This is a genomic window from Cupriavidus neocaledonicus, assembly GCF_000372525.1.
In the GTDB taxonomy this organism is placed as follows: Bacteria; Pseudomonadota; Gammaproteobacteria; order Burkholderiales; family Burkholderiaceae; genus Cupriavidus; species Cupriavidus neocaledonicus.
In genome coordinates, this window is the sequence record NZ_AQUR01000065.1 from 1 (window position 1) to 43705 (window position 43705).

The following is a 43705-nucleotide window of genomic DNA, read 5'->3' on the forward strand; positions in this document are numbered from 1 at the left end:
GGCCCGCCGGTACGGCTGTTTGCTTACAGCCCAACGCGGTCAACGAAACATGCTGCGGAGCTCTATGCCGGCATCAAGCCAGGAACGGTGTTGATGACCGACGGGTACGACTCNTACGACAAGGTCGCGCACGCGAATCGACNGATCCATCTTGGATGCTGGGCTCATGCCCGTCGTTACATGATTGAGGCCGAGGAGGCTCTGCCCAAGGAGCAGCGCGGTGGCGAACATCCAATCACGCAGTTCATCGCGCTCATCGCCAAGCTCTTTGCTGTCGAGGCTCGGACTCGCGAGATGAAACCAGAGCAGCGCCAGCAGATCCGTGCCGAGCAGAGTCGGCCTGTGCTAGACGAAATCGAAGCCATGCTGTTGCAGCACCTGCACACCGTGTTGCCGCGAAGCAAGTTCGGCGAGGCACTACACTACTTCCATAACCAGTGGCCCAAGCTCGTCCGTTACGTCGAGAACGGCGCCTGGCCGATATCGAACAATGTGATTGAGAATTCGATCAGGCCGTTCACCGTAGGGCGCCGGAACTGGCTCTTCTGTGACACCGTGGCTGGCGCGAACGCAAGCGCGAATCTGTACTCGATCATTGAGACCTGCAAGGCCAATGGCGTCGATACGTACCGCTATCTCGTCGCCTTGTTCAAGGCGCTGCCGCTCGCGAAGACCGCTGACGACTACGAGGCCTTGCTGCCTTGGAATCTCAAGACATCCGCTGTTTAGCCGACCTCGTATCCGGCCGCAAGAGGCGTTGTTAGTCGACCGCTTACGTTACGTCAGCGGGGACTGCCGGCAAGCGTGCCGGGGTAGTCGAGCACCCCTGCAGTACGACCAGGACCAGGGCAGCAGCGATCAGGGAGGGAACAGCAGATGTCAAGGCTGCTCCGCCGATAACCCTGCGCAGGCACTCCGCTGCTGCGAACAATCTGCTCATGACGTCGCCCTCGGTTGCGCTGAGTGGCCTGATCCGTGCCGCGGACGGCTATAGCTGCCTTTAAGCTTTCATCAAGGCTCTCACCTTTTATAGGCTACACGCTGAACGATCGGGTCCGGCCCTGCTAAAAGATGATGGGGACATTTCCTTTAGTTGCTAAATTCGCCCGCCTGGCGAGGGAAGCACTCACGGAATCCGTCACTGCCCTTTTCCGCTATTCGCGCGAGGTCACGGGCAGCGTCCGAAGAATGTGCGGCGCAGGCCTGTCGATGGCCGCGGACAGCGCTCCGTTTCGTGCAGGTGAAAGAGGCGCGGCCGTCTGTGCTGAAGCCATAGGCAGAAAGGCGCCAGCACCCCAACCATGGCTAACACGTCATCGTGGGTGGGTGCCTCTGGCCCGCGCGCATGCTCGCGGGTAATGCTGCGAAGATCACGGGAGTACATGGATTTCCGAACAAACCTTCGACTGTGGCGCGATCTGCAAGTCATACTGACCGGAGCAACGGACAGGATACTGAGATGGCTAACCCGTCTCGGACTGGTGAAACTGGGACGCAGCGACGTAACCCTTGTATGCGACCATGCGCAGTTATTTGTCCTCGCCTGCCGGTGCCGTCGGCGAGGAGGCGCGACGACAGTCCATCCGGTTTCCGGAGCAAACATCAGCAGAACTACTCCGCCGAAGCTTGGAGAGAAACTGGCCCGTTTCAGTGGTTCTCCCCGGCCCCGCACGGCGCCGCGGGCTTACCTCGTGCAGCCCCTTCCCCAAGATTTCCACACTCATGTCGCTTGCGACTAGTCCGAATTGACGTTGGCTAGCGGCTCGCGCCCCCGTATCCTCGTCTGCGCGCCACTGGCCAGCTATCACAGCCTTCTGGTGCGCCATGCAAATTGAAACCATGCGAGGATGCCACCAGATGCAGTCATTCGAAGGTAAGGTTGCGTTTGTCACCGGCGCGGCTACTGGCATCGGTCGCCAGACTGCGCTGAGCTTCGCCAGGTCCGGCGCTGACGTCGCACTGCTAGATACCGCCACGGTTGCCGCTGAGGAAACCGCGCATGACATCGAAAAAGCCGGGGCCAAGGCCATCTTTGTCCGCGCAGACGTTGCGCAAGGTGCGGACGTCGCCGGGGCGATAGATCAGACCATCCGATCCCTGGGCCGTCTTGACTTTGCTTTCAACAACGCCGGCATCGCTCCGCGCGGCGCGCCGATCTGCGATTTCTCCGAGGACGAGTGGGACAAGACCATTGCCGTCAACCTGAAGGGCGTCTGGCTGTGCATGAAATACCAGTGTGCACAGATGCTGGAGTACGGCGCAGGGGTCATCGTCAATACGTCCTCCATCATGGGGCTCGTCAGCGGACCCGGACTGTCGGCTTACTCCGCCTCAAAGGCCGGGGTGCTCGGACTGACCCGGTCAGTTGCGGTGGACTACGCCAGCCGCGGCATCCGCGTCAACGCCATTTGCCCCGGCGGCATTGCGCACACGGCTATCACCGACCGCCCAGAGAACCAGCAAGACATGGCCCAACTGACGCTCGCAACGCCCATGCAAAGGCTGGGCGAGCCGGCCGACATTGCCAGCGCCGTGATGTGGCTCTGCTCGCCCGGCGCAAGCTTTGTCACTGGCCAGGCCATCGCTGTCGATGGTGGCTTCACGGTCTGGTAAGGCGAAGCGGTCGTCAAGTACTCCCCAAGGAGGCCTAAGATGTTCTGCTACGGAATCTGTTCCGTCTGGATCGCGTCCGCCACGGCAACGATACCATCCCGCTTTAGGGGCCCACGATAAAGCCCCCGGCTCGGCTTGCCGAGCGGGCACCGACGGTCGAGCGGCGGTTGCACTCGGAATCGGTCGATACCGTCTCTCGGATCTGAAAGCCTGTTGAGGGTCTCGAAGAGATGATGAACAGTATGCGGAGATCCGTGACGTGCCGCACCGCCCTGCCCCGCCGATGACGAAGACTTCTCGCCGGCGAGCAGATCGGCGATACCACCGCCAGTGCCGCGAGACATACCCGGCATAATGTCTAAACTCTGGCGCTGCGCGCGTACGTTATCAGGTAACGCAAAAGAGAGAGTCGAGAACTAAATGCGAAAAAAGCATACGGCAGGCAACCTGCCTGCTCGGCCACGGGATTGCAACGTGTCACCACGCGAACCGGCACAAATTCATTGTGCTTCTACTAGCGTGCCGGAGCATGGAAAATGCGGCGGTCAATACCAAGCTTTGTCCCAAAGGCATGCATTCATCGGCAGGTTTTCGCGTAGTTGTCTGGCGCGTCGAGACGCTACAGACTTTCCTGGTCGACAAATCGGCCGTGCCTGCGTAGTGCTGGCAGCAGCACTTCATCCGCATAAGGGCAGCCGGTAAAGCCCGGATCGGTCTGGCCCGACTTCCTTGCTTCATCCGCCGCGTGGGACTCCTCCGCGAGCAGGCGTGCAAGCAGCGCCTCGTAGCCAGCTTTCCACGCTTGCGCGTCTGGAAATACCACGCGCAACTCCTTAAGAATATCCATCCCGGCAAAATCCAGGTCGCCCCAGAAATGAACTGGGCGCGTGTCGTCGGTGCCATGCAGCCATGCAAGAAAGCTACGCCCCAATGCCGCATTCCGCTCAAACACGCTCGGGGCAAAGTAGACTGAGCTGCCACCCGGCTGGCGCAGCCTCCTCGCGCTCGCCTTGTATCCGGATGCGAATATCAGGACAAAACCCTCGGCGGCGCTCAGCCTCCCCGCCGCCATCGACTCGAACGTTGCGGCATTCTCCACAAACAGGACCGGGGCGGCAGGATCGGCTGTACGCGCAGCTACCAGCAGTTGCACCGGCTTGTCTGGAAAGGGGCAAACTTCCGTGTCAAGCAACAGGGCAATGGCCTCCTGCTGGCCGTTGAGAACTTTAGACAGGCCCCAGAACTGCCGGCTTGCTACCTCATGGAGCATGAGGCTCTCGCTCGCAAGCGCCGGGATGCCCGCGAAACGCTCTAGCACCTGCTCCGGTGAACGCGGAAGGATGAGGATCGGGCGGGACAGCAGCCGCTCGCACAGCGCCGCGTTGTTGACGCGCGCTGGCACAGCCTTCCGCCACTGAGCCATCCAGGCGACCACGGCATTGGGCTGGCGCCCCGTCTCGTCGCGAAGAAACGCTTCCGCTTGAGCTGCGATGACGAGCTTCGGTGAGCGCTCCCAGATATCAAGATCCCGCTGGCCACGACGCTGGTCTAGCATCAGTGCAAATCCGGGTTGCGCCTGCAGCGCTTCCAGGGCGCGCCATACGAACATGCGTTCGCCGTGAAGGTCGATCGAGAAAAACTCCGGCCACGTCCCGGCACTCAACGGGAAGCCGATATCGCGGCGTCTCTCGGCAAACGGCTTTGCCTCGATACGGTCCACCAGTGCATTCAGCAACGCGGTGAGCGCGTCCGGCCGGCGCCCCGGAATGTCGTCGGCGCTCATGCCCCCATGTCCGAGATCAACTGCTTGCGCGCCTCTTGCAAGTCGAACTGCCATGCCGCTTCACGGCGCACCGCCTCCCGACGTTCAGTCCATAGGGCATGTAGTCGGTCGGCCTTCAAGAGGGAGCTGTCCACCTCGGTAATCTTATCGAGTTCGCCTGCCAGGCCCTCAACCTTCATCAGAGAAAAACGATGCTCGAAGCTGAACAACTCGAGCAGGGGACCGGACGCGCGGGACGGCATGGCAACCACCAGTTGCAAGCCAAGGTTCTCATTGAGATAGCGCATCACAGCAGCGGTGCGGCCTTCGTCCATCTTGTCGAAGGCCTCGTCGATCATCATGAGCTTCAGGCTCGGCGTCTTCTCGAACTGCCGAAATGCCTGGGCCAGCACCGCGGCCCGCACCAGATAGGCTGGCGTCATCAGCTCGCCTCCCGAGAACGTCGCCATTCTTGCCAAGGACGCCTCGCGCCCGTCCTCCGAATATTTGCGGATGTCATATTGGCGATAGTTGCGGTAGTCCGCTATGTCCTTCAGTCGCCGCAATGCGTGGTCGCGGTTGGTGTCGAGCAATAGCAGCTTGATGTCGTCCAGCGCCACGACGCTTTCGGCAGAAAGGACGCCTTCGGCGGCCGAGAACAAATCCACCGGCGTTTGTGTCTCGGCCAGCCGGTTCAGTTCTTGGAACAGGTCGAAGTACTTTTTGTACTCCTTGACCATCTGCCCGTATTCGATCTCAAAACGGTCTTCGCCGAATGCCAGTCGCTTGAGCTTCTCATTGAGCCGCTTGAGCGGATCGATGCCCTGCTCCACCGCGGTGCGTACGGCCAGCGCGAAATGCGTGCTGAAGGTGTTGTTGAAGCTCTTCTCGGCGTCCCGCAGCTCGCTGGTGTTGTTGAGAATGCGCACTTGGTCGAGCCGTTCTAACATGGCCGAGATCTGTCGCCGGGCGGCAGGTACGCCGCCATAGGCTTGCCACTCGTACTCCCCCTGGGTTGACTGGCAAGGCTGAAAGTCGACCCGCTCATCGAACGAGGATGACAAGAGATTATGGGCCTCCAGTTTCCGCTCGAATGCCTCGCGCTCCTGGCGGTAGATCCCGGCTTGCTGGCGCCGCCGCCCATCAAAGGACGCGGCGGTCTGCTCCTTGGCCGCTTCCCGAGCGCGCTGCTCCAGCCGGACTGGATCGAAATGCGGATTGAGCCGGATCAGTTCAGCCACGCGGGCGTTTATCTGGCGCACGGCATCTTTGCACTCAACAAGCTTAGCTTCAGCGTCACCGATGTTCGCTTCGAAGCCACGCGCCCTCCCCTCCGCTTCGCCTGCTAAGCGTGATGCGGTATTGGATAGGCGGTGGTGGCCCTCCAATAGCTGCTCCGCACGCGCCACGCGCCGCTCCAGCACGATGAGATCGGCGTCATCTAGGCTGGCGAGCTGCGCCGCGAGACTATTCAGTTCGCGCTGCGTCTCACCCAGCTTGTCCAGCATTGGCGCGACAGGCACAAGCTGCAGGGCGAGCAGACGCGCACCCCACGCGGCCAACTCCGCAGCGCCTGCGCGATGTGCGTCCCTTTCCTGCGACTTTTCGTCGATCTGCCGGACGAGCCTCACCACGCGCTTGCGCCGGGCCTCGGCACCGAAGGCCAGTTCGCCGTCGTCCACCCATGACGAAAACATCTTGAACCCCCCACTGGCCATGCCGTCCACGGTCAGTGCCTGTGGCGCGCCGCGCAGCGCCTGCGCATCCGCTACCTTGACATAACGGCCGTAACTTGCAACCAGATAGGCGCGCGCGGTCTCATCGGCGATCACCAATTCCTGCAGCACGGCGTCGGGCGACAGCGCCTGGTTTTCCGCCCGCCGCTTGGCCAGTTCGCCCTGCACCACGGAAGCCTCTCGTCCTTGTCTAGTCGCCACCAGCTCGTGTCGCAGCGCCCGGATGGCGCTCGCCTCGTATTGCGCGTCCACCAGGATCACGAAGCGGTTGCCGCCCAAAAGCCCTTCGATAGCGTTCTGCCAGCGTGAGCCCTCCCGCGGCTGGACAAGGTTGCAAAGTACCCTGGGACGGGCGCCCGGCATCTGGGCCTCGAGATATCGGACTGCGACCTCCACATGCGCCGGCAAGTCAAAGTGGCCATCTTCCAGCCCTTGCCGGCGCCGCTTCAGGTCGTCGATTTCTCCTTGCAGGGCGGCAGCGCGATCCGACTCCCGCGCCTGCTCCTGTACCACTGCCCCATACAGGCCGTCGGCGCCGTGCAGTCGCTGCGCAATGGGAGCCAGGGCGGCATCCAGCTTGGCGAACCGGTCGCGCCGCAGGCTCGCGGGTTCGATCTGCGCGCCTGTCAGCATCGCCGCCAACTCACGCGCGGCGGCTTGGCCGTCCGCGCCATCGATCGCCGTGGCATCGACAACCAGCCGCTCCACATGGGATGCGTAGGCGGAGGCCGGTCCTGCAGGCAGTTTGGCCAGGGCAGCCAGTTCGTCGAGCACGCCGCGCAAGCCCGCTAGGGCGGCCAGAACGTCCAGCGCGATACGGGATCGCCCATCGGTGGCCACGGCTATCTCGCGGCTGAGCCGCTCACGATCCTGCGCCACCGGATTGCCGTTGAGCCGACCCTTGGCAGTGCCATGCAATTCCGTGGCGCGCTTCAGCGCCTGTGCATGCCGGTCGGCAAGCGCCTGCTGCTTCTCGACATCGGCTAAGGCAAGACGCCGGCAGGCCTCCAGCCTTTGGATCTCCTCCTCGACATCCCGCTGTCGGCGCAGTACTTCGCCCAGTTCGGCCTCCATGGCCTCTTCGAACGCGGCAAGGAACGCATCCGCGTGTGCCTTCAGCACGCCCAGCCGCTCCCGGCACGCCAGTAATTCGGTGGCGATCTTGCGCAGACGTTGCACGTTTTGCATGAGCGAAGCGATATGCCCGATCTGATCGGAAAAATCAGGCTCGGCCAGCACCTGCTCCCGGATCAACTCGTCCACCGAGCCGACGGTCTTGCGAGCAATGGACTGGACGAAAGCCCGCGCCGCCGCTTCGGCCTCGCGCGGCCCGACCAGCGTCTTGCCACCACCGCGAAACTCAGCATAGAGCTTGCACAGATAATCTTCGATGCTGTTCTCGAACGGCAGGACGCGCGGATAGCGCTGGCGCAGCCGATGGTAGATATCCTCGACCTTCACCGCGGTAATGGAATTGCCCTTGCGCGACTCGATGAAATCCGCCTCCATTACGCGGCTGCCTGGTAGCACAAAGTAGAGCTTGCGCGCCACGTCGACGCTGCGACCTTGCTCGCGCGTACCAGACACGGCAGCTTCGACGGCCACCACGGCGGTGAATGGTTCGGCGGACTCCCACTCATCGGGCGCGAAGACGGCGACGACATAGGTGTGCGATCCATACGGCCGGACGCAGAGGTTGTCGCGCATGCCTACCGCGTAAGACGCCAGCGTCCGCCTCACCTTGCCGCCCGCGCGCGAGGCGCCGCTCTCGTCCTGCGCCGAGTTGAACACGTTGATGTGCTGCTTGCCGCCGGTCATGACCAGCTGGATCGCGTCCTGGAAAGAGGACTTCCCAACGCCGGTCGAACCCGACAGCAAGGTGGTGTGGCCAAAGGGGTATTCCCGGGACACCACGAAGCCCCAGTTGACCAGGATGAGCTTCTCAAGCCTCATCGTCGGGCTCCGGCGACGTGACGGCCGACACGGGCGTCCGTGTTTCGGTCAGCAGGGCATCAATGGCGGAATCCGCCACGAACTGCAGGATCGTCCCACGAATGGCGACCAGAGCGTCAGCATCTTCCACCTCGGAATCCGCCCGGTAATCGATCAGACGGGCACGCTTCAGGTCGGCGAAGAGCTTCTCCCGCGCAGTCTTGGCCGGCAGTGAGCGGCGCGCCTGCGCAGTCAGCGTGGCATTCAGGTATTCCACGGTGACAAGCGCTTCGTTGCGCTCGTTGATCGAGCCTTGGCGCAGGCTTTCGTTGTACAGCAAGCGCAGCACCAGGCAGCATGCCACGAAATCGGCGGAGAGCTTCGCCCGCACGGCGTCCACCGCGATAGCATCGTCCTCGGCGGGCAGTCCCGGCACGCGCGCCCCCGGCGGGTAAAGCCGAAAATAACTCTGATGTCGCTCGTGCAGCAGCCGGAACCCGCCCACATCGAAGTACGCATTGAGCAGGCCTTCGATACGCACGGCGTCGTCGTAGAGCTGACGCTCGATGGCGCTGTCCTCCCGGTGCAAGATGGACAGCCCGAACAGGCGGCCAAGGATCTGCCCGAACGCCTCCGGCCGGACGCCCCCCGCCTTCAGTTCCGCTTCCACCAGTTGCCCAATCGTAATTTCATCCATGGCCGATGTGGCGCCTCCTGATTGCATAGTCAGTGCCCGACATGATGGCATTGTCCAGCGGCTCGGCATCTAGCCGCTCCACGTCCAGTCCCTCATGGTCCCGTGCTGCCTCGACTGCCCGCAACAACGATAACGCCTGGATAGCATCGTCGACCGGCAACTCGGATAGGCGCAGCGCGCCCGTACCACGCATGGAACCGAGCAAGTAATCCACGACATCGTGATGCGACAAGGAGAAGGCCCGCTCCTGCGCTTGCCGCACGAACTGACGCAAACGCTCTTCTCGTGTGATTTCCGGAACGATGCTCACGGCCTGTGCCCGGTTACGCTCGGCGGTCTTTCTCGGCTGCACCGCGGCCGGATCATACAGCGCCACGCTTACCGGTGCGAGCGCCGCTCCCTGCCGCTCCAGCCACGCGCCCTGATCCCGCTCCGGCATCTCCCCCAGGCGGCGGATCAGGGTGGACAATGCCGCCCCGCTGCCTGATGCCCCCATGAACAGACTCTGCGACAACAAGACCACATGGCGGCGGACATAGCTTTCCATGGCCCGGAACAATTCCGGCTGTTTCGTCCGGCAGGCCGCGGTCACCATCTCGTCGATCCGATCAAGCATCCATCTCAAGATCGCCCCGTCCGGCGCGGCCTGCGCGGCCCATGCCGCGTGGTTGGCCAAGTCATCGTCAATGGCCTGCATCTCGGCCGCGCTCAAATCGTTAAGACGTTCGATTAGCGCCCCGATGTCCAGCCGGTGGCGCTCGGCATTGTCATAGACTAGGCGGGGCGAGAACTCATCACGAAAACGTCGCTCTACGAACTCGATAAACCCATCCCAATTGCCCTGCACATGCGCATCGAGCAATATCTTGCGAGCCAGGTCGTAAAAGAGCTCGATATCTTCGGAGAGGTCGGCAATGACCCGATCGGCATACTCGTAGGCGTCGAGCAGGTCCTCCACATCGCGGCGCTCGATGAAGGCACTCAGTGCATTCTTGCAGGAGCGCATGTTGCGCTGACGGGTCCGTTCGCGTGGGCGGTCGGCCAGCGTCAGCGCCTGAGCGAAGATCTTGCCGGCGCGGGTGAAGCGATAGGCGGTAACCAGTCGGACGCGATCCTCGGCGGTTTCCAGCCAGCCGTCCGCAACAAGGAGGCGCACGATGGCGCTTGCCAGCTTCTGGTCGTCGGCCAGGTCACCGGCGGCGAATCCGTCGTCGCCATCTTCACCGGCAGGATCGGCCGGCAGCGTGGCGGACTGCATCGTCTGGACAAAGAGGTCACGCAAGTCCTCGCGCCCAAGGATGGAGCGGTAGTCGGCATGGGAGCCATAAAGCCGCGCATAGAATGCGCGGATGCAGGCAGCGATCAGCTTTCGCCTCTTCAGCGTCAACGGACGAAAGAACTGCGGATACCCCGAATCCACCATCGCGGCTGATGTCCCCCTTAACACTCTCGCATTGCACCTGCGTACCATCGACACAGCGAACAAAATCGTACGATACCACCCCGCCCTGCACTGCGCCGCCGCGCGACCTGTTTCAGGGATTCCATTACGCCTGGCGCCGGCGCACCCAGTGCTGGGCTGCGCCCTGGCGACCCGGTAGGTGCCTTACGAGCCGGAATGGGTACCGCAGTTGGACTTGGCCCAAATACGATGGGGGACGGAACCTCACCGGGACCCGCTCGGCATCGAGCCACCCGCCAGCACCACGGCCTGCGTCTGCGGCCGGGCCGTCACCCATCTATCTTCGCGTCGCATAGCGCTCGCCCCTGGCATGGCACCACCGACCGGCGCAAACCTCAGGCCGTCATCCCATAGCCCAACGCGCGAATATGTGTCCGGAACTTATCTTCGTCCTCGAGCCGCACTACCACATGCTTATCACCGGCGCGCAGACACAGATGGGCGGTCTCCTTGCGAGTGGCCAGCATGGCTGCCATTTGCGCGTCATTGCAATCAATCAGCAGCGTGGTCCCCGCAACTTTCAGCGCCTTGCCCTGCTTGCCAGCCCGCTTGATGAAGGATTCCACCGTGTCTGGTACCGGCTGGTCGTCCCGGGCCTGCAGGAATTCGCGAAGTTCGGCGATGTCATGCCCCCTCTCGACCGCTACGATGGCCTTCTGAAGGTCGAGCCGCCAGAGTCTGTCCGCCTCTTCGGTTGCCCACATGTCCAGAACCAGAGACTCTTCTGCCGACAGACGGCCCGCGATGACCTTGACCTGCATGCCGGGCATGACGGATAGCCTTACGCTAGACTGGACCGGCGCCGGCGTGTAGTGGCCGCTGGCGCCAAGGCAATAGGCGCCCAACGAGGTCACGCGAAAATAGGCCAGGCCATCGTAGCGACTGAGGAATTGGAGTTCGTCCGTTCCCCACATATCGTGAAAATTAGGCCGAGCCCCCGCCGGTTCGGTGTATGCGATATCAATGATGCCAAGTGGCGCCACATACTCGAACAGGAAGCAGAGCATATACCGCAACTGAAGAATGTCCCAGTCATGGTAGCCGCTGTGCCCCAGGCTGCCGTAATCCGGCTCACAAATGTAAAGACTCCAAGGGTCGCGGGCCACGTCGAAAGTATGCCCAGTTGCCACCATGAAACGGGAAAACGCGTCGATGCTGATCCACTTCCCGGCCGGACAACGCTGCAGCATCTCTGCGATCGCCGCGCGGCGCGGCGCCACTGCAGCCATCGCACCGCCCTTGGCTTTTTGCCCCTTGATGACATCTATTCGGCTAAATTCATCCAGCGACGTCGCTTTCAGCCATTTCCGCCAGATTTTGACAAGCACGTCAGCCGTTGGCGTCGTCAGGGCTGTCAGTCCAGCCTTGCTTAGCACCAGCTTGCTCCCGTTACGCTGCACAAGCCCCGCTGCCTGAAGCAGCATCGGCCAAGAAAATGCCTTGATCGGCCCTATCTCCTGATCGGTGGGTCCCGGCACGGGCTCGGCGTAGTAGTCGCTACCGGACAGTTGCCCGCACAACAATTGCAACGTCGCCGTGCCCGGCAGCGCTGTCTTCTCGCTGACCTTAAGCTTTCCCTGATCCACCAGACGCAGTAGCAGCGGTAGATCCGCCAGGGCATCGCGCTCACACAGCCGCACCGACAATGGGCTTTCACCGTATATGCCGGGAAGCGAATCGACCGTGTCCAGCCGGACAGGCTCTGGCGCCGGCACGAATGCCATGAGCCGCTCGTTCAGATCGGCTGGCACGTAGCGCCATCCATTCTGATAGTACAAAAACAGGCACAACGCCGTGGGCGGCCCATGGTGCTCGTGTCGGCGCCGCTCGTCCCGGACCGAAAAATTCGGCAAACGCCCATACTTGGCTCGAAACCGCGTGGCATTAAAGCAGCCATCCTCCGCATAGGTGGCCTCTGCTACCGCCAGACGTTGAGTCTTGTCCAGCCCCTCCCACAGCGCTTGCAGCCTGTCGCCGGCAAGGTTGCGCAGGATCTCTTCAACCAGCCCACTCTTCTTTCCGATGCGTGAGGCTTCCGGAAGCCAGCGCATCAGCGATTTCAGATTGTCTACCGTGAGATTGTTCAGCGCTTCAGTGAGAGAAATTATGGGCATAGGCAACCTGGGCAATTCTTCAGAACACTTCCGGCCTAGTAGCAGGGGCCAGAAATCAGCAAACGTGATGATAGTCCGTACATTGACATCCTCCCAATCAGCGACGGCAAGTGGGTCACTTTCTACAAGAACGGCGAGGAAGTCTGGGCGTGCAATGCCCTGTATGCCGCTGCGCATTTCGATTTTTCTGCCGTATCCAACGCCTGCACGCCGACCACCGGCTGAGATGCGGGTGCCGCCGGCAGACACCCTGCTCTTCACCTCCAAACATAACGCCCCGGTAATCAGCAAAATTTCGCTCTTCGTGCCTTATGTTTAAAGATTGCACGCAGCAAGCGGTGAAGGCCTGCGCAGACCGTTCCATTCGCAGGACGCGCTTTTGGCGAAATGTGCACCATAATTATCAAAGCTCACCTACCATATTGCACCTTATGTGGCGAGTTCGATGCATTGCGCTCCTTCCGACGCTATGACGTTTCTGGCCAAGTGCCTCTTGCACGCCAGGCGTCAGCCCCTTCAGCACGTAGATTTGCTATACTTGTACAAGTTATAGTACTAGTAATCTAAGGAGGTCGGTATGCGTACCATCCATTTCTCCGACGCCCGCAGCAACCTAAAGGCAGTCATGGACCAGGCCATCGACGACCACGACGCTGTGCTCATCACACGCCGCGACGCGCCGAACGTGGTCATCATGTCGCAAGACCAGTACGACAGTTGGATGGAAACGATGCATTTGCTTAGCTCGCCGGCTAACGCCGCGCGCCTGCTGCGTTCTATTCAGCAGCATCGCGCTGGCATGGCCGAGAAGCACGACCTGATCGACCCGGACGCTGAATGACGCGCCGGTTGACCTTTATGCCAGATGCCTGGGAAGACTATGTCTATTGGCAGGGCCAAGACAGGAAAACGCTCAAGCGCATCAACGCCCTAATCCAGGACGCCCAACGCGAACCGTTCGACGGGCTCGGCAAGCCCGAGCCGCTGAAAGGCAACCTGTCGGGCTACTGGTCGCGGCGAATCGACGACAGCAACCGCTTGGTGTATTTCGCCAACGACGATGAACTGACCATTATCGCTTGTCGGCTTCATTATGGCGACAAGTAAGCCCTAAAATCCGGCTCCTAACACAGCTGTTCGATCACGCTCGGGTACCGTCAGCAAGGACCCGAGCGACAAAGGTGCCCGCGGGCCCCAAACAGTAAGTCCAGCAGTTTTCGGGATATTCGCCTGTATCACCCTTCGGCCCGATAAGCAGTTCGTTATCGGACCTTATTGCCCTGCCGCCGCAACGCCGGCCGAGCCTCCCTCCGCCCGCATCAAGCATGTGACGACGTCAAGTGCAATGGCAGTAGCCGGCCATTAGCTGCCCTTGGCGACTGTCGACTCCCCGGCACTGACCTACAACCCTGTCGGTCGGTCCGTCGGTTGACGAATGTCCTCCGTTCGATAGAATGAGCGTTCACTCACTCATTGCTCTTTATGGCCCGCCCTCTCAGTGCAGACAAGCGCCAAACGATCCTCGAGGCGGCCACTCGGCTGATCGCAGAGGAAGGACTATCCGCCTCCACAGCTCGCATCGCGAGGGCAGCCGGCGTGGCCGAGGGGACCATCTTCATCTACTTTGGGAGCAAGGACGAGCTGGCCAATCAGCTGTATCTGGACCTCAAAAGCCAGCTGCGACTGGCTTATTCGGAACCGCCGGGCTCTAAGGATTTGCGCGAAAGTCTTGGGCAGTTTTGGTCCGCCTACGTGAGCTGGGGGCTGGCGCATCCAGCGCAGCGCCAAGCGATGGCGAAGCTCAAAGTCTCCGACCGAATCACCCCCACAACGCGGGCGTCGGCCGCGGAAAGCTTCCAAGTCGTCAGCGGCCTATTGATAAAGGCCAGGTCGCTGGGGGCGCTGCGCAAGCAGCCCCCGGCATTCGTCGGCGCGCTGATGGTTGCGATGGCCGAGGCCACTATCGATTCGATCGCCGCGGAGCCCAAGCTCGCCAAAACCGCTTGCGCCGACGGCTTCTCAGCATTCTGGCGCGCCATCGCGACGGGCTGATTTCTAACGAGCGCCCCGCCGTTTTTCGACCCAATTGAAGAAGGAACGAAGATGAATGTACCAACCCGACGCGATTTTCTCGCGGTCGCGGCCCTAGGCGTCGCCGGACTCGTCGCGGGCTGCACGTCGCCGGCCCGACGGAATCCACACAACTTGGAAGGAAGCATGATGATGCGTAAAGTGAGTTTCAAGCGAGATGGCTTGACGCTGGCGGGAAACCTGTTCGAGCCCGAGAACTTGAACGAGAGCGGCCGCTACCCGGCGGTCGTCGTGGCGGGCTCTCTAAGTTCGGTTAAAGAGCAGATGGCGGGCGCTTACGGGCGCACGCTCGCGGAGAACGGGTTCGTGGCGCTTGTGATCGACTACAGTCACTATGGCGAAAGCGAAGGGCAGCCTCGGCAATTGGAGTCTCCCGCCGCAAAATTGAGCGATCTGAAAGCCGCCGTCTCGTATCTAACTGCCTTGCCTTATACGAAGGCTATCGGGATGGTCGGAGTGTGCACATCAGGCGGAAACGGCGCTTACCTCGTCGCTGCCGATGAGCGCGTCAAGGCGTTTGCGACGGTCGCTGCATTCCTTCCAGACCCCGAGTTAAACGAACGTCTTGTCGGCGCGGCGGAAATTGCGCGGCGTCGCGCGGCGGGAGCGGAGGCGAAGCTGAGATTCGAGCGGAGCGGCGAGCAGGTGACGGTGCCGACCTACAGCGTGGATGATCCGAGCGCCCTGAATTACAACCCGAAGGGAAATTACGACTACTACTTCAACAAGGCGCGCGGCGGCGTTCCAGAGTGGAAGAACGAGTTCGCCGTGATGTCGCACGGGCCGTGGTTGGATTTCGATCCGGTGAGCAAGGCGTCGGCCATCAAAGTTCCGACGATTATGGTTCACTCCGACGGATGCGCCTTCCCTGAGCAGGCCAAGAAGTTCTACTCGCTCCTGGGGGCAGTGAAGGAATTGGCGTGGGGGGACGGCACCCATTTCGACTATTACGATCAACCGGCGCAGATCGACTATGCGGTAAAGAATGTCGCCGCCTTCCTCCACAAACATCTGTCTTAGGGAATGTTCTATGACACGTGTGAGGCTACCGACGAGATCAAGCCTCCGAGCGACTGATCGCCAGCGTCAAAGTGCGACGGCTGGATGCTAACGCTCAATCAACCAAACGGTCGTCTGCCTATGTGTTCCTCCTGCGGAGCCCCCTTCGGGCGGGTCTGCACGGGTCCGACTGACTGCTTTGAGGCGACGAGTTCAGGATCGCGGATGTCGCTGAAGGGTCGTCCTCTGCCCTACGCGGGCCGGCCCAGGAAGCCGCTCAGTTTTGCTCGGCGTCGGACCGTACCCGGCCAAAAGGAGCCACTCGGGAGCGGCCGCCGCTCCGGCGAACGGTCGCGGGGGTGCACCCGGCTTGGCGCGCGGTACCGAACGTCACGGTCTTGCAAGTTGTACGCCGCACTTCTGCAATGGGGCGGCGCTATACTTCGCAGCGATGCGTCCAGCGCATCCCCGCCCCGCACCGCGAGAACCCACCCTATGACCGAAGCCACCGCCCTGACGCCCGACGAACTCCAGGAGCTTGACGATCTGCTGGACGACCTGCGCCAGCGCGCTGAGGAAATCCCGCAATGGGAGTTCTGCGACGGCTTTCTCACGGCCCTGGTCTGCACGCGCCGCTGCATCCCCGCTTCCGACTACCTGCCCATGCTGCTGGGCGACGGCGCGGCGCTCGACGTGGCCGAGGGCAGCCCGTTGCCGTTGCTACCCGCGTTCCATGATGCGGCCCAGCAGGCCCGCTTCATGGAGCTGTGGCAGCGCCGATGGAACGAGGTGGAGCACCAGCTCGACCAGCCCGTGGAGACGCTGGAGGACGAACGCACCTTCCAGCCCGAGGCCATGGACATGCGCGGCGCCATCTTGAGCCTGCCCCAGGAAGAGCGTGCCGAGATGGACGGGCGGGAAATCCCGTCGTTTGGCCAGGTGTGGGCGCTGGGGTTCATGTTCGTGGTGGAGAACTGGCCCGAGGAATGGGCCACCCCGCGCGACAAGGAGGCTGCTCAGTGGCTGGACGACGCGCTCGACGGCATCGTCGCTCTGACCGAGGACGACACCGGCCAACCCGAGGTCTGCATGTACAGTGAGGATGGCCCGCCCAGCACCAGCCTGGCGCGCGTGGAAACCTTCGGCGAGGCGATCTGGGCTGTCTACGACCTGCGCCAGATCTGGAAGAGCCTGGGCCCGCGCGTGGAGGCCGTGGTGAAGGGCGACCAGCCCGGTCGCAACGACCCGTGCCCTTGCGGCAGCGGCAAGAAGTTCAAGAAGTGCCACGGGAGATAAGGGCAAAGCGCTTTCTCGCAGTTTATAGCTGCATGTACCTTGTCTTTCGAGTGGCGGGCCGCCCGAATTGCTCGGGCGAGTCGGGTGAGGCTGGCTGGTCGTCGCCGCCCAAAGTCGAGCGACCGGTGGCCAGCCGGCGATTTGCTCGCGGGGGCCGTGTCCGTTTAGGCTTGTTCGACGCCTGCCAGCAACGCGCGGTGGCACACTCACATTCCTGCGGATGACGGCAGGCATCGAACAACCCTAAACGGCAAGAGACGATTGATCTGGCGGCCGAGGCGCTGCCCTGCGCTCAGCCCAGAAAACCGAAGCGGCAGAACTACAGAGTCATGGCCTGGCGACGAGCCGTTGGCGAATCTGCCAGGCCAGCACGTCTACCGACCGAGTCGCTGGGGCAAAACGAAAGCGACCTGGTGCGACCCACTCCCCAAGACGCATCCATCCGTCAGGGAATATGCAGACGTGCAGGTCTTGATTATTGACGACCACACCAGCGAGCTCTGGATGGGTAGTGACCCCGCGGCAAGCGATGCCGAGGCGCTCCAGATGACGTCGCACGGCACTTGCTCGCATGGCGGCCTACCCCGGTTATCTGGCCATTTTGGGGTCGACTCTAGGAGCTCGTCAGTTCGCGTGCGCACCGAATGGACGATGTGCCGGGCGCGAGGCGTCATTAGTCCCTATTGGCTCATTATTCTGCAGATGGCCGGTAGCATCAAAAGTCCCCATGGCTTGCGTTTCAAAATACGCCAATCTCTTCGCATCCAATTCAATTGCACCACTCGGTACCCCTTCCCCTCTTTCATAGTTTCACGATCACGAAACTATCCGAGCCCACCAGCGTCCCAGTATTGGAGAGCGTTCGCCAGCTCAGGACTCTCGACAACGAGCACGCGGCCGCGAGTCAGCCTCTACAGCCAAACTGTGCTCATTCTGCAGACGATCGTGCATCGTCTCGCAGCGAATCAACATCATTGTTGCGGGTTCCTCATCCGCATCGGCTACGTCAGCCTCTGCGGCGCTGCGCAGATAGACTTGCCGGGAGACAATGGCGACGATCACAATGATGACACCGACGCAGAAGGCCCGGGCCAAGAATTGAAGATGTCGCGTCATGGAAATTGCCGGATAGCAGGAGTAGTTGGGTGGCGAGACTACACCAGGATGTCGCGGCGTGATGCTACGCCCGTTGCAGGATTGACAAGCGGCCCCATTTCGCCATACGAAGGCGGGACCGCGCCGCCCGTGACACCACATCGGGCCTGCATGCCAAAGACGATCGCGCCCCTACCGCGTGGCAATTACTGGGCCACGCCGCACGCGCCCTTTCCGCTGGACAGTCCGAACGGCCATGCCGAAGTCTTCCCCGGCGCGCATTGCGTCAGCGACGGCAAATGGGTCGTCTTCTATAAGCACGGGGAAGAGGTTTGGGCGTGCAATGCCATGTATGCCGCGGCCATTTCGACTTGGCGCCTGCCTCCAGGGACAGAGCGCCGACGGCGGACTGAGCGACTGGCTGCGACCGCAGCCGGCTGGCCTCTCAACCAAACATAACACTCCAGCCCACAGCAAAAAAACGCCGATCTGGCGTTATGTCAAATTGGCTCTGCTTGTGAAGCAAGCGGAACCGCCAGCGTCGGTTTGCAGAATATTGTTCCCGGATTTTGCAGAATTTTGTGCCTGGCCCCATGGGCCCGGCTAATGGGCGCGACTGCGAGGCGGCCAGAGCATGGCGGTAGCCCCCTCCCACCCCGTCCGCGTGGCCCCGACTTGGCACCGTGATCGCGCGGCACCCCCTGACGGCAACCGTTCCCGGCTCCGCAAGCCGTAGTGCGCCGCCAGCAACGGATCGAGCCGTTGGCAAAGGAACAAAATTACTCAAAACGTCGGCCGGAGGAACAATCTTCAGCAAAATTCCTTGGCATAAAATTGTTCCCGGCGCCTCGGAAACGGCCACCTGGCGGGCGACCAGCAGGAACAATATTGTGCAAACCGACGCCGGTCGGATCCAGGCCATCCCGAGCCCTGCGCCCCAACTGGGATCACCCGATGTCGCTGTATAGGGGATAAGCCAAAACGACTTGGCGACATGAGGAAGCGTCTTGTTCAGCATGACACGTGACATAGGTTTCGCGAGACGCCGGACATCCAAGGTTTTTCCGCCATTCCATCTGGCAGCCGCGTTTTTATGATGGCGCTACACCGGTTTATTCAGTTTCCCTGCAGTCTGCCGTTAGTTTGTCTGTGAATAACTTCCCAATGCATTACCGTGAAACACAATCCTGCTAATAGGAAGCCCCAAGTACTTCGTGGGCGAAGCAACCGAGGCCGACCGGTGCGTCCCCGACGACCGCGTCGAAAACCGCTATTTGGCGTACCCCCGCTGGGCTGTCCATCCTTATCTTGATTCTGTCTACCGTGACGTATTACATCGGGGTCGTGTATCACGATACTCGGTTGGGCGTATACGGAATCGACTGGAAGATGTTTCGCGTTGATAGACTCGACTACATCTATTTCGGCATTGCCGCTACGCTTAGTGTGCTAACCAACGGTCTGGTAGCCTTCGGCAAGGAATGGACGTACATGGTTATCCTAATGTCATTTGGGACTGGCATAGCGCTGCTTGTTCTCGCACTTGACTATTTGAGCAGCAAGAGCAAAGCGCTTCGGAATGGCGCAACCCGGGTATTTGGGAGCAACGCCAAGATTATTGCTTTCATCGTGGTCTGTGCCACGATGTTCCCAATGCTGATGTTTGGCCCCATCTTTCTGTTGGCATTAGGACTGGTTGTTCCAGCCGCCCTTGGAGATTTCGCTGCCATGCGTCAAGTCGCCGAAGAGCGGGCCGCGATGGCTGAAGGATGTCCCGTACAGAGTGGCCGTGTGCGATGCATTGAACTGGTAGCAGATGGAAAAACGCTAACAACGGGATTTGCTCTAGAGGTTAGCAAGGAGAGGGTCGCTATACATGACGGGTTGGCGACGTCTATATGGAGCATGAATGGACGGGAATTAATTGGAGCGAGTCCTCGGGCAATCGAGGCAATGAAGGTGAAAATTGCTGGGCAGAGGGAAGAGTCGTGCCTCTCAAAGCCGGAACGAGACTGAAAGATACATACCCGCTCATTTAGCGAGCGGAGCGCAGCGCCTCGCGTGATGCCGTGATTTAATTCGCGATAGTTGGAGAGATCCAATTTCAAGCAAAAAATGACGGCAATCACCCGGAGAGACAAAGGGCGAACTCATTCCAATGGCCGGCAGAGCCCCCGATTTTCAGCTCCGCGCGACCCTTGGCCAGGACTTGAACGACCTGCCCCTCCATGTGCACTAGGCGCTGCTAGCGGACTTGGCGGCGGGCTTGCCTCGCGCGTTATACGAGCGCGCCGGCGTGACGGTCGGGCCGCCTGGCCGGTACAGGCGCTATAGCTGGATAGGATAGTGGCCAGTGTGCGGGTAGCCTCGAGCCCTCGATAGCGAAAGCTCCATCAAGCTCCGCTGCTGTATATTTATACAGGTATCATATCCGCAGCCCGCGGCGACGAAGAAAGGCAAAGCAAGTGGCGGAAACCGGCTTAAGTGACTCGTGTACCACGTTTAGCTCACGACTTTGAGCGCTCTCGGGCTTGACTGCTTAGCGTCGCCTCGGCCGCCAGGTTGGCGGCCGAGGCGACTGAAGATGTTCGAGCCTGCGATGTTAGAATTCTCCAAACAACAAGGAATTCAAGACGGACGTTGATGATGACAAACGAGCGTAAGCATCTCGCCCGCACGCTTTTCCAGCTCCAAGTGCACCGATCTGATGGCTTCGCATTCGAACATTTGTTCGGACGGGTCATGGAGTATTCGCGACCTGGATTTTTGAAAATCAAGCCGTACGGCAACCAGCGAGACCGCGGAAACGACGGCTACGAAAAGGCTGTTGGCAGGTACTTTCAAGTCTTCGCGCCCGAAAACCCTACCGCCAGCAAGAGCGCTGCGATCGCGAAGGCAGCGGAAGACTTCAAAGACAAGCTGCTGCCGTACTGGGGCACATTCTGCGTCCCACGCGAGTACGTATTTGTGTTCAACGATAAATATCGCGGCACCGTCTTCGACATCGAGAAAACTCTGGCCACGATCAAAACGGACCATAGCCTTAACGCCTGCGAAGCCTTTCTCAGCAAGCATTTGGAGCAAGAGTTTATTTGCTTGCCTGAAGATCAAATCTGCATGATTGTAGGCGGTTTACCGACGTGGGATTCGTTGGAGGGCCTTGACTACACCGTCCTGGGAGAAGTCATCCAGCATATTCAAAACTCTCCGCCCCAGAGCGCTCCGACAGGCAAAAAAATTGCACCGGATTTCGAAGAAAAAATCGAATTCAACGGACTCGCCGAGAACGGCGATTGGCTGCGAGCAAAGCAACGCGAGACATGGCAGATCGATGACTATTTGAGTCGAAACAGCGATTTCACCAAGCAAGCACTGCGTGACTTTCTGGCTGGGTTCTATGCGGAGAGCATTGTTGCAGTCAAGGATGACCAAGGTGAATCAGGCGTTACGCTCGGTGACCTGCGATTCGCGTTTATCTTGAATCGAGTTGCGCCTCAAACCAACAATCCCGCTGCAGATCGACTGCGGCGCGACGCTGCTTTGGTTCTCATGGCGAAGTACTTTGAAGCCTGTGACATTTTCGAGGAACCGAACAATGTTGCTTCCTGACAAGCACATTTCTTTTGCGGAGTCCCTGCTCGGTCTCGGGGCTTTCGTCATGGAAAACGTCTCTCAACCGATCACAGTCGACAATCTGTGGCGCGCTTTTCAGCGACAAGCCTCATGCTATCCAGCCTTCCAGACGTTCGACAACATGGTGCTGGCTCTCGATGCTTTGTTTGCGCTCGGACTTATTCAGATGAATGACGCTGGTGAACTGCATCGCCACCGCCCGGAAGCGGCCTTATGCGCCTAATCGAGCTTACATCGAATAGAACCACCTTTAAGACCGTCAAGTTCAATCGGACGGGCGTGTCGCTCGTCATTGGCTCGCGGAAAGATCAATTGCATGGCGAGGACGACAGTCGATCCTATAACGGCGTTGGAAAGTCCCTACTGATCGAAATCATTCATTTTTGTTTGGGCTCCAGTACAAATACGAGCTTTCGCCAACATCTTCCCAGTTGGGAATTTACGCTGCGCTTTGAGATTGGACAAACCGCTTATTCTTCATCGCGTAGCACCGACAAGCAAGGCACCATTTCCCTGAACGGGCAAATATTGAAAGTCAAGGCCTTCAACGAACTACTAGGGAAGCTTTGCTTTCATTTTCCTGATTGGGGTGGGTCGCAACTTAGTTTCCGTTCACTACTGCCGCGCTTCATTCGGCGATCCAAAGCTGACTATAACGATCCAAAAATTACCTCATCAGATCGAGAGCCATATACGGTCTTGCTACGGAATTTGTTCCTGCTTGGGATAGATATCTCTTTGGTTGAAAACAAGTACTCACTTCGCACTCGACAGTCTGAGCTGGAACTTTTTGAGAGAAACTTCAAGAACGATCCTTTCATTCGAGAATACTACACCGGTAGCAAGGATGCGTCGCTGCAAGCAAAACATCTTGAAGAGCAAATTGCAAGGTTTGAGAGCGATCTAGCGCAGTTCGCCGTCGCGGAGGATTACTATCAAATCGAGAAAGAAGCAAACGATTTGACGGGCCGTCTCCGTGCGCTAAAAAACAAGAGAGCTGTCGTGGAAAACGCTCTTTCTAACGTTCAGAAGAGCCTCGAAGCACGCGCAGATATTCCGCGCGAGAAGGTGCTCGCTATGTATGGCGAACTCCAAAGAGCATTTCGCGACGAAACTTTGAAGCATCTGCAGGAAGTGGAAGCGTTTCACTCGCAATTGCTGACAAATCGCATAGCCCGACTCGGCCAGGAACGAATGAGGTTGGAGACGGAGAAAAGGAATCTTGAGTTGGAGATTCACCAACTTAACCAGTCGGTGGACGCCAAACTTAGGTATCTATCGGATAAAAGGGCGTTGGATCAATACGCTGCAGTAAGCGCGCAGCTGTCTGACTTGCGAGCTAAGTTTCATAAGCTACAAGATTACCAGCACTTACTACATAAGAGTCGGGAAGACGCCGCGTCCATTCGAATAAAATTGGCCGAAGAAAATATCAAGACCAATGCGTATCTGGATGAGACATTTTATGAAACGGAGTCACGGCTCAATGTTTTCTCGTCTCTTGCGAAGCGCTTCTATCCTGACGCGCCGGCGGGTATAACACTTCAAAACAATATAGGCGACAATAAAACTCGCTATGATTTTGATGTCCGGATAGGAGGTCTGCTAGACAAGCCCCTATCCCGGTCTAACGCAAACGGCCGACCTTCTGCACGATATTTCGTTCTTCACGACACAAGCGACAACGTCTGTGCAAACATCAAACGTCTAGCGAGCGCTGATTTGCCGACGGCGCCATGGAATCGTGTAGAACGCTGGAAAGATTACAAACAAGCGCACATGTTCATCACGCGGGACGGAAAGACGGTGCGCCCCCAAGAACGAGATTTCTCGGTTCCTTGGCGTGCGACGAGACTTGAGAACAAGGTTGTGGGCGAAAGATCTAAGGGGATTTTTCTGCACGTTGAGAGTGTTCAGGTCCGTTCGGTAGAGTTAAAGCCAGGTCAATCACCTCTAAATGACAAAGGGAAATGTATAAACGACAGAATTTCCCAATCTCCCGGGTTTACCGACGCACAGTATGACCGATTGGCACTTGCTTATATCAATGCCAGCGTCCGCGCAGGGGAGTGGTTAGTGCCCGCGTTTCACGTCGCAATAGATCGTAACATTGGCGGCGGACACGACGACCCTCGCAATTTCGATCTTTCCCGTTGGGGAACCTTCATCTGCCACCGATTAGTGGCAATAGGCGACAGTTGCTCGTAAGCGCTCATGACGTCAACCCAAAATATGTCTCCGTTTAATCTTCGAAGCTGATCGGAGCTACGTGCAAGCGCATTCATCGACGCTGTTTGGATTGCACGTCCGCCGCCGACGTATCGATTTTCCGCCGATCGCGCGTTGCGTTCGTGCCCGGCATGCGCATAAAACTTGGCTATACCGACGATAAAAAGAGCTTCCTTAGCTTTAAACCGAGCAAGTCAGTGTGTCAGGTTGGTTGGAGGTTGCTGTATGCGGTTCATCGAACCACCCCCATCGGCCGCGCTGGGAACCCGGCAATCCGGGGTTGCCTCCAAGGCGACTGGGCTCGCGAGCCGGCGTCGCAAATAGCACCAACGCATCCTGACTGGCGATGACGAGGTCATTTGTTGAGGCGCGGAACGGTCATGAAGCGGTTTGCCGGCTTTTAGCGCGCGTCTCTGGTTCACGCCCTGTTTTCCCCGTTTTTTTCACCAATGAGGTTGCCCTCCGCGATTAAAATCGTCTATACCAAATACTACCTTTCCGTGCAGGAGCCTTCATGCCGACCCTCTTTCAAGAATGCCTCATTGCGATAGCGAAGGGACAACACCAGAAGTATCACGAGATGAACGAGGATAATCCAATCCTTGCCGAGCAAATCCGTCAGTACTGGGAGGATCTCGGCAAAACGTTTCTAGGAACGGATGTGTATTGGTCGGCGGTATTCGTGAGTTGGTGCGTAAAGCGAGCCTCGGAGGACGCGGCGGTGGCACCCGTGGGGTTTGTGTTCGCGCGTCGACATTCTCAGTTTTGTTTCCGGGCAATCAAGAATGCCCAGGATGGGACGGGATTTTTTTGGGGGCGAAGAATTGAACAGTACGCTCCGAAAGTTGGCGACATTATCCAAAATAATCAACCTGGCGAGCACTTCGACTTCGATTACGCCGCCGCACACGAAAAGTATGCTTCGCACTCGGCCATCGTCGTAGAAGCTTCGGATAGCGAAATAGCAACGATTGGGGGTAATGAACACAACTCAATTGGAAAGGTCACAATTCAATTGGATTCGCATGGACGCATCAAACAAAGGAATAGCCAGTCCTTCATCTCCATTGTGGAATGTGCCTTATGATGTGGCCGCCCATTCTTCCTCGGGCCAACCCCTCCGATACAAGCATCAATGCCCAATCGGAGCGAAGAAAGAAAGCGCTGCGCCCAGAAACTAGCTGCGCACTGCGTGCCGCCAGGCAGAGAGGTAGTTGACGGCAAGCGAGATAAGAAGGGCCCAACAAAAATGTGCTAATGAAAGCCATTCGATGTTTAATAGGACTGGTTTCAGACTGCGTCCGATATGTTTATCCGACTAGTAATGCTCACTGCTGGTCGGAGACTGCGGTACAGAGCCAGAAGCCGGCAACCCAGAGCACGAGCACAAGCACCAAAGTGTCCACGGGCGAGGCGGTTGTAGGCAGCGCCAGTTGCATCCAAGCTCAGCGGGGAATGGCGCAGGGCTGCCAGGCGAATCACGAGCCAGTGGCGACTTGAGTTTAGGCTGCACAACAACGGCGAACGTGGTCAAACCGTTGGGAGCCAGACAGTGTGATCACCACTGGAGATTGCAACAGCGGTGTCTTGTCCGTTGAAGGCGGACGGCTTGGCATAATAGTGGCAGGGGTTGGAAAAATCCTCCCGCGGATGTCAATTACGTACGACTGAACGCAGATATAAGTGTCTGGGTGTCAGCCCCCATCGCTGGAACAACGGGGGTTCGCTCTGGTATTCGACAGCTCATTGACGCCCAATATCTCAGACGTTATGGTCGAAATCAAATGCGCCACGCGAAACATGGTGGTTATTTTTGCCGTGTCTGCTCAGCTAACTGATGATTAGCATAAAATCTGTAGACTACGACCGCGCGCATCATATACGGCCAACGTCGCTTGTGATCCGGCTTCCCATGACAGTCCTTCGATGCATACGCATTTAGTTGGGCTGAGATGGCATCGCCGCTACTCCTTGCCTTTCCCAGCGTGCAGTTTGCCGTGACAGGAGATGAGTTGCGAATCCGTGAATTGATAATAACGTCCTCGATTTTTCCATTAGGTTGCCCGGCGACCTTCCGGTAAGAGGGCCACCAATATTCCTTCAACCATGCATTGATGAGATAAGCCTGCCCCTCCCTGGTTCTAAGGACGAGGCGCATATTGTGCCGAAAAATTCTCCAGTCTTCTTCGTTGGTTTTGTACTTTCTGTATATTCCACAATAGCGATCCCCAGCATATCCATGCTCGACGTATCCAAATGGCTTTCCGTTCAGATCAATAACAATTACGGTCGAAGGCCTGTTGCAATGGCCGCCGTCCGCGTAAAGCCGGTCGAAATTGATGCCTTGAAGCTGATAGAACCGCGTCGCCTGTGGCAGGGAATCTCCTCTATCTTTCTTGATGAAGGAGAAGAAATCAGCGAGAGAATCGCTGTCAGCATGGGAAACACCAATCGCGCCCTTCGAATAGCTCATTAAACGTTTTCCGTCTGCGCCAATGACGCCCCCCCAGTTCTTTCCGGCAGGGTCGTCCGGTAGTCCATCAGCAGGCTCTACTCCCCATTCCGCCACCGCCAGCGCCAGACCGACTAACCCCAAGTCATTGATCGCTTTAGGATCGGATGGCTTCGCCACGTATGCGTCAACAATGCCCTTAATGTAACTTGCCTCAAGTTGCCTGGCACTAGGATCATCATCCGCAGTTTGGCTCCACCCACCTTGACGCAAAAACCCATCCAAGAGGTCGTCATTGATGGGCTGACCGGGCGGCTCGACCATCGGCATTCGAGCATAAGCGACATTGGCAGATGAGAGGATTGCGATGCAAACAATTAAGCGGAGCGGCCGTGCGAAGCCCCAGCTGCCTGAACCTTCATGCATAGGTTCCTCCTCCGTCGCTGTCCTTTGGTTCATGGCCACTGGCGTAGCGCCCTACGTAAGCGTGGGTGTGGGTGTCGATAGTAGTAGTCCATCGCTGGCGCATTTTCAACCTCGCGGTCTTTCGCCACCCTGGCAATCCAAGCCTGAAACGGCGGATTCTGAGTTGGCGATGTTCGTTCGTGTCGATTTGCCGGTGGCGCACGTGCGTAACGGCATCAACGATGGAATATCTCTTGGAAAGAGCTTGCTCGGCCTGTTCTCTACGCTTAACCAAAGTCGTAAGCGTTGCACCAGCACCGTATGTTCATGAGAGTCCGAAGACGCGGTCTAATTCCCATCAGAATCTGGTAGGACAAGATGAAATAGAAATCAAGGCGCGGGGTCGCCGGTATGGCTCCACGAACTGCACAAAAGAGTTCCACACGCAGGTCGTGGCAGAAGCACGAGACCCGACACGCTCGCTGTCAGAAGTTGCCCGCGCGCATGGCCTGAACGCAAATCTCGTGTCGAAGTTGTGGCGGGATCAGGAGCCAGCCGCGACATCCGCGTTGGCTCCGGCCGATTTAATCCTGCCCGTGCACATGACGTCGCCGCCGGCGGCGGAGCCGATCGACCGGGCTTGTCATCGCATGTCGTGGCGCGCGCGTGTGTTTCGATGGCAAGCCTGAGTGTGTTGTTCTACGGCTTCTGCTAGCGAGCTTGGTGGGAGGGGATCTGTGATGCTGGGCCTTCCCGCCGGGACGCGGGTGTGGGTGGCTGCTGGCGTGATGTCAGCGCCAAGGGAGGCTTGAGAAGCGATCCTCGTTGCCCTGCTTGCGCAAAACAGATGGCGCAAGCAGGGCAACGGCCATTCACACCTCGTCACCTGCCAAGCGTTTTTGGCGCAAATTGCAATCGTTCTTGGCCCATCTTGAGTGGGTTGGGCCGAAGGACCGGCGCAGGCATTCACCTGATGCAGGAACAGAATTCACGCCACTCACACAATCAAAGCATGGTATTTTGACATTTAGCGAGATTCGCATTCAACTGTAGTACCCGTGTAATGGATACCGAATATCTATCGAAAATCAGTTGCTGGGCTTCACTAGCGCTCCTACCTTTAGCTTGTTCATCTTGGATCAAACTTTGAACGGCGGCTCCATTCATGTTCGGCTGCGGCTTTCCTTCACTAGCCTTTAATTTGTTCATATATGCAACCAGATCATTCTCTGATGGATTTGATCTAGGCGCTGCCTTGAGTGCAGTCCGAAGGCGGGCCGTTACCGCATTGGCCTGTATGAGTATGGAATTTTTGGCATTTACACCGGCAAGCCTATCGTCATCCTTTCCAGCATAGGCAATTGTGTTTTGTATATCATTATCCGAGACGCCGTTTGCAGCATTTATCACGCACATGAGATTGGTCACGGCATGATCATATGCGACAGACTGGGCCGTAAGATTGTACTGTTTGTCGACAGCGTAACCCGCGCCGCTGACCCCCACACCTGTGAGTATTAACGCCGTCTTTTCGTATATCGCTCCAAATGTTGCGGCCAAAGCGCCTAAAAACGTTGCTGTAGACACATAACTCTGCTGCTGGTCAACCAGGTTTCCTGCAGTCAGAATGTCACCGAGGTAATCGTTCAGCGCTGGAATAATTTCTGTCTCAAGGCTCTTGTTGGAGTTCATGTGGTACGCTACCGAAAATGGTTGCCGGGCTTTCACGTCGCGAGATGGATTTGGGTTAAAGACCGCCAACCCGCTCTCACCCGTGTTATGCGTCGCACAGCCTGGCAGAATAGCAATGCAAAGGCCCAGAAAAGCTGCATACGTGCCACGAAAGTTCATATTATTGTGTCGTTTCTTTTTGTTTAAAAAATACAAGTATATGTAAAATGCTTCAGTAACCCTACTCACTTGCGGAAATAATGATGCCATCTATGATTCGCTGAACATTTCCGGGCAAAGCATTCGTGTTCGTTCATACAAATTATCAAGAGCATATTCTGAAGCTTTTCCGTCGGCGAGTTGGTAAAAGCGCTGGATATTCGGGGCGTGCTTTAATACCGATGAGCAAGCAGAGATTCGGAGCCAAGATACATCACACTCATCGGAAAGATGATATCTTGTAGAAACTTCCGAGAGCCGCCTTTGCGCATCCTCGCGACTTAATGGAACGCGACACCCTTTCGGTTGAATTCGATCTTTAATCCGCCTCGGAGCTCCTTCTAGCGCTAGCGCGCCTACTTGGTCGGCATCGCTAAGGTCCGTGTGCCGGAACTCGATGATTTTCATTCTGCTGATGGGATTGTCAGGTGTTCCAGCTACCATGTTTGTATTACCCCCCGCAAAATGCCAAAGACTTTTTCGATAAAAGTTCGTTCTTTCCTCTTGAATATCACTGGGTTGACCGGGATCAGCTAGGATGGTCCAAAGCGGCGTTGTCCTGTTCTTGAAGGCAGGACTACTTTCCCTGAATGGGAGCGACGCATCGACTTTGATGATTAGCGCGTAGTCCATGTTTTCCGTGATCGGAGATTTTTCCGTGCCACTTACCTTGTTCGTATACGGGCTTATAAGATCACGAAGAAATATTTGCGCCAGAGATTCTACGCCGCTATTATCGGTCACTCCTCCGTCAATCAGGTGGACGTATGTGTAATCGAGAACGTTTCCATTCGGCGCTTTTACTGTTAATGGTAAAGGACCTAGCCCTGGGAAGGCACCGGATGACGCTACTGCCAATGACAGCGGCATATCCTCGTAATCTAGGGAAGCGGACCCCGGCCCCTGAATAGCGTCAAAGCCCTCGGGTACCAACGTATTGAGGAGTTCAGGAGTGGCCTCATGGAAGCTCTCTGCATAGGTCGAGCGCTCGATATTCGAAAACATACGGGCGGATAGCGAAGACTGGTCGAGAAGCGATAACTTTGCTTTTCTCTCTTTCAACTCAAGAATGTCTATTATAAGTTTATCAGTGCGTAGCTTGAAAGTCGCGGTCGGCAAGGTACTCATCACGAATTTTCGACCTGTATCGTAATGAGTAGCATTGAAAATCATTACGGGCGACCTTCCGGAGGCCTCCTTCTGCGCCAATGAGCCAAATGTTTCCCCCTTCAAGAAATCACTCTCGAGGCTCCGCTCGAGCAGTTCGATCGGTGTTCTTGTAAAGATGGTGGCGAATAATCTCCACCCGATGGCAGCCTCCCAATTCTCATTCATTTTCGAGTGAAATTGGCTATAGAACGATTGCTTAGTTGCGTTCCAATCAGGCCCGTTGAGTGAGGCATCCCTCTTTGTCGAATAGTAGGAAGCAGCAAAGCCGCCTCCAGATACGCTGGATATATACTGCACGGTATCCATGAAGCTGTACTGGCGGGTGGGAGCCATGGCTCGGACCGGCAGCGCCGAAAGGAGGTCTATAACATATGAGGAATACAGTGCAGATCTATTGCCACCACCTGACAAGGCCAGACCAATATAGGGGGGCGGGGTCTTTTCTCGAAGCAATGGCGGAGGTGTGTTTGTGTCGACTGGCACCTCTTTCGTAGTGACCTCCACGGAGGCGCAACTTGACAGCATGAAAATTACCCAGATTGCTGCAGTATGCATTTGGATAGGCGACATTAGATGCCCTTTATTTTTATTGAGAAGCATAGATAACAACCGCGATGCGCACAAGCGAGGATAGGGCATTTCTTGCCTCCATAGAGATGGTGCGATCCGAATTGCAGGGGGGATGTTGGGTGTGACTGGTCAGAGAGCCTTGTCGCTGAAGGCTTTCGGGGAGGCGCCAGATTACCGAGATGGACCCGGGGGCCTCCATTCCCGGAAGCGCACTCGGCCTAATCTGACACGGGGGATGCTCATGGCTGTCGTTAAAGCTGCAACACCTTCCATCATTGGACAGTGACCTTTCTCGTGAAAAAGCTTTGATTCCCTGCTCACCATGGCCACCATGGCGCATCCATCAACACCTCGCTATGCGACGGCTCCCTTCTCCTACGACCCATGTCTCTACCTGTTGCTGTTCTTAACGTCATTACCGCGGCATTCCGCTCACGGGCAAATCTACCCGATTTGACATACAAGGTGGGTTGCATCAGACCAACACCCCACCGACTACGGGTGGCAGAGCAGTCGGCGTTCGGCTGCTGCTGAGTCCACGTAACCCGCTCCTCTCATCCCTTAAACTTGGACCTCAACAATACAGACGAGAATCATGAAAAAAGCGGGTCGGGTCAAGACATGGCATACAGACAAGGGTTTCGGGTTTATCGACGTCCGCGCGGACACGAAGACGTCTTCTTCCACGTCACGGCGCTACAGACACGCACCGTGACGCCTAAGCTTGGCGACCGCGGGAGCCTCGAGTTCGGCAAAGGGAAGGACGGCCGGGTTCAGGCGTTGAACATCGCCATAGTTGGCGCACCGAAGCCGCAGTCGGACGCAAACCTCTTGCCGATTTTTGCCCGTCTGGTGGCCCTGGAGTTTATAGCCGGCGGCGCCTTTGCTGGTTACTTCCCTCGACAGGCGGGCATGGTCAGCCTCCTGGCCAGCATGGCCCCTGACCAAGAAACGCCCTTATGCGCTGCAGCGCATAAGGGCGTTTCTTGGTCGCAGGCCCTCTTCACGCCGACGAAGCAGTGAGTGGCTCAAGAAATCGGCGAGGCGGGCCATCAATACGCGTGCCCCCCAGTTGCTACATGATGAGGAGGCAGCATCCATACCTCCGAATTTCTTTATGTAGGTCCAAAGGCGCACGCCATTACGGCATCCGGATGCTTTCGGCCCACGCGGTCACGTTTGGAGCAGGCCGCTTACGCAGCAAGACGCCAGATTCCCTTCAACCACACTAAAGAACGCTTAGCCAATTGCACGGTCTTGGACCCACAAGACCTCGTTACAGAGTACGGCGCGAATTTTTCCTCGACCAATGGCTTCGGCGAGTTTGTCCTTGGTGATGCGGAATTTTTCAACGTGGCGGACTGCCTTTATTGGCTTCCCGAGATATTCAACTTCCTCTTCAGTGAGGCCAAACTCTCTTGCTTCTCTCACCGGATCGCTTAAGGCGGCCATTCGCTGCCGGGATTCGGCTAGGATTTCGCCCCTTAGCTGAGCGACGCGCATCTTTACATATAGCGCCTTTGCCGAGGGCTGGTTCCAATTGCTGTCAGACAGCGCCTTGGCCCACAAGCCTTGCTTGATCATTGAGTTTGCCAGTTCAGCAGCGACAAATTCATACAGCAACTCATCCCTCGGGCGGGGCGCGGGGTCGTGGCCATGCAAGAAGTTGAAGTTGTTCATGGGCTTCTGAATCAATGTGAATGCCTACTGACACCGCTCCGGCATGTAGGAGCCGCTTCACCGCATCGCACTTAATTTCATTCGGGTAGCAACGGACCGCGACGGTGTCACCTTTATGTCATCAAAAACGTGACAGCGATGCTCGCGCATGCCGCCGCTGTATTGATCGTAAAAAGGCTGGCGTCGCCTTGACATCCTCCATATGGATGGCGGGGGTCAGGAAGTTGGCAGGCAACTATGTCGGAGACTACTGTCGCTGCCGTCATCCGGTTTGGAGGCGGCCGTAGGCGTGCCTGCTCTTCGTCCAGTTTTTCGCCTGCCTGGCGCCTCCTGCTCAGTCGACGCCGGGCCTGGGGGCGCCACCCGCGATTCTGCCAGCAGCTGGCGCGCCAGGGCGCTTCGGCCTCGGCCCGTTCGGCCGGCGCTGCGCCGCGCCCAACTCTGCCTGCACCCGCGTCCAGGTCGTGCGCCGCTGCGCGCTGAGTCTGCTCGGCGCTTGCAAGCCCATCGGCGGGCACCACATGCAACGAAAACAAAGGCATACCTACGTAAGCGCTTTTTTTTTCGCTTGCCGGCGACCTTCCAACTCAAGGCGCCCACTTTTTGCCATTTACGCCGCTGCCTCGGCACCTCGCTTGGCGCCCCGATCCAGCGAGATTGAATGCCGCCCCGTGCTGCGCTGTCAAACCTAACGAACCATCATTTCACGCACCGCTCCCCCCGAAACGTCACCCATCGGTGCGGACACGAACATTTCCAGCCTGCACAAAGGTTGAGCCAGCCGCGGCGGGCGACTAAGCTCGAAAGGCGCGTCGACAGCAAACGTGCCGCGCTCTTCTCTGTTACTCCAATGCGGCGCACGTAACCCCATGGCTGATATGGCAAGCGTGGCCGGCGCGTCTGGGGCGCAATCGGACGTCGAGCCTCCGGCCACCGCGGGCCCATCTGAAAACGGTGCATCTCCATTTCGCTTCGATGCGCACGGGACCAGGTCCGCGTTCGCGGATGCCAGAAGAGGCCAACTCTTTAGCCATGTCAGCGCGGACCATGCGACGATCTACCGCGCGATTATGGATGTGTTCGCGAAGGCGAAGGCACAGTATCGCCTCCAACTTCGTCCCGACGAGGTTCTCACCGAGATCGCCCTGCCGGCCGGTATTGCCCGTCCGGACATCGATCAGCTCACCCAGCACCTAGACGCGCTGGTGCGCTGGGGAAACCTCGAGGCCCAGCAGGACATGGCGCGCTGGTCCTCCATCGCAGATTTCAAGCGCAACTACAAGATCTACCGCCTCTCAAAGCCCGGCGAGGCCGTCGAGGCGGCCTTGCAGCGCTACGACGAAGTCCTTCGACAACGCGCGGAGCTTCAGACGGTGGCTCTCGCGGATATCGAACAACTTTTGCGCGCCCTTGTCGCCCTCACTAGTAGCAAGGAGCTGGATGCAGACAAAGTACGATCGACATTGCGAGAGTTGACGGGTGTGTTTGCCACGATGACGGAGAACGCCGCCGCCTTCATGGCTGGCGTGGATCGGCACCTTAACCCGAGCGACGTCGAGGTCAACAACGTCGAGCGTTACAAGAAGCAACTGATCGACTACCTCGAGCGGTTCGTGAGCGACCTCGCGCGCCGCGGTGACACCATTTCCGATCTCATCCAGGCACTTGATAGCCATATAGAGAGCATGCTCTTCGCGGTTGCAGAGCGCCTGGCGCCAGACGCCGCACCCGACGCCGAGCAAGACGCTGAGCAAGACGCCGCCCGTCGCACGTGGGAATCTACTGACGCAGTCCTCGCCATCCGGCGGCAATGGAAGGACCGATGGACTGGCCTGCGTGGATGGTTTGTCAATTCCAACAATGACCCATCGACTGCCGACCTGCTCCGCCAGAAGGCTCGGTCAGCGATCCGTCAGCTTGCCATCGCGATCAAGGAGATTAATGATCGCCGCACCGGGCGCAGCGACCGCTCCACCGACCTGCGCACACTAGCAGCATGGTTTCTCTCATGCGATAGCGAGACAGACGCACATCGACTTGCGCGGGTGGCTTTCGGTTTGAACCCGGCCCGACACCTACCGCTGGACACGGCACAAGAGGAATATGTCCCGCCCAGCACCCCGTGGGCTGAGGGACCGGCGCTCCGGATCTGCCCCCGTCTGTATCAGTTGGGCGACGGCCCACAGCGCGGTCAGTTGCCAGGTGTCAAGGATCGTTCCGCCGATCGGCGGCGCATCCAGCAGTTGATGGAAGACGAGTCGAATCAGGTTGCGGAAGCGAGGCGCCGTTTTGCCACGGCGCTACCAATGCGGCTGTCTGAGCTTGGCGCCCTGAATACCAACGAATTCGCCCTCTTCCTCGCACTGCTAGGCGAGGCGCTCGACCACCAAATCGGCCCCGACGCTCCCACCGACATCCTGACCGGCGATGGATCACTGCTCGTGCGGCTTGAACCGCTAGGTGCGGACACTCACGCTGAGATTTCAACACCAAGCGGTACGCTCGCCGGCCGAGACCACCTAATCACCATAACACCTGCCTGGTCATGACCGAGGAAGACAACGTGTCTGGCGCCGACGCGCCCGCCCCCTCTGAAATCGCCGCGAAGCCACATGCCTATGAGCGCGAGGAAATGCGACTCGCCATGCGCGCTATCCTGATGACGCCGTTGATGTCCCCGGATCATGACGAATTCGGGCTGGTGCGACGGCACGCCAAGAGTTTGCAGGAGTTCTTGCGCCGCGAAACAGGCTGGGATCTGAGGGTGTCACCGAATGGCGCGAGACTGCGCAAGATACCCGCAGATTTCCAAGACGGGACTCGAGGGATTCCCGACTTTGACCGCCGGCGCTATGCGATTTTTTGCTTGGTCTGCGCGATTTTGAATGGGTCGCAAGCGCAGATCATGCTTCAACATCTAGGCGAGAAGCTGACCCTGGCAGCATCCGACGAAGCGCTTACCGCCCGCGGATTCGTCCTGAAACTAACCTCCCGTTCCGAGCGGCAGGACCTGGTCACGGTTCTCAGGACCCTGCTGACCCTAGGCGTACTCCAGCGTGTAGACGGCGACGAAGACAAATACGTCGCCGAGCAGTCCACCGAGGTGCTGTACGACATTAACCGTTGGCTGCTGAACGAAGTCATTACCGCGGTGCGCGGTCCGTCGACGGGCATTCGGGACGCCATTTCGACCGATGAGCGTGTGGAGTGGCTCGCGAAGGAAACAGTCTTCGACAACGAGGACGCGCGTCGCACGGCGATGCGCCATCACCTTTCACGGCGGTTGCTCGACGACCCGGTGATCTACTTTGCTGACCTTGACAAGGAAACCCACAGTTACCTCGCCACCCAACGCGGCCTGATGGCGGCCCGATTGTGCGATGCCATCGAGATGTCCGCCGAGCAACGCATGGAGGGCGTCGCACTCGTCGATGAACGCTGTCAGATGACAGATCTGAAAATGGGCGGTGACGGCACGATTGGCCATATCACCCTGCTTGTTGCCGAGTACCTTTCCCAGAAACACATTCGGGCAAGGCGCGACACGTACGAACTGGCTGCTTATTCGGCAATAACGGACATCGAAGACTTCGTACGGAGTTGCATCCCCACACACGGCTCACATTGGCGCAAGGAGGCGCGTGAGCCCGGCGCTGAACGATGGCTCGCCGAGGAAGCCCTCGAACGGCTTGAGAAACTGAAGTTGGTGGGGAAAGACGGGGAGCGAGTCTTCCCGCTTCCGGCCATTGCCAGATTCGCCCTTGGGACACCTAAAGTCAGCAAACCCGCCAGAACGCGAGCCTATCGATGAAAGATACCGACCACACTGATCCCCGGCACGACGATGAGATCCCTACGCCGACGATGTCCCGCTGGCAACCGATGCGAATCGGTCTCATTGACATTTACCTATACGACAATGAAGAGTTCGCTTTCTATGATGGCAAGCTGAACCTTCGCGGACGCAATGGTGCCGGCAAGTCGAAGGTCTTATCGCTGACCATGCCGTTCCTGTTCGATGGCTTTCTGATGCCCAGCCGGATGGAGCCTGACGCGGACCCCGGGAAAAAGATGCTGTGGAACCTGCTCCAAGGGAGCATCGACCGCCGCATTGGGTATGTCTGGATGGAATTCGGGAGGTTACGTGACGGCGATGAACCCGAGTACGTCACGTTGGGAGCCGGATTGTCTGCGGACAGTCGCCGGCCCAATGTGGACCATTGGTTCTTCATGATCGATGCCGGCGTCGCTGGGAGGGTCAACGATGACCTCTCCCTCATTGGCAACGGCAATCGTGCACTCACCAAAGACGGGCTGCGAGAGGTGCTGGCTTACCGGGGGCGCGTATTTGATACGACGCAAAGCTACCGCGACGCGGTCGATGAGCGTCTGTTCGGGGTGGGCACGACGCGGTACGACGCCTTGATGAATACGCTGATTCAGTTGCGCCAACCGCAACTGAGCAAACGCCCCGATGAGCAGTTGCTCTCCAATGCCCTCACCCAATCCCTTACGCCTCTACCAGCCAACCTCGTCAACGACGTATCTGAGGCACTGGTATTGCTTGATGAGCACCACGACGAACTTGAGAAATTCAATGAGCTGCGGAGGTCCGTGGCAAAGTTCGAGCGCCATTATCGTACCTACGCCGGCATGCAGACCCGGCGCAAAGGAAGACTCCTTCGTCAGGCCCATGTGGACTTCCAGACGGCAAGTTCTACCCGCCACGCCGCCACTGACCGGGTGAGCGCCGCGATCGCAGCCCAGGCCCGCGTGGAGATTGAACTCACCACCACCAATTCAGAGAAGGAACGACAGCAAACTCGCGTGAACGTCCTACGAGATGATCCAGCCAACAAGGATTCCTATCGGATGGCGATGGCTGCGGAGGATGCGGCAGAGCGCCGGAAGGCAAAGGACGAAGCCGCAACCGAACTCGACGAACGACGCCGCAAGCTAGACGCCTCCCACACGGTTGCAGGCGAGCGAAAAGACCATTTTGACAAGATGGGGCACCAGATTGCCGACATCCGGCACGACGTCACACGCATTGCGGGTCTTGCCGGCGTGAGCCGAGCGATTGCGAACAACCGACTCATCAGCAGTGAAGCGACGGATCTGGTGGGGGCCGATGACGCCGCGATCCTTGCTGCGAAGACCGCGCTCTTTGCCGAAACCGGCGTGCGGCGCAGCCAGATTTCGGAGATGCGCCGAATGCATGGCGTCGTGAACACCGCGCAGAACAAATTCGAGATGTTTCGAGATCTCCGCCACGACAAGGAGAGCGCGAAGAAAGCCGCGGAAGAGCGCCTCTCACAGGCCGACAATGAACTGGACGCTGCCTCGGACGACCTCCTCGATGCGTGGCAACGCCATTTTGTAGGGCTGCGTCGGATTAAGGTGGACGTTGATGGCAACATGGAAAGACTGGCGGAGTGGATTCAGCGGCTAGAGGAAAAGAATCCCTGCCTGACTGCGCTCTTGTCGGGACAGCAAGAAGCTGTCGAACAGATTGCCAAGGAAGAGGCGGAAATCAAGCTCAAGTGGCTGGCGAACGAACGCTTGGCTGCCGACTTGCAGGGCGAGCGAGAAAAGTTGGTCGCCGGCGTTGATATCCCTCCTCCCCCACAATACACCCGTGACTATGAGGCTCGCTCAGGCCGACCTGGCGCACCTTTCTGGAAGCTTGTTGATTTCAAGCCGAAGGTACGGCCGGAACAACGCGCCGGAATCGAGGCAGCGCTGGAGGGCTCAGGACTACTTGACGCGTGGGTCAGCCCTAACGGCGCGATCACGGACGCCGAAGGCAAGGTTTTGCCTCTGGACGCCAACTGGAGTCAACGGTCGTCGGTCGCACAATCGCCATTGAAGACCCTTCTCGCACCGAGCATCCCGCCGGAATGCGACGTGCCGACGGCCGTCGTCGAGCGGTTACTCGCCGGAATCGCCTGTTCAGACAACGATCCCGGTGGTGAGGCGTGGCTCTCGCCCAGCGGGCGGTACCGCCTTGCGTCGCTGGCGGGCGCATGGACGAAACCCGCGCCTGCCTATATCGGCACGGCGGCAAGAGCCCAGGCACGGGCAGCGCGTCTTTCCCTCATCGATGAGGCTGAAAAGGAGCTTGGTGCCGAACGAACTTCGCTGCGCGAACAGATCAATACGGCTGTCCAGGAACAGGAGCAAGTCAGGAAAGAGCTCGAGGACATCCCCAGCGATGTCGGGCTACGCCGCGCACATCTGGCGGTGAAGAGCGCCACGGAGAGCCTGAACAGCGCAAAGGCGGAGTTTTCACGTGCAGATACCGACTGCCAAGAAGCCGAACGTAGGTTGCAGCAAGCCGTTAATAGGCGGCTGGAAGCCGCGACGGACATGGGCCTCCCCGTCGAGCCGTCGGGTCTCACGGCCGTCGAGGATTCCTTGACCGAGTTGGATCCGAAATTCCATGGGCTTGACCACCTAGTGTACGGGATCCGACAGGCGTGGCGGGATTATGAAACTGCCTCACGCCATGAAGACGATTGTCGCCAGGAATTCGCCAAACAGGAGGCGATCCTCGCGCAATGCCAGATTGACGACACACGCGCGGAAGCCCAACTTGCGGTTCTGCGGGAAACGATAGGCATGCGTGTTGATCAATACGAAGAGTTGATTACCGCGGCGAGGCATGCTCTCAGCATTGCTACTGACGCCTATAACGCGGCAAATGCCAAACAAGTTGCGGCGGCAAAAGAGGAAGGTGCTGCGAACGAGGCGCTCACATCCGCTGAGACCCAGGTGAAGGAGGCGGCAGACAATCGGTTTCGGGCCATCGATGCATTCAAGCAAGTTGCGGAGGCCGGTCTGATTCCTGCAGCGCTCCCTGCCATCGACATTCCCGATCTCACGCGGCCATGGGCGGTCGATGCAGCCTTGGGCCTCGCGCGCAAGGCCGAGCAGGAATTGAGCAACCTCGAAGACACCGACGAGGCGTGGAGGCGTTCACAAAGCGTCATCAATACCGAGTTTCGCGAATTGGATCATGCGCTCAATGCACTCGGTCATGAGGCCCACGGCACCCAGTCTGATTCAGGCATTTCGGTAAGGATTGTCTTCCAAGGGAAGGAGGAACAGCCGCACGCTCTGCTTATCCTTCTGGATGAGGAGATTGTGAGGCGCGAAAACCTGCTGAGTGTGCGCGAGCAAGAGATCCTTGAGCAGCATCTCAAGCAGGACATCGCCATCGAGATTCATCGGCTGCTTAGGACCGCCGAAAAGCAGGTGCATGAGATCAACAGGGAACTGGACAAGTATCCGACCGCGACGGGAGTCAAGTTCAAGCTTCAGTGGGAGCCGACCAAGGACAACGCCGGCTCAACGGCGAACTTCGAGCGCCTGCGTACAATCCTCCTCCAAAAAAGCGCAGAACTCCTAACAGAAGACGAGCGCAAGGAGATCGGGGATTGGTTCCTCCAGCGCATCAAAGCGGAGAACGAGAACCCGGACTCCTATGGCCAAAAATCGGCAGACCGGCTCGCAAGAGCACTGGACTATCGTCTCTGGCACCGCTTCCGCGTTCAGCGCTCTCAAAACGGCGGATGGAAGTCGATTTCCGACCCGGCATCCAGTGGAGAACGGGCACTGGGCCTGACTGTGCCGATGATTGCGGCCGTGGCCAATTTCTACAACCAGAGCGCGGGCCAACTCGCCCCGCGATTGATCTTGCTGGATGAGGCGTTCGCCGGCATTGACGACCACGCGCGTGGGGACTGCGCCAAGCTGATCCAGATGTTCGATCTGGATTTCATGATCACCAGCGAACGTGAATGGGCATGCTATCCAGCGTTCCCAGGCGTATCGATCTGCGAACTGCAACGGGCGCCCGGCGTGGATGCGGTCTTTGTCTCGCGTTGGAAGTGGGATGGAAAACAACGGCGACAGGTTACCGGGCGTAGCAATCCCACGACGTTGCAATGACTGATGCGCCCTCTCCTCGCCTTCACAACCTTCTCGGTGGCGATGACCGGGCGTCGCTACGGGCGCGCCTGCGCAGGGTCTTCGAGCGCGAGCGCCCCGAAGCACCCATTGCAGGCGTAGTCAATCTGAGGGGACTCCCCCCTGCCCATATGGAGACGCTCCGCCTGATTCTCGGGCGCCCGTACCGGCATGCCGACTCCATTTCCTTTTGCCTCGAGGACGTCGACTGGGCATTACACCGAGCCGGGCTCGCGCCAAGCCTGCGGATTGCGCTCGAAATGTTGGATGGGCCAATCGTCAACAAGGAAAAGGCCCGCACCGACGAAAGGCTCGCGTGGGAGGGTGTGGCCGACAGTTGCCAGGACCCGCCCCTGCAAAGATTTTTGGAATCCAGCCTGGGGCGCGGACTGATCAAGCGCTTGTCAACGCGAAGCCCGGAACGTGCGCGAATCCTCTGTCGCCATGCGGCCGAGGTCCTCCAGAGGCTACCCCTGAAGGGCGTGCCACTTGCCCAGTTGGCGGCCGAGACCCACGGTGATGCCCACGCACTGGATCGCAACAGGCCAATCGCGTCCCTGGTCCTCGCCGTGTTACGCCAGTCGTCCACAACACCCGACGACGAAAATGACGACACGACCCGCACCGCCGACGAGGTGGCGGAGGAGCGCGCGCGCGATACCTGGGCCCGCGCCGGCGTACTGGTCAACGAGCTGGCCCGGCCCGCGCTATGCCTGAACCTCCCGATGCGTCCCTCCGACAGGAGCAGATTCATGCGTGGCGAGCCCGGCTATCTGACCCTACGCCAGCTAGTGCGTAATCCCGAAACATGGGAAGTCGCGGGGATCGCCGTTTTCGTTTGCGAGAACCCAGAGGTCGTTACCATCGCGGCCAACGCCCTTGGTGCATCGTGTGCCCCGCTCGTCTGCACCGATGGCATGCCGGCTGCGGCGCAGCGGCATCTTCTCACCAGCCTCAAGCGTAGCGGCGCCGACTTGCACTACCACGGCGACTACGATTGGGAAGGCATTCGTATAGGTAACCACGTCATGCGGGCGTATGGCACGAACGCCTGGAGATTTGGTGCCGCAGAATACGAGCGCGTGGTTGCTGCGACCCGCGACAAGGACTTCCCCGCCACCGGCGAACCTGTCCTAGCAACCTGGGAGCCGGAATTGACCACGATGATGAAGCTCCGTAGTCAGTCTGCGCCGAAGAGCGTGTCGTGGAGGATCTATTGGGCGACCTGGCGGCGGGATTCCGCACCTAGGCGGAAAAAGGAGTTGGTATATCTTAACGTGCCGCCTTAGACACTTCTAAATGGAGGAGGCTTGCTTGTAGCGGCGCCGTCGGCATACTTGTCGTGCTCGATTGTGCATCCGGTAGATCTAGTGGCAACAAGAACGAAATTCGGGAACACGTGGTGGGGCGAACGCTGGCTAAACGCCCTGCAGCATATTGACCACGAGAACCGGTTGCCGCGCGGCCGCGCCTACGTGCGAAACGGCGCCGTGACCTCCATGGAGGTGTCCGGTAGTTCGGTCACCGCACGCGTCCAAGGCTCGCGCGTCGAACCATACAAAGTCAAAATCGACATCCCGCCCTTTCAGCGCGCGGATCGGGACAGCCTTTTTAAGGCCATTGCCGGCAACCCGGCGCTCATCGGGCGGTTGCTTAATCGTGAAACTGGACCCGGCGGTACTCGGGCTCAGCCAAAAGGAAGGCATCAATGTCTTCCCAACCGGGTGGCGCGATCTTCGGATGACCTGCTCGTGCCCGGATTGGGCGGTCCCCTGCAAACACCTGGCGGCCGTTATCTACGTCCTGAGCGCCGAGATTGACCGAGACCCTTTCTTGGTGTTCAGCCTTCGCGGGCTGGATCTGGTCAGTGCGCTCGATGATTGCCGGCTCAGCATCCAGAACGAGGTGAACCGGCCAGTGCCCACGCTGTCCGATCTGCTACCTATGGCGGCGCCAGTACGTCGAGGGGAAAAGCGGGAGGAGCAGGCGCAAGTCACCGAATTCAAACCGATCGATTGTTCTTCGATCCCTGACCTGCTCGAACCGCTGAGTCGGTTGCTGCCCGAGCATCCAAGTTTCTCTTTTCCAAGGGGGATTTCCGGGAAGCGGTCCGCAGCCGTCTCGCTAGGGTCGCCAAGACTGCCGCTAAGAACCTGGCCGGCGAGAGGGATGAGGACGATTACTCGCCGATTCTCCCCTACGACAAGCCACATATCCGCCAAGGCCTGGTGTGGCCATCGACACTTGGTGCAGCGATGAGCGGAGTGACTCGGGCCACCGCGCCGTCGGATTTCCTGGGTGCATTAGCACGTATTGAGGCAAGCGACCTACCCGACTACCAGCCGGAGGTGGCGGCCTTTTATCAACTCCGGCTGGTGACCTTGCACCTGCTTAGCAAGGGAGCGGTCACACCCCAGATCTATGCCCACACCAATAACGTCGCAGGGGTGCGATGGTTGCCCGCGATCGCGGACGAGCAGGTGAAAGGTGTAGTTCACGCCGTGGCACTGCCACCGCGCCTACTTACCGTCGATGGCCAGTCACGCCCACGGAAGACGGTGGAGCGGTATGCAGGAGCCCTGCACCTATGCTCCGTATGGCTCACGCACTATGTCCGCACATGGGCTGGCTCGCCTAACGGCGACATGATCCTTGGGCTGTTCTTCACTGACAACTACGCCCACTTCGACCGGCCCGGCGAGGGCGCTATCCCGGGCGCCATTCAAACCTCCCTCTCCGCCTTCCATCTCGCCGAGCGGCGATTCTCGCCCGTCCTGCGGGTGGACGATATCGGGGCGGGCTTCACGGTCGACATTGACGTCCAGGACAGAGAGCACCCGACCCGGGAACCAACAGCCTTGGCAACCGTCATCGCAGACAATCAATGGGGCAAGCACCGCTATGCGGTTCTGCAGACAATCTCTGTGCTCGACCAGCACTGCCCTCCCATCAACGACTACGTACAAAGGGAGGCCAGGACGCCGATCGCCGTGTCCTCGGCGCAGTTGCCGTCATGGCTGAATGACACGCTGCCCGTGCTGCGGCTGATGGGGATTCGCTCGCTTTTGCCGAAGGGAATGGAAGCGCTGTTGCGGCCGAAGCTCTCCATGCGAATTGCCGGGCAACCGCCGAGTACCGTCAGTTGGTTCCGGGCTGACGACCTGTTCTCGTTTGACTGGCAGATCGCAATCGGCGATCACATTCTCGGCAAGCGTGAGTTCGAGCAGCTCGTGCAAGGCGCGAGTGGTGTCTTGCGGATCAAGGACGAATACGTTTATCTGGATCCCAAGGAACTCGCCAGCCTAAGCGCTGCCCTCGCTGCGCCCCCGAAGGTGACAGCTCCGGAACTTTTACGCATCGCCATCGCCGGAGAGCTTGATGGCGCGGCAATCGCGCGAGACAAGAACGCCGAAGCGATCCTCCGAAAATTGCAGGATATCGAGCCATGCTCGTTGCCTGACGGGCTGGAAGCACAACTGCGCCCCTACCAGGAGCGCGGGTTCAATTGGCTCTTTCGCAATGCTTGCATCGGCTTCGGGAGCGTCATTGCGGATGACATGGGACTGGGCAAGACCCTCCAGGTCATTGCCGCGATTCTCGCGCTCAAGCAGGTTGGCGCGCTCGATGCGGCCAAGGCTAGATAGCGTCAAGCAGGACGGCCGGTCCAGCGACAATCATTTTGGCCGGTTGGCCGGGATGATTGTCGGTGAGTGTTAGGTCATGGTTGTCGCTCCGTTATCGATGTCGCGGTGATTGTCGTTGTCGCTGGATGATTGTCGTCGGCGAGCAGACTGCTTGTCGCTTGCGGTGCGCCGACGGTAGCTTTCGACGTTCATTTCAAAGATCGTCGAATGGTGGACGAGTCGGTCAATCGCGGCGATGGTCATGCCGGGGTCAGGGAACACGTT

General features: G+C 58.7%; 30 protein-coding genes. 19 read left to right on the forward strand and 11 right to left on the reverse strand.

What is annotated here, in order from left to right; all coding sequences use genetic code 11:
- Together tnpC and A3AG_RS0102360 are read left to right on the forward strand one after the other, a co-directional pair.
- Positions 1-729: IS66 family transposase (tnpC, locus tag A3AG_RS0102355; RefSeq protein ID WP_026163876.1), on the forward strand; the 729-nt coding region annotated here is incomplete at its 5' end.
- A 1095-nt stretch (positions 730-1824) separates the two neighbouring features.
- Positions 1825-2613: an SDR family NAD(P)-dependent oxidoreductase gene (locus tag A3AG_RS0102360; RefSeq protein WP_240619777.1), complete on the forward strand. Its 789-nt coding sequence runs from the start codon at positions 1825-1827 to the stop codon at positions 2611-2613.
- A 619-nt stretch (positions 2614-3232) separates the two neighbouring features.
- On the opposite strand, the gene A3AG_RS0102365 is transcribed toward A3AG_RS0102360, so the two are convergent.
- From A3AG_RS0102365 to A3AG_RS0102385, 5 genes are all read right to left on the reverse strand, one after another.
- Complete coding sequence (locus A3AG_RS0102365; protein WP_012354438.1) at positions 3233-4396, reverse strand: Wadjet anti-phage system protein JetD domain-containing protein; 1164 nt, start codon at positions 4394-4396, stop codon at positions 3233-3235.
- On the reverse strand, positions 4393-8064 hold the full coding sequence (locus A3AG_RS0102370; RefSeq protein WP_012354437.1) for an SbcC/MukB-like Walker B domain-containing protein: 3672 nt from the start codon (positions 8062-8064) through the stop codon (positions 4393-4395). Before A3AG_RS0102370 ends, A3AG_RS0102365 begins: the two co-directional genes overlap by 4 nt.
- Entirely contained in the window at positions 8054-8740 is a 687-nt protein-coding gene (locus tag A3AG_RS0102375; protein ID WP_012354436.1) for a DUF4194 domain-containing protein, read from the reverse strand. The genes A3AG_RS0102370 and A3AG_RS0102375 overlap by 11 nt, the downstream gene beginning before the upstream one ends.
- On the reverse strand, positions 8733-10163 hold the full coding sequence (locus A3AG_RS0102380) for a Wadjet anti-phage system protein JetA family protein (protein ID WP_012354435.1): 1431 nt from the start codon (positions 10161-10163) through the stop codon (positions 8733-8735). The genes A3AG_RS0102375 and A3AG_RS0102380 overlap by 8 nt, the downstream gene beginning before the upstream one ends.
- Positions 10164-10537: 374 nt before the next feature.
- Positions 10538-12577, reverse strand: coding sequence for a hypothetical protein (locus A3AG_RS0102385; protein ID WP_240074705.1), 2040 nt, complete (start codon positions 12575-12577; stop codon positions 10538-10540).
- 316 nt (positions 12578-12893) lie between these two features.
- Here A3AG_RS0102385 and A3AG_RS0102390 point away from each other — a divergent pair, with 316 nt between their 5' ends.
- From A3AG_RS0102390 to A3AG_RS0102410, 5 genes are all read left to right on the forward strand, one after another.
- Positions 12894-13157 carry a type II toxin-antitoxin system Phd/YefM family antitoxin gene (locus A3AG_RS0102390; RefSeq protein ID WP_012354432.1) on the forward strand — a complete coding sequence of 88 codons (264 nt, stop codon included), beginning with the start codon at positions 12894-12896 and terminating at the stop codon, positions 13155-13157.
- A complete protein-coding gene (locus tag A3AG_RS0102395) occupies positions 13154-13423 on the forward strand; it encodes a Txe/YoeB family addiction module toxin (protein WP_012354431.1) in 270 nt (89 codons plus the stop codon). Before A3AG_RS0102390 ends, A3AG_RS0102395 begins: the two co-directional genes overlap by 4 nt.
- Before the next feature lie 375 nt (positions 13424-13798).
- The gene (locus tag A3AG_RS0102400; protein WP_012354430.1) at positions 13799-14368 is read left to right on the forward strand and encodes a TetR/AcrR family transcriptional regulator; all 570 of its coding nucleotides are present in this window, start codon (positions 13799-13801) and stop codon (positions 14366-14368) included.
- A gap of 165 nt (positions 14369-14533) precedes the next feature.
- The gene (locus A3AG_RS0102405; RefSeq protein ID WP_012354429.1) at positions 14534-15427 is read left to right on the forward strand and encodes an alpha/beta hydrolase; all 894 of its coding nucleotides are present in this window, start codon (positions 14534-14536) and stop codon (positions 15425-15427) included.
- Between the two features lie 474 nt (positions 15428-15901).
- Positions 15902-16702 carry a YecA/YgfB family protein gene (locus A3AG_RS0102410; RefSeq protein ID WP_012354428.1) on the forward strand — a complete coding sequence of 267 codons (801 nt, stop codon included), beginning with the start codon at positions 15902-15904 and terminating at the stop codon, positions 16700-16702.
- Positions 16703-17572: 870 nt separating this feature from the next.
- Here A3AG_RS0102410 and A3AG_RS0102415 read toward each other — a convergent pair.
- Positions 17573-17818, reverse strand: coding sequence for a hypothetical protein (locus A3AG_RS0102415; RefSeq protein WP_018003930.1), 246 nt, complete (start codon positions 17816-17818; stop codon positions 17573-17575).
- A 1368-nt stretch (positions 17819-19186) separates the two neighbouring features.
- Between A3AG_RS0102415 and A3AG_RS0102420 the strand changes: the two genes are divergently transcribed.
- The 5 genes from A3AG_RS0102420 to A3AG_RS0102445 all read left to right on the forward strand — a co-directional run bounded on the left by A3AG_RS0102420 (position 19187) and on the right by A3AG_RS0102445 (position 24746).
- Positions 19187-19813, forward strand: a complete 627-nt coding sequence (locus A3AG_RS0102420; protein WP_240619778.1) for a hypothetical protein — start codon at positions 19187-19189, stop codon at positions 19811-19813.
- 627 nt (positions 19814-20440) lie between these two features.
- Entirely contained in the window at positions 20441-21406 is a 966-nt protein-coding gene (locus A3AG_RS0102430) for an ABC-three component system protein (protein WP_012354424.1), read from the forward strand.
- A complete protein-coding gene (locus A3AG_RS0102435) occupies positions 21393-21653 on the forward strand; it encodes an ABC-three component system middle component 6 (RefSeq protein ID WP_018003931.1) in 261 nt (86 codons plus the stop codon). Before A3AG_RS0102430 ends, A3AG_RS0102435 begins: the two co-directional genes overlap by 14 nt.
- Before the next feature lie 56 nt (positions 21654-21709).
- A complete protein-coding gene (locus tag A3AG_RS33055; RefSeq protein WP_145987453.1) occupies positions 21710-23638 on the forward strand; it encodes a hypothetical protein in 1929 nt (642 codons plus the stop codon).
- A 535-nt stretch (positions 23639-24173) separates the two neighbouring features.
- Complete coding sequence (locus A3AG_RS0102445) at positions 24174-24746, forward strand: DUF2272 domain-containing protein (protein WP_012354420.1); 573 nt, start codon at positions 24174-24176, stop codon at positions 24744-24746.
- Between the two features lie 720 nt (positions 24747-25466).
- On the opposite strand, the gene A3AG_RS31240 is transcribed toward A3AG_RS0102445, so the two are convergent.
- The 3 genes from A3AG_RS31240 to A3AG_RS33080 all read right to left on the reverse strand — a co-directional run bounded on the left by A3AG_RS31240 (position 25467) and on the right by A3AG_RS33080 (position 30215).
- Positions 25467-26537 (reverse strand): hypothetical protein, encoded by a 1071-nt coding sequence (locus A3AG_RS31240; protein WP_145987452.1) that lies wholly within the window; start codon positions 26535-26537, stop codon positions 25467-25469.
- A gap of 984 nt (positions 26538-27521) precedes the next feature.
- Positions 27522-28208: a hypothetical protein gene (locus tag A3AG_RS33075; protein WP_145987451.1), complete on the reverse strand. Its 687-nt coding sequence runs from the start codon at positions 28206-28208 to the stop codon at positions 27522-27524.
- 249 nt (positions 28209-28457) lie between these two features.
- On the reverse strand, positions 28458-30215 hold the full coding sequence (locus A3AG_RS33080; protein WP_012354415.1) for a patatin-like phospholipase family protein: 1758 nt from the start codon (positions 30213-30215) through the stop codon (positions 28458-28460).
- A 552-nt stretch (positions 30216-30767) separates the two neighbouring features.
- Between A3AG_RS33080 and A3AG_RS31245 the strand changes: the two genes are divergently transcribed.
- The gene (locus A3AG_RS31245) at positions 30768-31169 is read left to right on the forward strand and encodes a cold-shock protein (protein WP_181924291.1); all 402 of its coding nucleotides are present in this window, start codon (positions 30768-30770) and stop codon (positions 31167-31169) included.
- 216 nt (positions 31170-31385) lie between these two features.
- Here the strand turns inward: A3AG_RS31245 and A3AG_RS0102460 are convergent, their stop codons facing one another.
- The gene (locus A3AG_RS0102460) at positions 31386-31826 is read right to left on the reverse strand and encodes a hypothetical protein (RefSeq protein ID WP_012354412.1); all 441 of its coding nucleotides are present in this window, start codon (positions 31824-31826) and stop codon (positions 31386-31388) included.
- An 869-nt stretch (positions 31827-32695) separates the two neighbouring features.
- Between A3AG_RS0102460 and A3AG_RS0102470 the strand changes: the two genes are divergently transcribed.
- The 6 genes from A3AG_RS0102470 (at position 32696) to A3AG_RS0102495 (ending at position 43441) form a co-directional block, all read left to right on the forward strand.
- On the forward strand, positions 32696-34375 hold the full coding sequence (locus tag A3AG_RS0102470) for a TIGR02677 family protein (RefSeq protein WP_020384426.1): 1680 nt from the start codon (positions 32696-32698) through the stop codon (positions 34373-34375).
- Positions 34372-35637, forward strand: a complete 1266-nt coding sequence (locus A3AG_RS0102475; protein ID WP_012354409.1) for a TIGR02678 family protein — start codon at positions 34372-34374, stop codon at positions 35635-35637. Before A3AG_RS0102470 ends, A3AG_RS0102475 begins: the two co-directional genes overlap by 4 nt.
- On the forward strand, positions 35634-39779 hold the full coding sequence (locus A3AG_RS0102480) for a TIGR02680 family protein (protein ID WP_012354408.1): 4146 nt from the start codon (positions 35634-35636) through the stop codon (positions 39777-39779). Before A3AG_RS0102475 ends, A3AG_RS0102480 begins: the two co-directional genes overlap by 4 nt.
- Positions 39776-41086, forward strand: a complete 1311-nt coding sequence (locus A3AG_RS31250) for a TIGR02679 family protein (RefSeq protein WP_012354407.1) — start codon at positions 39776-39778, stop codon at positions 41084-41086. Before A3AG_RS0102480 ends, A3AG_RS31250 begins: the two co-directional genes overlap by 4 nt.
- Positions 41087-41537: 451 nt before the next feature.
- Positions 41538-42056, forward strand: a complete 519-nt coding sequence (locus A3AG_RS34820) for an SWIM zinc finger family protein (protein ID WP_081712770.1) — start codon at positions 41538-41540, stop codon at positions 42054-42056.
- The gene (locus tag A3AG_RS0102495) at positions 42053-43441 is read left to right on the forward strand and encodes an SNF2 helicase-associated domain-containing protein (protein ID WP_018003936.1); all 1389 of its coding nucleotides are present in this window, start codon (positions 42053-42055) and stop codon (positions 43439-43441) included. The genes A3AG_RS34820 and A3AG_RS0102495 overlap by 4 nt, the downstream gene beginning before the upstream one ends.
- Before the next feature lie 69 nt (positions 43442-43510).
- Here A3AG_RS0102495 and A3AG_RS33095 read toward each other — a convergent pair.
- Positions 43511-43705, reverse strand: a 195-nt coding sequence (locus A3AG_RS33095) for an ATP-binding protein (protein ID WP_018003937.1), incomplete at its 5' end; no start/stop codon positions are given.

Bases quoted from the DNA above. Each gene is read 5' to 3' on its own strand.
- A3AG_RS0102360 (WP_240619777.1), top strand. From the start codon at position 1,825: ATGCAAATTGAAACCATGCGAGGATGCCACCAGATGCAGTCATTCGAA.
- A3AG_RS0102365 (WP_012354438.1), bottom strand. From the start codon at position 4,396: ATGAGCGCCGACGACATTCCGGGGCGCCGGCCGGACGCGCTCACCGCG.
- A3AG_RS0102370 (WP_012354437.1), bottom strand. From the start codon at position 8,064: ATGAGGCTTGAGAAGCTCATCCTGGTCAACTGGGGCTTCGTGGTGTCC.
- A3AG_RS0102375 (WP_012354436.1), bottom strand. From the start codon at position 8,740: ATGGATGAAATTACGATTGGGCAACTGGTGGAAGCGGAACTGAAGGCG.
- A3AG_RS0102380 (WP_012354435.1), bottom strand. From the start codon at position 10,163: ATGGTGGATTCGGGGTATCCGCAGTTCTTTCGTCCGTTGACGCTGAAG.
- A3AG_RS0102390 (WP_012354432.1), top strand. From the start codon at position 12,894: ATGCGTACCATCCATTTCTCCGACGCCCGCAGCAACCTAAAGGCAGTC.
- A3AG_RS0102395 (WP_012354431.1), top strand. From the start codon at position 13,154: ATGACGCGCCGGTTGACCTTTATGCCAGATGCCTGGGAAGACTATGTC.
- A3AG_RS0102400 (WP_012354430.1), top strand. From the start codon at position 13,799: ATGGCCCGCCCTCTCAGTGCAGACAAGCGCCAAACGATCCTCGAGGCG.
- A3AG_RS0102405 (WP_012354429.1), top strand. From the start codon at position 14,534: ATGATGATGCGTAAAGTGAGTTTCAAGCGAGATGGCTTGACGCTGGCG.
- A3AG_RS0102410 (WP_012354428.1), top strand. From the start codon at position 15,902: ATGACCGAAGCCACCGCCCTGACGCCCGACGAACTCCAGGAGCTTGAC.
- A3AG_RS0102415 (WP_018003930.1), bottom strand. From the start codon at position 17,818: ATGACGCGACATCTTCAATTCTTGGCCCGGGCCTTCTGCGTCGGTGTC.
- A3AG_RS0102420 (WP_240619778.1), top strand. From the start codon at position 19,187: ATGTTTCGCGTTGATAGACTCGACTACATCTATTTCGGCATTGCCGCT.
- A3AG_RS0102430 (WP_012354424.1), top strand. From the start codon at position 20,441: ATGATGACAAACGAGCGTAAGCATCTCGCCCGCACGCTTTTCCAGCTC.
- A3AG_RS0102435 (WP_018003931.1), top strand. From the start codon at position 21,393: ATGTTGCTTCCTGACAAGCACATTTCTTTTGCGGAGTCCCTGCTCGGT.
- A3AG_RS0102445 (WP_012354420.1), top strand. From the start codon at position 24,174: ATGCCGACCCTCTTTCAAGAATGCCTCATTGCGATAGCGAAGGGACAA.
- A3AG_RS31240 (WP_145987452.1), bottom strand. From the start codon at position 26,537: ATGCATGAAGGTTCAGGCAGCTGGGGCTTCGCACGGCCGCTCCGCTTA.
- A3AG_RS33075 (WP_145987451.1), bottom strand. From the start codon at position 28,208: ATGAACTCCAACAAGAGCCTTGAGACAGAAATTATTCCAGCGCTGAAC.
- A3AG_RS33080 (WP_012354415.1), bottom strand. From the start codon at position 30,215: ATGCCCTATCCTCGCTTGTGCGCATCGCGGTTGTTATCTATGCTTCTC.
- A3AG_RS31245 (WP_181924291.1), top strand. From the start codon at position 30,768: ATGGCATACAGACAAGGGTTTCGGGTTTATCGACGTCCGCGCGGACAC.
- A3AG_RS0102460 (WP_012354412.1), bottom strand. From the start codon at position 31,826: ATGAACAACTTCAACTTCTTGCATGGCCACGACCCCGCGCCCCGCCCG.
- A3AG_RS0102470 (WP_020384426.1), top strand. From the start codon at position 32,696: ATGGCTGATATGGCAAGCGTGGCCGGCGCGTCTGGGGCGCAATCGGAC.
- A3AG_RS0102475 (WP_012354409.1), top strand. From the start codon at position 34,372: ATGACCGAGGAAGACAACGTGTCTGGCGCCGACGCGCCCGCCCCCTCT.
- A3AG_RS0102480 (WP_012354408.1), top strand. From the start codon at position 35,634: ATGAAAGATACCGACCACACTGATCCCCGGCACGACGATGAGATCCCT.
- A3AG_RS31250 (WP_012354407.1), top strand. From the start codon at position 39,776: ATGACTGATGCGCCCTCTCCTCGCCTTCACAACCTTCTCGGTGGCGAT.
- A3AG_RS34820 (WP_081712770.1), top strand. From the start codon at position 41,538: ATGACCTGCTCGTGCCCGGATTGGGCGGTCCCCTGCAAACACCTGGCG.
- A3AG_RS0102495 (WP_018003936.1), top strand. From the start codon at position 42,053: ATGAGCGGAGTGACTCGGGCCACCGCGCCGTCGGATTTCCTGGGTGCA.